This window comes from Halorubrum sp. B53, assembly GCF_059752395.1.
On record NZ_MWTH01000012.1, the window covers coordinates 437,952 to 493,282 of the forward strand.

A 55,331-nucleotide genomic window follows, 5' to 3' on the forward strand; every position below is an offset into this window, starting at 1 on the left:
GCTCGCGGGCGTACTCGCTCGCGAGGTTGAAGCCCTTGATCACCGCTGTCGGGTGGATGTCCTGTTCGAGGAGGTCCTCGGCGTTCTTGAGGAGCTCGCCCGCGATCGCGACCGCGCTCGTCGTGCCGTCGCCGGCCTCGTCCTCTTGGGTCTCGGCGACCTCGACGATCATCTCGGCGGTCGGGTTGTCGATGTCCATCGTCTGCAGGATGGTGACGCCGTCGTTCGTGATGGTGACGTCGCCCATCGAGTCGACGAGCATCTTGTCCATCCCTTTCGGCCCGAGTGTCGACCGTACGGACTCGGCGACGCCGCGCGCCGCGGAGATGTTGTACTCCTGCGCATCTTTGTCCTTGACGCGCTGGGCGTCATCGCCCATGATGATCATCGGCTGCCCCTGCTGCATTCGCTGGCTCATACAGCGTTTGATTGATTGTGATTCTATATAAACCCATCGTTGAGGAGCGATCGAGCGCCACCGCGGCCGACGGCTACCGATCCGAGAAAACCGCACGACTCCGGAACGCTCACCGTCTGTTTGTGGGGATAGTTAGCATGGCTCTCCGAGAGGGTTCGGACGTCCGTACTGCCTCGTTTATATATGTCAGTGCCCGCCACGGTGCGGATGTGAGGGATCGGTGACGGACGAAGCGTCGCTCCCGGTGATCAGTCGTTCTCGGCGCACGATGGACGGACGAACAGCTCTCGGGCGGGGTTACCGACGGAAAAACGGAGACGGCGTTCGGTCGCGAGCGCTCACCGATCGAGCTCGTCTTCGTCGAGATATTCCGAGTCGATCTCGTCGAGGGACGGTTCCGGTGGTTCGTCGGGGGCGTCGAGCTCGCGTCGGTTGAGACGGCTCTCCAGCTGCCGGCGCTTGTTCTTTCCTTTCCGCTCGCGACCTGATTTCGTGTCTGGCATCGTCACCCGTGTCAACACCACCCATACACATGAGTCTTGTGTCAGTGTGTGAGACAGTCAGACAACGGTCGGGAAGCAGACGGCACCGCGGCTAACAGCGGTGAATTCGTCGACAAAGAACGCCAGGAGAGGGATTTGAGCCCCAGTCGTTCCGCTCGCCCCGCTCGCTTCACTCCCTGATTCAAATCCCTTCGTCCGGGTTCGTCGACGCCGGACTCGCTCGTCGCTCCGCTCCTCGCTCGTGGTCGGCGTCGACAAAGAACGCCAGGAGAGGGATTTGAACCCCCGATCCCGGAAGGGAACACGCTTTCCAGGCGTGCGCCTTACCACTCGGCCATCCTGGCTCGCTCCGAGATAATCCGCTGGGACTGTTAAGTCCTTCTTTTCACGCGCTTCGCCCGCAGTCGGTGTTCGGCCGCGTAGGCGATTCCGGCGGACGCGACGGCGATCGCCGCGGCGAGCCCGATCAGCCCGCCGTATCCGACCGGGAGGCCGCCCGCGACGAGCAGGAACCCCTGCGCGACCACGAGGAAGGCGAACCCGCCGACGAGCCCCCACAGCGCCGCCGACTTCGCCCTGGCGCGTTTCGTCGGCCGCGCGGGAGGCTCCGCCGCGTCCGCTCCGCTCCCGGTCTCGTCGCGCTCGGCGCCCATCTACTCGACGACGGCGACCGCCTCGATCTCGACGCCGACGCCCTTCGGGAGCGCGCCCGCTTGGACCGCCGACCGCGCCGGCGGCGACTCGTCGAAGTACCCGGCGTACGCCTCGTTCATCTCGTCGAAGTCGTCGATGTCGGCGAGGAAGACGGTCGTCTTCAGCACGTCGGTCGGCGTCGCGCCCGCCTCGTCGAGCACGGCGACGAGGTTGTCGAGCGCGCGCTCCGTCTGCTCGGCGACCGGCGCGTCGTCGAGGAGTTCGCCGTCAGGCGTCAGCGGGATCTGCCCGGCCGTGAACACGAGCTCGCCGTTCGTCGTCGCCTGGCTGTACGCCCCGACCGCCTCGGGCGCCGCGTCGGTGTGGACGATCTCCTTCATACGTCCCCCCGTTCGACGGGCCGCCCTAAGAGTGCGGGGGAACTGTGGCCGACCGCCGCCGAACCGAGGCCGACCGCTGGGGCATCGAGCCGATCCCGCCCTCGATCACCGCTGGTCATATATTCCTCGCCTGCTAACACCCCACACATGACGGGAGGTGACCTCCTTCCGGTCGCCGCCGTGTTCGTCGGGGTGCTCGCGGCCAACCTCGCGCTCGCGTGGCTCCTCGCGAAGCGGGACTGGGGCCCGCCCGAGATCCTCGGGTCCGCCGGCGACTCGTCGCCCTCGGAGACCGAGTCCGCCTCGGGGGGCGACTCCGAGGCCGTCTCGACCGCCGGGCCCGAGTTCGCCGTGGCCGCCGACGCGGACTCGACGGCGACCGGGACCGACCCGGACGGCGACCCGCCCCCGCTCGACGTCGACGGCGAGACCGTCGTCTGCCGGCACTGCGGGGCCGAAAACCGTCCCGACTTCCGCTACTGTCGGTGGTGCGTCCGGTCGGGATTCGCGACCGACGGCCCGGGCGCCGGGGACGGCTCGTCGATGACCGAGCGCTCGCTGTGAGCGGCGGTCAGGTCAGTCGGGTCGCTCGCCTCGGTCAGATCGCTCGCCTCGGTCGAGTCGGTGACGTCGACCGAGTCGACCGCATGGAACCGGTTCCGGCCGGACCGAGGCGGAAGAGCCGCTAGTCCGCGTTCACCCGACAGCCGCCAGAGTAGTCGATCCCGTCGATCGTCTCGATGCCGTCGTCGCCGCACACCGGGCAGTCCGGATTCCGGCGGTAGGGGACCGTCTCGAACGTCAGGTCCATCGCGTCGTAAAACAGGAGCCGGCCGTCCAGCGTCTCCCCGGCGTCGAGCAGGAGCTTGATCGCCTCGGTGGCTTGGATACAGCCCACTGTGCCGGGAAGCACGCCGAGCACGCCCGTCGCCGCGCAGTCGGGCACCGTCCCGGGCTCGGGCGCCTCCGGGAACAGACATCGGTAACAGGGGCCGTCCGGGACGAGCGTCGTCGCCTGCCCCTCGAACTTGTAAATCGCGCCGTGGACGACCGGGAGGCCCTCGATCCGGGCCGCGTCGTTGACGACGTACCGCGTCCGGAAGTTGTCCGCGCAGTCGACGACCACGTCGTACCCGGCCAGCAGGTCGCGGACGTTCCCCTCGTCGAGCCGGGTCTCGTGGGCCTCCACGTCGATGTCGGGATTGAGCCGGTCGACGTACCGCGCCGCGGACTCGACCTTCGGCTCGCCAACGTCGGTGTCGCCGTGGATCACCTGCCGCTGGAGGTTCGAGCGCTCGACGACGTCGTCGTCGACGATCCCGAGCGTCCCGACCCCCGCGGCCGCGAGGTACTGGATGACCGGGGCGCCGAGCCCGCCCGCCCCGACCACGAGGGCGCGGCCGTCGAGGAGGCGCTTCTGCCCCTCCGGGCCGACCTCGTCCATGATCACGTGCCTGGAGTACCGGTCGAGCTGGTCGGCGTCGAGCGAGAGACTCATGGGTCGATATGCGTCGTGAGCCGGTATAATCGTGTTCCCGAGTATACGTGTGTTCCCGACTATACGATGTTTCAGCGTCTCCAGAGCTGGGCGCTTCGGTCGGTCGCTTATAAATGGTCGATCTCGGTCTGGCGACTGACGCCTGCAAAGCCCTGGCCGTTTACATACATCTCGGTGTTGCTGGATCGACGGCGGACACCTCCAAAGCCCCAGCCACTCGGTTATAAATGGTTGACCGCGGACCGACGGCGGACACCTCCAAAGCCCCAGCCGCGAGGCGGGCGCACGCTCGCTGCGCGCTTCAGTCGCTCACTCCGTTCGCTCCCTCCAGTGCTTCCGTCGCCTGCGCCCGCCTCGCGGCTGCCCCTTTGAGTCCCACCCCGACCGCCCAGCAACCACACCTCACGCCTCCCCAGCCTCGTCAGCCGTCCTCCGCTTCGCTCCGGACGGCTGACTCCCTCGCGGGCTCCTCGCGGTCGCCGGCGGCGACCGCTCGGAGGCGCGCCACCGCATCGCCGCTTGCTTATAACCAACCGGCGCCGCCGCTCACGTATTTATAAACGAGATCGCCGGCACCCGCGTCTTCGACTCCGCGGTCTCCCCCGTCCCCGCCGTCGATCCAGTAGGGTTCAAGTACCCCACCGGCAAAACTCGCGGCATGCAGACGCTGCTTTTGAACGCCGACGACGTCGACGAGAACGCCCGCATGGACCGCGTCATCGACGCGGTGCGCGGCGCGTTCACGGCCTACGAGCGCGGGAACGCGAAGATGCCGGCGAAGTCGTACATCGACCTCCCGGAGTACAACGGCGACTTCCGGTCGATGCCGGCCTACCTCGACGTCCGGACCGAGGACACCGCCGAGGAGACCGGGTGGGACGCCGCCGGGATCAAGTGGGTCAACGTCCACACCGACAACCCCGCCGACCACGACCTCCCGACCGTGATGGGGACGATGATCTACTCCGACCCGGAGACCGCGTTCCCGCTGGCGGTCCTTGACGGCACGACGCTCACGATGAAGCGCACGGGCGCGGCCGCCGCGGTCGCCACCGACCACCTCGCGGTCCCCGACGCGACCTCGCTCGGGATCGTCGGCGCCGGCGTCCAGTCGTACACCCAGCTGGAGGCGATCGCCGCGGTCCGCGACATCGAGGAGGTCGTGATCAGCGACCTCGACGAGGAGCGCGTCGCGGACTTCATCGACGCCTTCGACGACCGGTTCGACGTCCGGGCGGGTTCGATCAGCGAGGCGGGCCACTGCGACGTGCTCTCGACGGTGACGCCCGTCGAGGACCCCGTCGTCGGTCCCGACGACGTCGGCGAACACACCCACGTCAACGCGATGGGCGCCGACGCCGAGGGCAAACACGAGCTGACGGACGACCTCCTGCTGGACGCGACCGTCGTCATCGACGACCACGAGCAGTGCACCCACTCCGGCGAGATCAACGTCCCCTACGCGGCGGGGACGCTCACCGACGAGGACATCTACGGCGAGATCGGCGAGATCGTCGTCGGCACCCGCCCGGGCCGGGCCGACGTCGACGCCGGCGGCAACGCCCCCGGCACGGGCGCGGAGGGCGTCACCGGCGTCACCGTCTTCGACTCCACCGGGCTCGCGATTCAGGACGTCGCGGCCGCCCGCGTCGTCTACGAGCAGGCCGACGACAACGACAACGGCTACCCGTTCGACCTGCTCGGACTCGCTGAGTAGCCGGGGCTCACCTGTCGGCCGCGGTCTCGCCCCGCCCTCGTCGGCCGCGGTCTCCACCCATCCACCGCCGACCGCTTTTTACGGCCGCCGGCCCTACTGATCCCGTGCAACTCGTCAGCGTCGCCGCGCTCGCGGAGAACCGGGTGATCGGGAACGACGGCGGCGTGCCGTGGCCGGACCTCCCCGAAGACGTCCGCCAGTACCGCGCACGCGTCGCGGGCTCGCCCGTCGTCCTCGGTCGCCGGACGTTCGAGTCCATGCGGGGGAACCTCCCCGGCCGCCGGCAGATCGTCGTGAGCCGCAGCGTCGACGCGGTGGCCGAGCCGACCGCAGTCGTCGCCGACGGCGTCGACGCGGCGATCGAACTCGCGCGCGAGCTCGTCGGCGATCGACCCGACGCCGGCGCGGTCGACGGCGTCGCCGGCGAGACGTCGCCCGCCGGAACGGGACCGGTCGACGCTCTCCCCGACGACGCCCCCTCGGACGGCGCCGTCTACGTCCTCGGCGGCGGCACGATCTACGAGCTGTTCCAGCCGCGCGTCGACCGGATGGTCCTCAGCCACGTCGACGGCGCCTACGACGGCGACACCCGGTTCCCGGCGTGGAACGAGTCGGAGTGGCGCGTGGCCGACGAGACCGAGTACGAGGGGTTCACGCTCCGCGAGTGGACCCGCCGTTAGCGGCCGCCTGCGTCGTCTTTCGACTCCGCGTACGACCGGAGCTGTAACTCCGCGCTCTCGGTGAGCCTGTCGAGCGCCTCGCTCACCCCGTGCTCGCGCGCCTCGACCGACGCCTCGGCGACGAGCGTCCGGACCGTGTCGAACGGTCCCATCCGGGCCCCCGTCGTGGCGACGCGGTCCTCGGCGTCCGCCAGCTGGTCCATCGCCGTCCGGTAGCCGGGGTTCTCGTCGAACCAGCCCTCTCGGGAGAGCCGGTCGACCGCCCCCTCGTGGACCGGGAAGTAGCCCGTCTCGCGGTGCCAGCGCGCCTGCCGCTCGGGGGCCGCGAGCCACCCGAGGAACGCGGCGGCCGCGCGCTGCGCGTCCGTCGGCGCGCCGTCGGCGATCCACAGCGACCCGCCGCCCACGACGACGCCGTGGCGCTCGTCGGCCACCGGGAAGTACCCCGTCCCGACGGGGAACGACGCCCCTTCGTGGACGCCGACCATCGCCGAGGTCGACCCGATCAGCATGCCGGCGCGGCCCGCGTGGAACGCCTCTCTGGCCTGCCCGCGCGCCTCGATTCCGGGGTCGTGGTACAGCCCGTCGGCCGCCATCTCGGCGATCCACTCGTACACCCGTTCGCCCGCCTCGGCGTCGAAGTAGGCCTCGGTCGGGGTCCCTGCCCGGCCGTTCTCGGCGTCGACGAGGGGTTGTCCCGCCTCGGCGAACCACTGTTCGACGAACCACGAGTAGTTCGCGAACGTGATGCCGGTCTCGACCCCGCCGCGTTCGACCAGCCGCTCGGCGCAGTGGCGCACCTCGGCGAACGTCGTCGGCGGGTCGTCCGGGTTCAGCCCGGCGCGCTCGAAGGCCGCCCGGTCGTAGTACAGCACCGGCGTCGAGGCGTTGAACGGGAGCGAGTGGAGCGCCCCGTCCGTCCGGTAGTAGTTCGCGACCGGATCGAGGAGGTCGTCCGGATCGAGGGCGGTGGCCTCGTCGAGGGCGTCGACGCCGCCAAACCGGCGCCCGTCGACCTCCTCTAGCAGCCCCTCGACCGGCGCGAACGCGCCGCTGTCGAGCGCGCGCTTCGTGCCGATCTCGTAGAGGTGCGCGATCGTCGGCGGCTCGCCGCGCTCGGCGGCCGCCAGCGTCGCGTCGAACACGCCGCGGTAACTCCCCTTCGAGGACGGCCGGATCTCGATCCCCTCGGTCGCCGCCTCGAACTCGGCGACGAACTCGTCGAGCAGGCGCGCCTTCCGGCCGCCGAGGGCGTGCCAGAACTCGACGACGGTCGCGTCGTCGTCCGCGGCGGCCCCGTCGAGCGCGTACGCCCCCAGCTCCTCGTCGAGCGCGCCCGTCCGGTCCGAGAGCGTCGACGCGCCCGCGGCCACCTCGGTCAGCGAGGTCTTCTGCGTGTGGGCGATCGTCGTCACGTCGGCGGCGTCGGCGGCCGTGTCGTCGGCCAGCGCGCCCACCGACTCCACCATGTCGACGGCCTCCTCGATCGAGGCCGCTTGGTCGTCGGTCGCCTCGCTGATCTCCTCAACCCCGCTCGTCGTCTCCTCGACGTCTTCGGCGAGGTCGGCGAACGCCTCCAGCGCGGTCTCGGCCGTGTCGATCCCCTCGCCGACGCGCTCGCGCATGTCGGCGATCTCCGCGACGGTCGCGTCCGTCTCCCCGCGCACGGCGTCGATCGACGACTCGATCTCGGCGGTCGCCTCCTGCGCCTCCTCCGCGAGCGACTTCACCTCCTCGGCGACGACCTCGAAGCCGGCGCCGGCCTCGCCGGCCCGCGCGGCCTCGATCGAGGCGTTCAGCGCGAGGATGTTCGTCTCGTCGGCGATGTCGCGGATGAGGTCGGTGACGTCCTCGATCGCGGCGACCTCGCTCTCTAACGACTCGACGCGCTCGCGGGCGGTCTCGGTGCGCTCGTCGACGACCCGGAGCTCGTCGATCGCGGCCGTGGCCGCGTCGTTCCCCTCGTCGGCGCGCTCGGCGACGCTCGCCGCCGTGGTCGCGACCTCCTCGGCGGAGGCGGCGACCTCCTCGGTCGCCGCGGAGACGCTCTGGAGCTCCCGCGTCGCCTCCGCGATGTCGTCGCGCTGCGTCGTCGCGGCCGCCTCGATGTCGTCGACCGCGGCGTACACGTCCTCGCTGTGTTCCTTCGCCCGCGCCACGTTCGACCGGACGTGCTCGGACGCCCCCGCGACCTCGTCGCCGAACCCGTCGGCCGCCGAGAGGGTGTCGGCGACGTCGGCGACGAAGGCGTTGAGGTCGCTCGCGAGCGCGGCCGCCTCGGTCTCCTTCCCGTCCCCGTCGGGCTCCGGGAACCGCGCGCCGAGGTCGCCGTCGGCGAGCCGCGCCGCGACCTCGCGGAACGCCTCGGTCGGGACCTCCCCGTCTCCCGCGTCGCTCCGGTCGCCGCCGCTCCGGGTCGCGTTCGTCGCGGTCCCGTTCTCGGCCGTACCGCTCCGGGTCGCGCCGTTCGAACGCTCGCCGCCCTCTCGGGACGCCCCGCCTCCGTCCGGTCCGCCGCCGTGTCCGTTTCGACTCATCTGTCGCCGGTTTCGGACCGGAGTATATAACGGATCGATCCGGTTTCTCGGAGCTGATAACGGGCGCGACGGCCGGGGAGGGAGCGACCGGCTACTCCTCGCCGCCACCGACGCGCTCGGCGAAGCCGAACCGCGGCTTCGCGTCCTCGACTTCGACCGTCAGCGTCTCGCCGACCGCGGCGTCCGGGACGAAGAGGGAGTACCCCTCGACGTAGGCGATCCCGTCGCCCTCGTCGCCGAGCTCCTCGACGGTCACCTCCAGTCGGTCGCCCGCCGCGACGGGAGCCGTGTTCAGCCCCTTCGCGACGAGGTACACCTCTGAGGAGGAGTCTCGGGAGGCGGGCGGCGAGACGGTCCGGAGGTACTCGAACTCCGCGCGGACGTCCTCGCGGAAGGCGTCGAGGTCCTCGCCCTGGAAGGCCTTCACGACGAAGTCGCCGCCGGGCGCGAGCAGCTCCTCGGCCACGTCGAACGCCTGCCGCGCGAGGTGGATCGACCGGGCGTGGTCGAGGGAGTACTCGCCGGTCATGTTCGGCGCCATGTCGGAGAGCACCACGTCGGCGCCGCGCTCGCCGACCGCCTCGCGCAGGTAGTGGCGGGTGCGCTCCTCGGTCATGTCGCCGCGGATCGTCTCGACGTCGTGCTCCTCGAGGTCGTTAATGCGCTGGAGGTCGACGCCGACGACGGTGCCCGACTCGCCCACCTCCTCGGCGGCGACCTGCAGCCACCCGCCCGGGGCGGCGCCGAGGTCGACGACGGTGTCGCCGCGCTCGAACAGGTCCGCGTCCTCGTCGAGCTGTTTCAGCTTGTAGGAGGCCCGGCTCCGGTACCCCTGCTGTTTCGACCGGTTGTAGTACTCGTCTTTTCCGCTCATCTGTCTCTCCCCGCGGCTCGCGGCCTACTGTCGTTCGAAATCGCGGACGAATCGGCGTTCATACCCGGAACGACGGGACCGACCCGGAAATGGACATCGGATGCGAGGCTCGCCGGTGAACGGTGCGAGAACCGTCACTCGTTCGAGCGCCGCAGCCACGCCGCCACCCGTTCGAGACCGGAGGCGACCGCGTCCAACGGCCGCCACCCCGCGGTCTCGGCGGACGCGGCGGTCTCAGCGGCCGTGGCGGCCTCCGCGCTGGGCGCGCGGTCGGTCTCCGCGCTGGGCGCGCGGTCGGCCTCCGATCGGGCCGCGACGATCGCCTCGTAGCTGTCGATCACCTGCTGCCGCCGTCGCTCCTCCGACTCGACGGCCCGTTCGAGCGCGTCCACCTCCGCCTCCAGTTCCTCCACCTTGGCCGTGAGCGCGGCGACGCGGACGCGACGGTGATAGCTCGGGGGACGGTCGCTCTCCGAGCGGACGCTCACGGACGCGCCCGACTGAAGCCGCGGTCCGTCGATCGAGTCCACCGTCTCGACGTCGATACCACCGGAGTCGAGCGAGCCGGATGCAGAGGGCATCATGAGGGGAGATATGTGTACACGTACCACACGGAAAAAGCTCAGTCAGCCGCGAGTCGGACGCGCCGCGTACGTCCGGTTCACGGCGACGAGCGGTCCACCACCACGCGGCCCCACAGGCGGTCCTCGTCGTCGGCGCCGGTCGCGTCGGCGACTCCTCGCTCGCTCGGGCGTCCGGCCGGTCGGACCGCGAATCCGAGGTCCGCGTAGAACGCCCGCAGGTCGGCGTCGAACGCCGCGGTGACGACCGCGAGCGCGGGGTCGCGCTCCGCGCGCCGCACCGCCGCGGCGACCAGCGCGGAGCCGATGCGGCGCCCGCGACGGGCCCGCCGGACGGCCACGGCGTCGACGTGGAGCCGGTCCGGCTCGGGGCGCGTCGCGACCAGCGCGCCGACGACCGCGTCCGTTCTTTTAAATCGGGCGACCAGCGCGTCGCCGGCGTCGATCGCGGCGTCGACGACCCCGGGGTCCGTCTCCAGCATGGCGGCGTCGAGCACGCGGAGGGCGTCGAGCCGGTCGTCGGGCCCGGCGGGCGCTATCGCGATATCGTCGGGCGGCTCCGTCGGTGGGCTCACGCGTCGCAATCCGTCGCGCCGTCGTCCGTCGCGCCGCCGTCCGTCGCTCCGCCCTTTATAAGTCGGAGCAGTCGGACCTCGTCGGCGTCGACGACGCGGTCGCCGGGAACCGGCGAGCCGTCGACGAGGACGGACGCCTCCTGCGGGTGGTACCCCGCTTCGCGGATGAGGTCGGCGTATGTCGCGTCGTCGGCGAGGTCGTACTCGGCGGCTCCCTCGCCGACGACCTCGACGGTGACGTTCATCGGGGACCTACCCGTCCAGCCGTTCGCGGAGCAGCCCGTTCACCTGGCCGGGGTCGGCGCTGCCGCCCGTCTCCTGCATCACCTGCCCGACGAGGAAGTTGATCGCGCCCTCGTCGCCGTCGTGGTAGTCGGCGACCGCGTCGGGGTTGTCGTCGATGGCGGCCTCGACGGCGGTCTCGACCTCGCCGGAGTCGGCCACGCCGAGCCCCTCGCGGTCGATGACCGTCTCGGGGTCCTCGCCCGCGTCGAGCATCTCGCGGAGGACGACCTCCTCGGCGTTCTTCACGGTGAGCTCCCCGTCGGCGACGAGCTCGATCAGGCGCGTGAACTCGTCGAGCCGGTCCTCGACGTCCGTGATCTGCATCTCCCGATAGTTGAGCTCGCCGAGCAGGTTGTCGGCGACCCACGTCGCGGCGAGGTCGGGGTCGAACGACTCGGCGACGTCCTCGAAGAAGTCCGCGACCGCCTTCGTCGAGGTGAGCTTCGAGGCCGACTCGCGGTCGAGCCCGTACTCCTCGCGGAAGCGCTCCCGCCGGGCGTCCGGCAGCTCCGGGATCGGAATCTGCTCTTTCCAGTCCGACACCTCCAGCGCGGGGAGGTCGGCCTCCCGGAAGTAGCGGTAGTCCTTCTCGGCCTCCTTCGAGCGCATCGAGACGGTGACGCCGCGCGCCTCGTCCCAGTGACGCGTCTCCTGCTCGATCTCGCGGCCGCGCCGGAGCACGTTCTCCTGTCTGGTGACCTCGTACGCCAGCGCCTGCTCGGCGCCCTTGTGGCTGGAGATGTTCTTCACCTCCGCGCGGTTCACCTCCGCGAGGGCGTCGTCGGTGATCGCCCCGTCGTCGGCGACCTGGCCCTCCGGGACGAGCGAGACGTTGGCGTCGACGCGCAGGCTCCCGTCGCGGGTCGGGTCGAAGACGCCGAGGTACTCGAGGACCTCCTCTAACTTCGCGAGGAAGGCGCGCGTCTCCGCCGGCGACCGGAAGTCCGGCTCGGTGACGATCTCCATCAGTGGCGTTCCGGCGCGGTTGTAGTTCACGAGCGTATGCGTCGCCGACTCGATGGAGCCGCCGGCGTGCTGGAGGCTCCCGGGGTCCTCCTCGAGGTGCGCGCGGGTGATCCCGATGGTCCGCGGCTCGCTGTCGACGCGGACTTCCAGCTCCCCGGACTGACAGATCGGGGCGTCGTACTGGGTGAGCTGGAAGTTCTTCGGCAGGTCGGGGTAGTAGTAGTTCTTCCGGTGGAACGTCGTCGTCTCGGGGATGTCGGCGTCGATCGCCTTCCCCACCTTCACGGCGGCCTCGACGGCGGCCTCGTTGAGGACCGGCAGCGCGCCCGGCAGCCCGAGGCAGGTGGGACACGTGCGCGTGTTCGGCTCCTCGTCCTCCTCGGTGGGCTCCGTCGAACAGCCGCAGAAGATCTTCGTGTCGGTCTCGAGCTGGACGTGGACCTCCAGCCCGATCACGACCGTGCGTTCCTCCGTCGCGGCCTGAGTGCTCATTACCGACTCGTTGCGGGCGGGCCACCTAAATCGTGTCGGGACCGATACGTGGTGTATTACAGTCGAGTCGGCGTGGATCTGGATGTTCGCTTTCACGGTACTCGGCGATACGTCCCCGACAGCGGATCGACGGTGAACACCGTCAAAGCCCCAGCCGCGAGGATGGCGCACACTCGCTGCGCTCCTCACTTGGTCGCTGGCGCTCTCTCGTTGCGGTGCTTGCGTCGTCTGCGCCATCCTCGCGGCTGCCCCTTTGAGTCCCACCCGCCCGCAACCGCCCCGCACCTCACGCCTCCCCAGCCTCGTCACCGGCGCGTAGCGCCGGTTGCAAGCGAGAGCTTCGCTCTCGCCCTGTCGGCGGTCCTCCGCGTTGCTCCGGACCGCCGACTCCCTCGCGCGTGCTCCTCGCGCCCTGCGGGCGCTCGGAGGCACGCGCCACCGCGGGTGTTCGTGTTGAGCTATGTCGCAGTGTTCGCCGCGGCCGATCTCCCCCCGGCGGCGTTGCTAAACCCTTATGAGCGCGCGGGTGGGAGGAACGGCCGTATGAGCGACCTCCCGGACGACTTCGACTGCACCCTCACCAACTGGGAGTACATCTACGGGCTCTGCCGCAACGTCTCGAACGAAGTGAAGCGCGCGGACTTCGAGCCGGACATGGTCGTCGCGCTGGCCCGCGGCGGCTGGTTCGCGGGCCGATGCGTCTGCGACTTCCTCGGGCTCAACGACCTGACGAGCCTCAAGATGGAGCACTACGTCGGCGCGGCGGAGAAGACCGACGAGCCCCAGATCCGCTACCCGATGCCGGAGGGCAGCGTCGAGGGGAAGAACGTCCTGATCATCGACGACATCGCGGACACCGGCGGCTCGATCCGCCGCGCCGAGGAGTACGTCGACGACCGCGACGCCGCCGAGATCCGCACCGCGACGCTCCAGCTGCTCGGCACCTCCGAGTTCCAGCCGGACTTCGTCGGCGAGCGGCTCGAACAGTGGACGTGGGTCGTCTACCCGTGGAACTTCCTCGAGGACATGATCGACCTCACCGAGGGCGCGATGGAGCGCGCCGACCAGGACGCCTTCGACCGGGAGGCCGTCCGCCACTACCTCGACGAGTACCACAGCATCGGCCGCATCGAGATGGAGGTCGCCCAGCCCGGCCGCCTCGACGAGGTGCTCGACGAGATGGTCCGCCGCGGCGTGGCCGACCGCGCCGGCGACGACGCCTGGACGCTCGCCGAGTGACCGCTCGCGATGGCCGGAGACGACCCGGAATCGGACGCTGACCCCGACCCCGCGATCGACGCCCTCCTCGACGCCTACGCCCTCAAAGACGAGCGGCGCACGGGCTGGCAGCTCCGCGGCGTCGACGCCCCCGAGTCGGTGGCCGCGCACGCGTGGGGGGTCGCGTACCTCGTCTTGACGCTCGGCGACCGGTTCCGGACGGACCTGCCCGACGTCGACCTCGACCGCGCGCTCCGGCTCGCCGTGGTCCACGACGTCGCCGAGGCGGAGACCGGCGACGTCGCGACCCGCGCCGATTCGACCGCGGATCCGGTCGATCCAGACGCGAAGGAGACTGCCGAACGCGAAGCGATGGCCGACCTCGCCGGGCCGCTCCCCGACCGCGTCCGCGACGCGTGGGAGGCGTACGAGGCCCGCGACTCGCCGGAGGCCGTGCTCGTCAAGGAGTGCGACCTCCTCGACGTCTGCCTGCAGGCGGTGATCTACGAGCGCGACGCCCGGTACGACCCCGCCGCCGGCGACCCGGACGCCTTCCGCGAGTACGACGACCTCGACGAGTTCTTCGCGACGACCGAACCCCGACTCCGGACCCAGACGGGTCGCGCGCTGTTCGCTCGGCTCCGCGACCGGTACCGGGCCGCTCGCGACGGGGCGTGAGCGCCCCGGTCGGCTCCGAGGGCGCTCAGTCCGACGCGCGCCAGGCGGCCGCGGCCGCGTCGATCACCTCTAGGGCGTCTCGGCTGCCGTCCGCCTCCCCTTTCTCGAACTCCTCCTCGCTCTGGCCCAGCTGGTTGGTCACGTGCGCGAAGCAGACGACCGGCCGGTCCCGGGCGTCCGCGAACGCGTACAGCGCCGCCGCCTCCATCTCCACCGCGAGGACCCCCTCGGACCGGGCGCGTTCGATCGCGGTCTCCGTCTCCCGGAAGGGGGCGTCCGTCGTCCACGTCGCGCCCGCGTACACCGGCCGCGACACCGATTCGCACGCCCGCTCGACCGAGTCCCGGAGGTCGGGATCGAGGCGCGCGTACCGACCCGACGACCGGTAGTGGTGGCTCGTCCCCTCGTCCCGGAGCGCGCGCTCGATGAGCACGAAGTAGGGCGGGTCGTCTCTCGGGACGATCCGCCCCGAGGAGGTGACGCTCACGAGGAGCTCGCAGCCGGCGGCGAACAGCTGCTCCGCGACGAGGACGGCGAACGACGCTCCGACGGCGCGCCCCACGATTCCGAACTCCTCGCCGCCGCGTTCGAACCGGTAGAGGTCGGTGTGGTACCCCGGCCACGTCTCGTCCTCCCGCGCCGCGCCCGTGGCCGCCAACTGGCGGACGACGTCTCCGTCCGGATCGAGAACGCAGACCTCCGGGACCGGGCGTTCCGGGAGGTCCTTCTGTCGTCGGGCGTTCTCCATGAGCGACTCCGGCGCGAAGACGGACGGCTCGTCGAACGCCTTCGCCTCGAAGAGCGGGGACGCGTCCGAGTCGGACGGGTCGGTCATGTACCGGCGTTCGCGGAACCGACGAAAGGGTGTTGCGGTCAGTCGGTCGGCTCGCCGACGACCGCCGCGATCGCCGCTGTCTCCGGGTCGCCGCTCTCGAAGACCTCCTCGCCGGAGACCCCCAGGAAGTACTCTCGCTCGCCGTCGACGCGTTCCAGTACCGTCTCCGTCAGAGCCGCCGAGTCGCGGTGGACCATCCGCTGGAAGTACGAGCCCTCTCGCTGTAGGTTCGACCGGACGTACTCGGACCGCGTGTTCAACACGAGCGCGACGAGGGTCCCGTCCGACGCGAGGACCCGGATCGCCTCGCTCAGCGCCGCCTCGGCGTCGGGGAGGAACTCGAGCGTCGAGACGAAGACGACGGCGTCGACCGACCCGGTCGCGACCGGCAGCGCGGTCGCGTCACCGAGGACGAACGGCGCGTCGGCCCGGTCCCGCGCCGTCCGGATCATCGCCGCCGACCGGTCGAGTCCGATCAGCTCGCGATCGGGGGCGCGCTCCTCGAGCGACCCGATGCCGCATCCGACGTCCAGCGCTCGGTCGCCCGCGGCGACGTGCCGGCGCACGTACGCCGCCTCGCGGTCCATGACGGCGGCCCCGAACTCGCTGTCGCAGAACCGGACGAAGCTCTCGACGTCGCTCACGGCGCGGCCCGACGGGTCTCCTCGACCTCCAGCGGGTCGCCCGTCGACGTCGCGGTGACCAGTCGCAGGTACTGTCCCGCGCTCGTGAGCAGCTTGTTCTCCGCCTTCCGGAGGTGTTCCTCGTACGTCGAGCGAGCGACGGCCGTCTGGTCGGCGAGCTCCCGCAGCGAGGTCTTCCGCGGCTGGGTGTAGTAGCCGCGCTCCAGCGCCAACTGGAGCGCCGCCAGCTGCCGGTCGGTGATGTCCTCGAACAGCTGATTGGCCGGCGCCAGCATGCTGTGCGGGATCTGCTGTTCCGAGATCGAGGTCTTCGAGAGCAGTTCGATCTCCCTGTCGGCCCGCAGGTCGTCGAGCAGCTCCTTGATGTCCGCGTCGTCGAACGCGACCACCGTGTAGTGCTCCCAGCCCTGCCGGTAGATCGTCGGCGACTGATACAGGCAGTTGTGCGCCTCGAAACGGTCGATGACGGACTCCTCGAGCGAACAGAGACAGGACTGCGTGACGACGTGGTACCCGTCGTCGTCCTCGGACTCGTGGAGGACGGTCCCGAGCCGGTCGATGTCGTCGAGCAGCGCGTTCGTCGGGGTCGTCTCCGTCGTGATCTCGAGCACTTGGCAGTCGCTCAGCGGCCACTCGCGTATCGTGAGATCCGGATGCCGCTCCGATATCTCCCGGTACGGACACTCGTGTTTGACCCGAACGGAGGCCTCGTACAGACTCATCGAGCGGATTTGGGCCCGACCCGGATTAATAGTGCCGGTCATGTCCGGCAGTGACCGTATGCCCCCGTCCGCGCTATCCTTGAGTACGATGCAGGAGCTATCGCCGGACGCGCTCGGTGAACAGCTGCGAAACGACGAGGAGGGCCCGCTCGTCCTCGACATCCGCCACGAACCGGAGTTCGAGGAGTGGCACGTCCCGGGCAGCGTCAACGTCGACGTGTACGACGAGCTGACCGGCGACCCCGACCGCGCCAAGCCGGCGCTCTCCGCGCTCCCCCGTGAGTCGCGGATCGTCACCGTCTGCGCCGAGGGCGTCGTCTCGCAGACCGCGACGGACGTCCTCCGCGAGCTGGGCTACGACGCGGTGACGCTCGCCGACGGGATGAGCGGGTGGAGCCGCGTCCACCGACACGCCGAGGTGCCGGTCGACCTCGACGGGACGCTCGTTCAGATCGCGCGCCCGGGAAAGGGCTGTCTCTCGCACGTCCTCGTCTCGGACGGCGAGGCCGCCGTCTTCGACCCGTCGCACTACCTCGACGAGTACGACGCGGTCCTCGACGAGTACGACGCGGAGCTCGTCGGCGTCTTCGACACGCACGCCCACGCCGACCACGTCTCGGGCGCCGCGGCGCTCGCCGACCGCCATGCCGTCCCCTACTACCTCCACCCGAAGGACGCGCTCGCGCTCGACGCGACGCCGATCGAGGACGGCGAGGTCGTGGCCGTCGGCGGGCTCGCCGTCGAGGTCATTCACACGCCCGGACACAGCGAGGGAAGCGTCTCGTTCGACGTCGGCGGCGCGGCGCTGCTCACGGGCGACACCCTGTTCCACGACAGCGTCGGCCGCGTCGAGCTCGGCGTCGAGGCCGGCATCGAGGACTCCGACGTCGAGGGGAACGCCGCGACGCTGTACGAGAGCCTCCGGCGGCTGCTGGACCGGCCGGACGACGCGGTCGTGCTCCCGGCGCACGACCCCGGCTCGCCGGAGCCGCCGGTGACCGCGACGCTCGCGGAAGTCAAAGCGCGGAACGCGGACCTCGGTCGCGACCGCGAGGCGTTCGTCGCGGAGCTCGCGTCGGACATCCCGGACCACCCGCCGAACTTCGAGCGGGTCAAGCGCACGAACGTGGGACAGGAGTCGGTTCCGGCGGACGAACTGGCCGAACTGGAGCTGGGGCCGAACAACTGCGCGGCCGAGTGATCCATGAGCACGGCAACTAATATCAAACAGGGAATCCGCGAACACCTCGGCCAGTTTTCGCTCCACGTCCTGCTGGTGTTCGCCACCGGCCTGACCATCGGGTCCGAGCGCACCGTCGTCCCCGCGCTGGGAGAGGACGTCCTCGGCGTCGAGTCGTTCCTCGTGATCGGCTCGTTCGTCGTCTCCTTCGGGATCGTGAAGTCGATCCTCAACCTCTACGCCGGGAAGTGGGGCGAGGAGTACGGCCGCAAACCGGTGCTCGTCGCCGGGTGGGTCACGGCGCTCCCCCTGCCGGTCATCCTCATCTTCGCCCCGAGCTGGGGCTGGATCACCGTCGGGAACGTCCTGCTGGGCGTCAACCAAGCGCTGACGTGGAGCATGGCGATCAACGCGAAGATCGACCTCGCGAGCCCCGACCAGCGCGGCCTCGCGGTCGGCATCGACGAGTCGTTCGGCTACACCGGCGTGGCCGTCGGTGCCTGGGTCACGGGCGTCATCGCCAGCCGGTGGAGCCTCCGACCGGAGCCGTTCTACTTCCTCGCGGTCGTCGTGGCGCTGGCGTTCCTCATCTCGGTCTTCCTGATCAAGGAGACCGTCCAGTACGCGGAGGCCGAGGGCGACGACGACGATCGCGACGCGAACCTCCCGTTCAAGGAGGTGGTAAAGCGGGCGACCTACGGTGATCGGACGCTGTTCGCGGCGGCGCAAGCGGGTCACATCGAGAACTTCGTCGACACGCTGTTCTGGATCGCCGTCCCGCTGTACCTGCTGAATCAGGGGCTCGATATCGCGGCCGTCGGGGCCGTCGTCGGCGTCCACAGCGCGATGTACTTCCTGCAGATCGGCACCGGCGGCCTCGCGGATCGGATCGGTCGCCGGCCGCCGGTGATCGCCGGGATGTTCCTCGCCGGCGCGGGCGTGCTCGGGATGGTCCTCGTCGAGGGGTTCCTCCCGTGGGCCGCTCTGGCCGCCGTCTCCGGGCTGGGCATGGCGCTGCTGTATCCGAACCTGATGACCGTCCCGAGCGACGCGGCCCACCCGACCTGGCGGTCGGCCGGGATGGGGGTCTACCGGATGTGGCGCGACTCGGGTTACGCCGTCGGCGCGGTCCTGATCGGGCTCTCGATGGAGTTCGCCGGCGCCGAGGCGGCGTTCTATCTGACCGCCGTCCTGATGTTCCTGTCCGGCGCGGTCGTGTACGTCTGGATGGAGGAGACCCACCCCGAGTTCGGGACCCACGAGCCGCCCGCCCCCGCGTCGGAACCGCCGGCCGGACCGACCGCGCAGGACTAGTTCAGCGGCGGCGATCCCCTCCCCCTCGACCGACGGAAAAAATCGACGTTCGTCGAACCATCAAAACGACGACTGTAGCCCCGCTGTCGGCCGATTAGCCGATCGAGATAGCAAGACCGTTAACGGGTGAATTCGTTTCGGGGAGTGAGAGCGTTCATCACGCATGTCCGAACACACTGATCTGGTCATCGTCGGCGGGGGTATCAGCGGGGCGTCGCTTTTATACGCGGTCGCGAAGTTCACCGACGTCGACGACGTCACGCTGATCGAGAAGGAGCGGGAGATCGCGGCGGTCAACTCCGATCGCACGAACAACTCTCAGACCCTCCACTTCGGCGATATCGAGACGAACTACACCTTAGAGAAGGCCGAGGAGGTCAAGGAGGGCGCCGAGCTGCTCGCGGGGTACCTCGAGGGGACCGACCCCGACCGCGAGATGCACAGCAAGCGGAGCAAGATGGTCCTCGGCGTCGGCGAGGCGGAGGTCGCCAAGCTGGAGGAGCGCTACCACGAGAACGGGTTCGGCGACCTCTTCCCGAAGCTCCGCGAGATCGGCCGCGAGGAGATCGCGGAGCTGGAGCCGAAGGTCGTCGAGGGGCGCGACCCCGACACCGCGCTCAAGGCGCTCCAGACGCCGGACGGCTACGTCGTCGACTACGGCGCGGTCGCGGAGTCGTTCGTGGAGGACGCCCGCGCCGAGGACGGCGTCGCCGTCCACCTCGGCACCGCGGTCGAGAACGTCGACGAGGGGCGTGACGGCTTCACCGTCGAGACCGACGACGGCGACTTCGCGGCCGACGCGGTCGTCGTCGCCGCCGGCTCCCACAGCCTCCAGTTCGCCAAGGAAATGGGGTACGGCGAGGACATGTCGCTGCTGCCGGTCGCGGGGAGCTTCTTCCTCGCCGACGACCTGCTGAACGGGAAGGTGTACACGCTGCAGATGAAGAAGCTCCCGTTCGCGGCGGTCCACGGCGACGCCGACGTCCACGACGACGGCGTCACCCGGTTCGGCCCCACGGCGAAGCTCGTCCCCGCGCTCGAACGCGGCGAGCTCTCCACCGTGAGCGACTTCGCCGACGTGTTCGGCTTCTCGCCCGCGTCGATCCTGAGCTACGTCAACATCCTCTCGGACCGCGTCCTCTTCCCCTACGTCGTGCGCAACCTCGTGTACGACATCCCCGAGGTCGGCAAGCGCGCGTTCCTGCCGGACGTCCAGAAGGTCGTGCCGAGCGTCGACGTCGACGACATCGAGCGCGCGAAGGGGTACGGCGGCGTGCGCCCCCAGATCGTCGACACGAAGAACAGGGAGCTCGACATGGGCGAGGCGAAGATCACGGGCGACGGCGTCCTGTTCAACATCACGCCCTCGCCGGGCGCCTCGACCGCGCTGAAGAACGCGATGACCGACGTGCGGACCGTCCTCGACTTCTTCGACGCCGACCACGAGTTCGACGAGGCGGCGTTCCGCGAGGCGACGATCGAGAACTTCCCGCGCGGCGACGACGCGGCGGCGAGTCCGACCGCGGAGGGCGACGACGCTGCCGAGGCCGCCGACGCTGCCGAGGCCGCCGACGACCGCGTCCCCGCCGAGGCCGACGACTGAGCCGGGTGCAGCGCGCGCCGCGCGGAACCGACCGGATCTCCGTCTGATACCGGGGCGCGGCGCCGCTATCCGAATTGAGCCGGATTCGACCGGCTTAAATCGGCGGAAATCCCGCCAAAATCGGCTGCAGGGCCTTCCTCCCTTTTGTTTACTCACCCACTACGTCGAGTCGCGATGTTCGAAACAGACCCGATCACGACGGCAACGCTCGCAACCGACGCGGCGCAGGTGGCCTTGCAGGCCGGCCCGCCGGCCGACGTCGCCGCGCAGGCCCCCGCGTTCGTCCAGGAGATCCTCGCCGAGGTCGGCTCCACCGCCGGCGACGCGGCCGGCGGAATCGGCGAGACGATCAGCGGCATGACGCCCGGCGGCAGTGACGCGGCCGAGGGCGCGGGTAAGGCCGCCGGCGACGCCGCGGGGAATGCCCCCGGTCGATAGCGGTCGTCCCCTGACCGATAACGGTCGCCTCCCGACCGACACCGTTCGGCCCTTCGCTGACACCGTTCGGCCCTTCGCCGCTCGCCGGCTCCTTTCCGCGTAGACCGCGACGCTCGTTTTCGCCGTTTCGCGCGTCTGTTTAAATACCGGAGAGTCGGTCGAGCGTCCGTGCCGGATCACGCCCGCGTCTCCTCGACGACCTCCCGCTCGAACGCCGTCCGGAGCACGCGGATCGCCCGCCGCTTCGTCCCATCGGGGACGAAGACGAAGGGGATCGGCACGTCGAACGCGCGGTCGCCGTACAGCCCCCAGTCTCCGACCGACCGGGTCGTCCCGCCGTACGCGATCGGGATGTCCTCCAGCTCGTCGGGGTCGTAGGCCGGCACGTACGAGCGGTCGATCCACACTTCGTGGACCGGCACGCCGAGCGCGTCGGCGAGCAGCCGCTCCAGCCGCTCGTCGCCCTCGGTGAGCCACGCCGTGAAGTCGTCGAGGTCGAGGCCGCGGTCGTCGCGGCCCTCCTCGTCGCCGTCGCCGCCCTCCGCACCGACGAGGTCGCCGCCGATCCGGTCGGCGAGCGCGATCCGGTGTTTCCAGCAGGTGGCCGGGAAACGCCGCCCGCGGAACCGGTCGTACATCGACGCAAGCGTCGAGTCGGGGTGCTCGCGGGCGGCGACTCGGAGCCGTTCGAGCACGGCGTTGTCGTCCAGCTCCCGCGAGAGGACGCCGTCGACGGTCACCGGGCTCTCGCCGGTCACGGCCTCGTACTCGCCGAGCAGCTCCTGGAGGAGTCGGTTGGCGTAGACCGCCTTGTGGTGCTGAGTCACCCACATGTACAGCGCGATCCGGCCCTCGAGGTAGTTGCCGATGGTCGAGAGCGCCTTCTCGGTGAGCGCGAGCCCCGCCTCGGGGTGGGCCGTGTAGGCGTCGACCATGCGGTCGACGTCGAAGCTCAACACGCCCGCGCCGGTCATCTGGTTGTCGCGGGTGATGTAGTCGAGCCGGTCGACGTCGATGGGCGAGTGGAGCAGCTGCGCGCCGACGCCGCACTGCCAGGGGTCGCCGCGCTCGTACGCGAGGCTGTAGCCGAGGACGTACGCGCACACCTCGAAGGGGTCCACGTCGAACGAGCGCAGCGCGTCGCCGTACTCCTCGACGATGAGGACGCAGCCGAGCAGCTCGTGCGGGCTCGCCGACCGGAGCGGCGCCCCGCCGACGCCCGCTCGGTCGAAGGCGTCGACCAGCCCGGTGTCGACGACCCGCTCCCGTAAGACTCCCTCGTCGAGGAACCCCTCCGAGAGGTGCGAGAAGGGCGGATGGCCGACGTCGTGGAGCAGGCAGGCGCACTCCAGCGTGCGCTGGATCTCCTCCAGCTCGTCGGTCGTCGCGCCCTGCGCGAAGTACGACTGCCGACGGAGATTCTCGAACACGGTCCGGCCGAGGTGGTAGACGCCGAGCGAGTGCTCGAACCGCGTGTGGTTCGCCCCGGGGTAGACGAGGTGCGTCGCCGAGAGCTGGCGGACGTACCGCAGCCGCTGGAACGGCCGGGTGTCGACGACGCCGTCGACGAGCGCGTCCGGCAGCTCCACGTAGCCGTGGACGGGGTCTTTGATCTGTGTGGTCGGCATCCGGGTGTCCGACAGACGACCGCCCGGAACCTGCCTCTTTCGGTCGCGCGGACGAGGCCCCCGCGGGTCGCCGGAGTGCGTCCTTATAAGTACCGAGCGCGCCGACCCGCGGGTATGGCACCGGACGCCGGCCGCGAAGCGACGGACGCCGACGACGCCGACGGGACGATGGCCGAGACGGGCGCCGACGAGACGACGGCCGAGACGGACGCCGACCGCGGCACCGGATCGCCGCTCGTCGACCGGTGGACCGCGCTCGACCGCGGCTGGCAGGCGCTCGCGCTCGGGCTGGGGATCGTCGCCGCTCACGCCGCGGGACAGGCCGCGGGCGTCCTCTGATGCGCGTCGTCGACGCCGCCAGCCCGTACCTCCCCGGCCTCGCGCTGCTGGCCGCCGGGGCGCTCCTCTCGCACCTCGTCGCCGGCGCGGTGGACGGACTCCAGCCGCTCGTCGTCGCGGTCGGGCTCGGCGCGCTCGTCGGCAACGCGGTCGGCACGCCCGACGCCGCGAAACCGGGGGTCGGCGTCGACAAGCTCTTCTTGGAGACCGGGATCGTCCTGCTCGGCGCCGCGGTCGTCGTCGAGGAGTTCATCGCCGCGGGGCCCACTGTCCTCGGGCTGGTCGTCGTCGCGGTCGGCGGCGGGCTGCTGCTCGCCGAACTGATCGCGCGCGTGCTCTTTCGGTTAGACGGGACGACGCCCTCGCTGCTGGCCGCCGGCGCGAGCATCTGCGGCGTCTCCGCCGTCGTCGCGATCGGGCGCGTGCTCGACGCCCGCGGCGCCGCGATCACGTTCGCGGCGGCGACCGTCCTCTTGTTCGACGCCGTCACGCTCGTCGCGTTCCCGATCGCCGGGGAGTGGCTCGGGCTCACCGGCCGCCAGTTCGGCGTCTGGGCCGGCGTGAGCATGTTCTCGACCGGACCCGTCGCCGCCGCGGGGTTCGCCCACTCGCCGGAGGCGGGCCAGTGGGCGACCGTGACGAAGCTCGCGCGCAACTCCCTGCTGGGCGGCGTCGCCATCGTCTACTCGCTGGCGTACACCGCGCGGTCGGCGACCGAGCCGGGCGTGCGCCGGCTGTGGGCGGAGTTCCCGAAGTTTCTGCTCGGCTTCCTCGCTGTCGCCGCGGTCGCGAACAGCGGGCTGCTCTCGCCGGCCGCGCTGGAGTCGATCGGGCGCGTGTCGGACGCGCTGTTCACGCTGGCGTTCGTCGGCCTCGGGTTCTCGATCCGGTTCCGCGAGATGCGCGAGGTCGGCGGCGCCGCCGTCGGCGCCGTCCTCGTCCATCTGCTCGTCGTGAGCGCGCTCGCGCTGGCGGCGGTGCGGTGGCTGCTGTAGTCCCGCTTCAGTCCGTATAAGTAGCGGGCGGACGCACTCCGGGTATGAGCACCATCGGCTTCATCGGCGGCAGCGGCATCTACGAGGCGCTGCCCCTGAACGACGTGCGCGAGGTGGAGTACGACACCCCCTACGGCGAGCCGAGCGACGCGATCACGATCGGCGAGTTCGCCGACACGGGCAAAGAGGTCGCCTTCCTCCCGCGGCACGGATCAGAGCACGGCGTCTCGCCCACCGACCTCCCGTACCGCGCCAACATGTACGCCTTGAAAAAGGCGGGCGTCACACACATCTTCGCGTCGAACGCGGTGGGAAGTTTAAAAGAGGAGTTAGAGCCCGGCACGCTCGTCGTCCCCGACCAGATCTACGACCGGACCAAGCGCCGCGACCTCTCCTTTTTCGGCGACGGCGTCGTCGTCCACCAGCCGTTCGCGGACCCGTACAGTCCGGAGCTGGTCGACCACCTGACAGAGGCCGCGGAGGCTTCCACGTCCCCTGACACGAAGGTCGTCAAAGGCGGCGCCTACGTCTGCATCGAGGGCCCGCAGTACTCGACGCGCGCGGAGTCGGAGTTTTATAAGAGCCAAGGCTGGGACCTGGTCGGCATGACCGCGATCCCGGAGGCGAAGCTGGCCCGCGAGGCCGAGATCGCGTACGCGACGATCGCCGGCGTCACCGACTACGACGTCTGGAAGGAGGACAGCGAGGTGACGCTCGAGGAGGTGTTAGAGAACGCCGAAAAGAACCAAGAAGCGATCAAGGCCGCGGTCGAGGAGGCGGTCCGGACGCTCCCCGACGACCTGGAGTGCGAGGCGCACACCTCGCTCGAAGGTACCGTCAACACGCCGACCGACGCGATCCCCGAGGAGACCCAAGAGCGCGTCGAGCCGCTGCTGGGCGATTACTTATAAATCGCTAACTCCGGATCGACGGAGAACACCGCCAAAGCCCCAGCCGCTCGGCGGTACGTGATCGACAACTCTGCGGTGAACTCCTCCAAAGCCCCAGTCGCGACGACTCGCGCGGCTCGCTGCGCTCCTCAGTCGCTCGTTCCACTCGCTCCTTGCGGTGTCGCCGGCGGCTCCGCCGCCGGCTGCCCGTGGCGCGTAGCGCCACGCTGCTTGCGTCGCCGTGCTTCGTCCTCGCGACTGCCCCTTTGAGTCCCACCCAACCGCACAGCGACCGCACCTCACGCCTCCCCAGCCTCGCGGCTCACGGCTCGCGGCTTCGCCGCTCGCGTTCGCCGCGTCCCTCGCGCGCGCTCCTCGCGGTCGCCGAGGGCGACCGCTCGGAGGCACGCGCCACCGCTTCAGTTTCGTATAAATGATCGCCCGAGGCTTTGACGGTATTCACCGCCGATTCGCAGCCGTTTGTTTATAAGCGATCGGAGGGCGCTGGAACCGGCTACGCTCTCGAAAACGTACTAATCCGCTATCGCTTCCGATTCTCCGGTCATCGCCGTGGGGTCTTTCACCCACAGATCGCCGAACAGGTCGTCCTGCTGGAGGCGCACCGAGCCGCGGTGGGCCATGAACAGCAGCGCGAGGTACGTCATGAACGGGCGCCCGCCCGCGGTCTCGATCTCCGCGAACAGCACCTCCGTGCGCCCGCGGTCGAAGTGGGTTCGGAGGGCGTTGTCGATCTCCACTATCACCTCCTCGATGTCCTCGTCGTGGGTGCGGTCGGTCGCCTCGCCGGCGGTCGGCTCGCCGTCCCGCCGGAACTCGTCGCCGGTGTGGTAGTCGAGCGTCTGCGTGCCGCGGTCGTACCCGTGCGGCGACTCCGAGGTGTCGTACTCGCGGGACTCTTTCCACCACGAGCCGCGCTCGGCCTCCCGGAGCTCGCGGACCAGCTCGTCGAGCGTCTCCGGCGAGCCCCGGGTGCTCTTCCGGTCGAGCCGCCGGTCCATCTCCGCCTCCAGCTCGTCGACCGGGTCGAAGTCGCCGTCGGCGGGGTCCGGCGCGCCGCCCTCCATCGCGACCTCCCACGGCTCCGGCTCGGGCTCCTCGTCGTCGTCGTCGTCGGCCAACATCCCGTCGCTTTTCATCCGCAACAGGACGCTGGCGTAGAACAGCGCCCGCCCAGTCGTCCGGAGGTCCGTCTCGTCGAGCCGCTCCAAGAAGGCGTCCGTCACCTGCACGATGTCGATGTCCCACGGCTCGATCTCGCCCTCCTCGGCGAGCTGGACGAGGAGCTCGACGGGCTCGACCTCGCCGTCCTCCTCGGCCCCGTCTCCCCCGGCGCCGTCGACGTCGCCCGGGGCCTCCGCCTCCGGCTCCCCCGACGGTCCCCCGTCGCGCTCGCTCGTCAGGTCGAGGCTCGGGACGCCGTCGGCGTCGCCCGCGGCCGCCGACTCGTCGCCCGGTCCGCTCCCGTGCGCGCCCACCGACTCCGGCGGCTCAGTCATCCGCGCTCACCTCTCCGTCGCCGTCGCCACCCTCGTCGCCGAACTGCATCCCGGTGACCGCCGAGAGGTTGTCGCCCTGCATCGTGACGCCGATGGCGCGGTCGGAGCGCTCCAGCAGCGCGGAGCGGTGGCCGACCACCACGAACTGCGCGTCCGCGGCCAGCTCCTCGATCATCTCGCCGACGCGCTCGGCGTTGACCGCGTCGAGGAACGCGTCGATCTCGTCGAGCGCGTAGAACGGCGCGGGGTTGTGCCGCTGGATAGCGAAGATGAAGGAGAGAGCGGTCAGCGACTTCTCGCCGCCGCTCATCGCCTCGAGCCGCTGGACCGGCTTGTCCGCGGGCTGCGCCTTCATCGTCAGCCCCTCCTCGAAGGGGTCCTCCGGGTTCTCCAAGAGGAGCTCGCCGCTGCCGGCCGAGAGGCGCGCGAAGATGTCCTCGAAGTGGTTGTTGATCGACTCGAACGTCGCCATGAACGTCTCCTTCTTCGCCGCCTCGTACCCCTCGATGCGCTCCTCGATCGCGTCCCGCTCCTCGACGAGTACGTCCCGGCGCTCTTGGAGCTGGTCGAGCGCCTCCTGCACCTCGTCGTACTCGTCGATCGCGAGCATGTTGACTGGCTCTAACGCCTCCATCTCGGCCTCCAGCTCCTCGATCCGGGACTCGACCTCGTCGAGGTCCGGGATCTCCTCGGCGTCGTACTCGCCCACCTGCGACTCCAGCTCGTCGATTTCCCACTCCAGCCGGTCGCGGCGGTCCGTCAGGTCCTCCAGGTCGGACTCGGCCTCGGCGACGAGCGAGCGCTGCTCGTCGCGTTCGCGGGTCGCCGCCTTGATCTCCTCTCGGAGGTCCTCGCGGTCGGCCTTCAGCTCCGTGAGCTCCTCCTCTAAGTCGGCGATCGCCGCCTTCTTCTCCTCGAGCTCGGCCTCCTTCTCCTCGATCGCGGCCTCGTGCTCGGCGACCGCCTCCTCGGCCTCCGCCTTCCGGTTCTGCGCCGTCTCAACGGTGTCGTGGAGGTCGTCGACCGCGTCCTCGGCGTACCCCTTCTCCAGCTCCAGCTCGCTCTGCCGCCCGTCGAGCGAGTCCATCCGGTCCTCTAAGTCCGATATCTCGCCGCGGATCTCGTCGGCGCGCTCGGAGAGCTCCGGGATCTTCGAGTCGGCGAGCTCCGCCTCGATCTCCTCGATCTCGCCCTCCAGCTCCGCGATCTCCGCATCGAGATCGTCGAGCTCCGCGTCCAGCTCGCTCATCTCCTCGTCGACCGACTCGCGTTCCGCCTCCAGCTCCTCGAGCTCGGTCTCTAACTCGTCGATCCGGTCCTCGGCGTCCGCGAGGTCCTCCTCGGCGCGCTCGACGTCGGCCTCCAGCGACCGGACGCGCTCCGCGGCGTCGGCCTTGCGGTCGCGCGCGTCGTCGATGTCCGCCTCCAGCTCGTCGACCTCCGACTCCAGCGACTGCCGCTCGTCCTCCAGCTCCGAGATCTCGGTCGCGAGCCGCTCCAGCTTCCCGCCGCCGGACTTGGTGAACGCGTACCGCGATCCGCCGCCGGACCCGCCCGTCATCGCGCCGGACTTCTCGACGAGGTCGCCGTCGAGGGTGACCATCCGGTAATCGCCCATCAGCTCGCGGGCGGTGTCCATGTCCTCGACGACGAGCGTCGAGCCGAGCACGTACGAGAACACCGAGGCGTACTCGGCGTCGTAGTCGACGAGGTTGCGCGCGAAGTCGACGACGCCGGGCAGCGAGGGCTTCCGCGGGAGGCTTCGGTCGTCCATCTCCGTGATGGGGAGGAACGTCGCCCGGCCCGCGTTCCGCCGCTTCAGGTAGTCGATACACGTCGAACCGACGCCGTCGTCGTCGACGACGACGTTCGCGAGCCGGCCGCCGGCGGCCGTCTCGCACGCCTCCGCGTACTCGGCCGCGACCGAGCCGAGCTCGCCGACGGCGCCGTGGACGCCGTCGATGCCGCCGTTCTTCACCTCGGTCACCGCCCGCGGCCACGAGGTGTCGCCGCGCTGGTCGGCGGCGGCCTCCAGCTTCGCGTACTCGTTCTGCCTCTCGCGGAGCTCCTCCTCGACCGCCTCGAGCTCCTCGCTCCGCTCGGCCTTCTCCGAGAAGAGGTCCGCGACGACGTCCTCGATCTTCTCTTCGTTCTTCTCGGCCTTGTCGAGTTCGCTGCGGAGCTCGGAGATCCGCGCCTTGTGCTCCGGCAGCGACTCGCGGGCCTCCTCCAGCTCGGTCCGCGCCTCGCTCACGGCGTTCGAGCGCCGGCGCGCCTCGTCGAGCAGGCGGTCCTTCTCGCGCTGCTTCTCGTTCTTCTCCTTGCGCAGCGACTCGATCGCCTCCTTCTTCTCGGCGAGCTCGTCTTTCAGCTCGTCGAACTCGGTGTCGGCGCCCTCGATCTCGGCCTCGACGTCCGCCAGCTCGGACCGCTTCGTCGCGATCTCGGACTTGACGGAGGCCTTCTCGACTTTCGCCTCGCGGATCTCCTCGTCGAGCTCCTCGATCGTCTCCTCCTTCCGGTCGATCTGGACGAACGCGTCGCGCCGCTCCGTCTCCGCCTCCGCGGCGCGCTCCTCGGCCGCCTCGATCTTGTCCTCCAGCCGCGAGATCTCGCCTTTCACCTCCTCGATCTCCGATCGGATCTGAATCTGCTCGTCCTCGCCTTTCGTCTCGATCTCGTGGTTGAGGTCGGCCAGGTCCTCCTCTAAGCGGGTGAGCTTCCCCTGTCTTGCGTCGAGCTCCTCGCGGAGCTCCTCCAGCTCGGCCTCCGCGTCGTCGATGTCGCCCTCGACGCCGGCGAGCGCCTCGCGCTTCTCCTCCAGCTCGGAGGCCTTGAGGAAGCCGCGGTACTCCTCGAGTTCGTCGCGGTACTCCTGATACTGGAGCGCGGTCTCGCGCTCGTCTGCCAGCTGGTCGAGCCGGTCCTGCTTCTCGCCGATCCGGAGGTCCGCCTCGCCGATCCGGTCTTCGACCGTGTCCAGCTCCTCGAAGGCGGCCTCCTTCTTCTCGTCGAACTCGGCGACGCCCGCGATCTCGTCGATGATCCCCCGCCGCTGGTAGGGGGTCATGTTGATGATCTCGGTGACGTCGCCCTGCATCACGACGTTGTACCCCTCCGGCGTCACGCCGGCGGCCGCGAGCAGGTCCTGCACGTCCGAGAGGTTCACCGAGCGCCCGTTGAGGTAGTAGTAGGAGTAGTAGTTGTCCTCGGTCTCCTTCACGCGGCGCTTGATCGTGATCTCGGAGACGTCGCCGACGTTCTCCGTGCCCGCCGCGGAGACGACCTGCGACCGGTCGAGGGTGCCGTCCTCGTTCGAGAGGACGACCGTCACCGAGGCCTCGTTCGGACCGCCGGAGCCCTCCCCGCCGTCGTGGCCGGGGTTGTAGATCAGGTCGGTGAGCTTCTTCGCCCTGATCCCGCGGGTGCGCGCCAGGCCGAGCGCGAAGAGGACCCCGTCGATGATGTTCGACTTCCCGGAGCCGTTCGGCCCCGTGACGACCGTGAAGTCGTCGTAAAAGGGGATCCTCGTCGTTCGTCCGAAGCTCTTGAACCCGTCCAAAACGACTTCAGTGATATGCATGTGACGCGGGGATGTGGAGGCGGATTACGCGACGATGATGTCGCTGTCCGACTCCTCGTCGTCGCTCTCTGCCTCCGACTCGCCGGCCTCGGCGTCCGGCGTCGTCGCCTCCTGCTCGGGGACGACCATGTCGTCGCCCTCGGTCTCGGCGCTCCCGTCGTCGGCGCCCGCGTTCCCGTCGCCCGTCCGCTCGACGACCTCGACGTGGTCGTCGGAGTGAGTCCGCGTCTCCCCGCCGGCCGACTCGGTCGCCACGGCCGGCTCCTCGTCCGGCTCGGCGGTGTCCCGCGCCTCCTCGCCCGCGGCGTCCGCCCGTACGGACACCTCCTGGGCGTCCTCGACCTGTCGGACGCGTTCCTTCATTTCGACCAGCTCCTCCGTGAGCCCGTTGACCGCCGCCTGCAGCTCCGCGACCTGTCGTTCGAGGTCCTCGACGCGGTTACTCATATACACACGTATGCCCACGCGGGCCGTATAAATCTGCGTCAGACACATGTGTGACCATGTCGCATGATATTCGCCGAGGGCGGCGGCTCGGCGCACACGTTTCCGAGGGCTGAAACGTCGTGCCGCTATCGTCCGATATCGTGGGGAAGATACTTGTAGTGCGGCCGATATGGCGTCCGTATGAGCAAGATCACCTTCCGGGCCGACGACGATCTCGTCGAGCGGCTGGAAGCGTGTGACGCCTCCAAGAGCGAGGTGATGCGGGAGGCGCTCCGGACCTACCTCGACGACGCGGAGGCCGAGTCGGCCGCCGCCGCCGACGCGGACTCGGCCGCCGCCGAGACGGTCGACGCCGCGCTGGCCGACCGCGTCGACGACCTCATCGCCGACCGGCTCGACGCCGCGTTAGACGATCGCCTCGGCGGACGGTCGGGGCCGTCCGACGCGGCGTATGCGCGCGGAAACCCGGCCGAGATCAACGTGAACGTCTCTCTCGACGCTCCTGACGCCGACGCCGACGACGCGCGTGTGACACGTGAGACGACGACGGACGCCGAGACGGAGGCGCGTAAGACGCCGCCGAACGTCACTAAGGGCGAAAACGTCTGCGGAGGATGCGGAGAAAACGTCCCCGCTGACCACGTTTACTGCCCGAATTGCGGAGAAAAGCAGTCCCACAGGGCGTTCTGCGAGTGCGGCGACGAGCTGCGGACCGACTGGGCGTTCTGCCCCGGCTGCGGCCGCCGAACTCCGGCTGCGGACGTGCTAAACGATCGTTAACAATAGATAGCGGCGTTCTGGACGGAGTATTCGCCCGGTTCGGTGGTTGTCTTACAACCGCCGGTAGTTTTATAATGATAGCCTCGGTGATTTGAATTGCGTAAGACGGTCGTCTTACAGCGGCCGTCCGCGGCGGGGATGACCCCGCCGACGGGCGACCCGTCGCTGTAAGACACACGCGTCGCGTGTTCGCCGTCTTACCGGGGGAATACCAATGGAGCGTGTGACACTACGAATCCCGAAACAGCAGATAGACGAGGTCGAACAGATGGTCGAGACGGGCGAGTTCCCGAACCGGAGCGAGGCGATCCGGTCGGCCGTCCGCGACATGTTGAACGAACAGGACGGCGAGCGCGACGAGCGCGGCCGCAACCGCAACTGGGCGAAGGTGTAAACTGATGCAAGATCTCGTTCAGGACGCCCTCGACAACGCGGAAGCGGAGAAGCGCGACATGGACTCCGTCGACATGGACGACGACGAGTTCGGGGACCCCCGAATCGTCATCGTCGGCGCCGGCGGCGCCGGGAACAACACGATCAACCGGCTGTACAACATCGGCGTCGACGGCGCCGACACCGTCGCGATCAACACGGACAAACAGCACCTCAAGATGGTCGAAGCCGACACCAAGATCCTCGTGGGCAAGTCGCTCACGCAGGGGCTCGGCGCCGGCGGCGACCCCAAGATGGGCGAGCGCGCCACCGAGATGGCCCAGGGCACGATCAAGGAGGTGCTCGGCGACGCCGACCTCGTCTTCGTCACCGCCGGGATGGGCGGCGGCACCGGGACCGGCGCGGCGCCGGTCGTCTCGAAGATTGCCAAGGAGCAGGGCGCCATCGTCGTCGGGATGGTCTCGACGCCGTTCAACGTCGAGCGCGCCCGCACCGTGAAGGCCGAGGAGGGCCTGGAGACCCTCCGCAACGAGGCCGACTCGATCATCGTCCTCGACAACAACCGGCTGCTCGACTACGTGCCGAACCTGCCGATCGGGAAGGCGTTCTCCGTGATGGACCAGATCATCGCGGAGACGGTGAAGGGGATCTCCGAGACGATCACCCAGCCGAGCCTCATCAACCTGGACTACGCCGACATGTCCACCATCATGAACCAGGGCGGCGTGGCCGTCATGCTCGTCGGCGAGACCCAGGACAAGAACAAGACCCAAGAGGTGGTCAACGACGCGATGAACCACCCGCTCCTGGACGTCGACTACCGCGGGGCCTCCGGCGGGCTCGTCCACATCACGGGCGGTCCGGACCTCACGCTGAAGGAGGCCGAGGGGATCGCGAACAACATCACCGAGCGGCTGGAGGCGAGCGCCAACGTCATCTGGGGCGCCCGCATCCAGGACGAGTACAAGGGGAAGGTCCGCGTCATGGCGATCATGACGGGCGTCCAGAGCGCGCAGGTGCTCGGCCCCTCGACGCAGAAGCAGGCCGACAAGTCCCGCGCCGCGGTCGACGCCGACGACCTCGGCGACTCCCGCTCGCGCGCCGCCGAGACGAACGGCACCGCCGGCGCGACGGCCTCCGGCGGCGCCGATCAGGGCGCCTGGGAGTCTGACGGCGGCACCGAGCCCGTCGAGAAGAACAACGGCCTCGACGTCATCCGCTAAGACGAGCTCGAAGCCGACGCGGCCGTTCGGTTCCGTTTTTTCTGCCGACCCGACGTCGCTTCGCCCGACCGCGCGAGGACTTAACATCGCAGGGTCCGTGGGACGGTACGTGTCACGCCACCAGCCGATCCGAGGTCCGCGGCGCCGCGCGGTCGTCGCCCGCGGCCGAGCCGGACGCGACGCGCGATGACCGACGCCGCGCTCTACTTCACGGGCCCCGAGACCGTCGAGGTCCGAGCGGCGACCGTCGGCGAGCCCGACGCCGACGAGCTGCTCGTCGACACCCGCGCCTCGGCGATAAGCGCCGGGACGGAGCTGCTCGTGTACCGCGATCAGACCCCGGACGACCTCCCGGCCGACGAGGCGCTGGACGCGCTCGACGGCGACCTCTCGTACCCCCTCCGGTACGGCTACGCCGCGAGCGGCGTCGTCCGCGCGGCCGGCGCCGACGTCGACCCGGACTGGGTCGGCCGGTCGGTGTTCTCGTTCGTCCCCCACCAGACGAGCTTCCGTGCGACGCCCGACTCGGTGGTCGCGCTCCCGCCGGGGACGACCCCGGCCGCCGGGTCGCTGCTCCCCTCGGTCGAGACCGCGACGAACGTCGTCCTCGACGCCGCGCCGCGGCTCGGAGAGCGGGTCGTGGTGTTCGGCGCCGGGGTGATCGGGCTCTGCGTCACTCGCCTGCTGGCCGATTTCCCGCTGGAGTCGCTGGTCGTCGTCGACCCGATCGAACGCCGTCGGGACCTCGCCGCTGCGCTCGGCGCCGACCGGACGACGACGCCGGCCGAAGTCGGCGCCGCCGACTCCGCCGACTCCGCCGGTTCGGGCCTCGCAGACGCGACCCTCCCCGCCGACGGCGCCGACCTCGCGATCGAGCTGTCCGGCCAGCCGAGCGCGCTCGACGACGCGATCGGGGCCGTCGGCTACGACGCGCGGATCGTCGTCGGCTCGTGGTACGGGACCAAGCGCGCGCCGATCGACCTCGGCGGGCGGTTCCACCGCGACCGCATCGACATCGTCTCCAGTCAGGTGTCGACGATCAGCCCGGAGCTCCGCGGGCGCTGGGACCGCGATCGGCGCATGGACGCGGCGCTCGACCGGCTCGACGGGATCCCCGCCGACGAGCTGATCACCCACCGGATCCCGTTCGAGCGCGCGCCGGAGGCGTACGAGCTGCTCGATTCGGGATCCGACGAGGCGGTGCAAGTCATTTTGGAGTACTCGTGACGGCGGGCCGGTGACGTCTGACCGGTCAGCGGTGACCCGGGAGCCGTCCGCTGACGGCGAGGTAGTCCCGCGTAAACACCGCCAGCGACGGCGCGAGGACGACGGGCGCGATAGTCCACACGAGCTCCGTCGGCGCGGGCGGGACGAGCGCGACCGTCACGAAGCCCATCTGCACGCCCGCGAGGTACTTCCCGAGGTCGCTGTCGGGGAGGTCGCCGACGGGGAGCCCGCGGGCGCGCCGCAGCCACACGGCCCCGCGGAAGACGTACCGCGCGGCGGAGATCGAGAGGTACCAGACCGGGAGCAGCCCCCACAGCACCGCCACCAGCGGCGCGGCGACGAACCCGAACGTGTCGAACGCCATGTCGAGCCGCCGGCCGACCTCCGTCTCCCGGCCGACAGTCCTGGCGACGGTCCCGTCGAGGTTGTCGAGGGCGACGCCCGTCCCGTAACACAGCGCGGGCACCCACGCGAGCGGTGTCTCCGGGGGCACGACGACGAACCCGGCGACGACCGCGTACAGCGCCCCACGTACGAGCGTGACCGCGTTCGCGAGCCCGAACAGCCGCCGCCAGAACCCGTCGGTCAGCCCCTTAGGATCGAGCCCGTAGCCGACGTACCAGAGCTGTCCGGCCCAGCAGACGCCGGCGACGACGGCGGGCGAGACCCCCCACCGGCCCGTCACGTCCGCCGGAAACAGCCGCGACAGGAGGGCGGCGAGCGCGATCGCGGCGAGGAGCGGGAGCCCGAGACCGACCCCGACGCGGACGGAGCGCCGCCGGCGGGTCTCGGCCATCTACGCCTCACCCGCCGCCGCGTTCGGCCCGGCGGCGTTTACGTCCCCGCTGGCCGCGTTTACGCCTCGAACGGCCGCGTTTACGGGCGCTTCGGTGACCGCGGCCTCGGCGGTCGTCTTGATGACTGCGGTGCCGGCGGCCGCCCCGGCGACCGCGATGTCGGCAGTCACGTCGATGACTGCGCCCCGGTGATCGCGTCGCGGTCGGCGCTTCCGGACCGGCACGGCTATCGGCGCAACAGGGCGACCAAGACGGCTATCAGCACGACCTGCGCGACTTTGTCGACGGCGCCGAGCGTCCCGACGTCGGCCGGGAACGACTTCCCGCCTCCCGCGAAGTTGAGGACGTACCACAGGACGATTTGGACGAGCGTGAAGGGGATCCCGACGGCGTACACCGTGCGCCGACGGTAGTCGAGCAACACGAGCGCGACCGCGCCGAGGAAGCCGAGTCCGGCGAGGAGGAAGCTGACCCGCAGCGGCAACGGGAGTCCGCCGAGGCCGAGACGGAGGTGGACGGCGGCGGTGATCAACGCGGCGACGATGCCTACCCAGTGGAGGCCGTTCAGCGAGCCGATGTCTATCGCGGACCCCTGTGATTCGGTCGTTGCCATATCACACACACGGACTTCTGTCACATAGGAATACCGCCCGAACCGGCGGGGTCGGGTCAGTTAGGGTCCGGTTAGGTCGCCTTACCGCTCGAAGTCGGGGTCGCGCAGGGCGTCGATCCGGGCGATCTCGTCGGCGGTCAGTCGCACGCTCCCGGCGGCCAGGTTCGCGACGACGTGCGGCTCGCTCGTGCTGGACGGGATGGGGACGACCCCCCGGGAGGCGTTCCACGCGACGACGACCTCGGCCGGCGAGAGCCCGCGGTCGGCGGCGATCTCGCCGAGGACGGGCTCGTCGAGGAGCCCGGGCGCCGACAGCGGCGAGTGCGCGACGACTCGGATCCCGCGCTCGTGACAGAACTCGACGAGCCCGTTCCGGGGGTGGTACGGGTGTCGCTCCACCTGCACCAGGGCCGGGTCGACCTCGCCAGCCTCCAGCACCGCCTCCAGTTGCGCCCGCGAGACGTTACAGATCCCGAGCGTCCGGGCCCACCCCCTGTCGTGGACCGCCTCCAGGTTCTCCCACGCCGTCGCGAGCGACACGTCGGCGGTCGCGGGCTCGCCGTCCGCGCCCTCGGGGAAGGTGAGCGCCTCCTGCCGCTCGACCGGCTTCTCGGCGAGCCGGGTCAGCTCCCCGCGGTGTTCGAGCGCCGAGGGCCAGTGGAGCGCGTAGCAGTCGAACGCGTCGATCCCCAGCTCCTCGCGGCTGCCCGCGCAGGCGGCGAGCAGGTTCTCGCGGCGGTGGTTGGTGCGCCACGCCTTCCCGAGGAGGAACACGCGCTCGCGGTCCGGCGCGCCCGGCGCGGCGAGCAGCTCCCCGATCCGGTGCTCGTTGCCGTACAGCTCGGCGGAGTCGAGGAGGCGGTAGCCGGCGTCGAGCGCGGTCGCGATCGAGTCGGCGCGCTCGACGTACTCCCCGTCGCGGTAGCGCGAGCAGCCGAAGCCGACCGCGGGGAGGCGGATCGCGGCGGCGCCCGATCCGTCGGGTGTGGTCGCCTCCGGCCTGACGACCGGCGCCGCCGGCGGGTCGGCGGTCGCTCCGTGGTCGTCGACGGCGACGGGGCCGCCCCCCTCGGCGGCCGCCTCGATCGCGTTGCAGACGGCGACGACGTGGGCGCCTCGCCGGCCGCCGGCCCGGGACGGCGAGCCCGCCTCGACCGACGCGGCGAGGCGCTCGACCGCGTCGACGTACTCGTAGGGGCCCTCGGGCGAGGCCGGGGGCGCGCTCACGTACTCCCGGCCGACGCGCCCGAACCGGACGGCGTCGCGGTCGTCGTCCATCGCGCCGGTCCCCTTCAGGTACAGCGAGCCGTCGTCGCCGTGGAGCTCCAGTCCGTAGAACTCCCGGCTCCGGTGGGGCGCGTAGAAGCTGGCGGTCAGCCTGACGGTCGGGCCCGCCGCGAACGCCAGCGTCGCCTCGACGTGGCTCGGCGTCGACGGCCGGCGCTCCTCCCGCTCGGGCCAAACGTCGAGGGCGTCGGCGACCCGGACGCGGTCGACGGGCCCGAACCACGACACCAGCAGCGCGAGCGGGTACACCGCCCCGTCGTACAGCGGGCCGATCTCGAGGAACGAGTCCGGGCGGTCGTGCCAGTCGGTCACGCGGCCGACGTGGGCGTGCGCGTACCCCAGCCCCACCGGGCCGAGCCGGCCGTCGGCGAGGAGCCGGCCCGCGCGGCGCTGGGAGGGCGCCCGCGGCGTCCCGGGCGCACAGCCGAGCGCGAGGCCGCGGTCGCGGGCGAGCGCGACGAGGTCTCCGGCCTCGGCGGCGTCGAGCGCGAGCGGCTTCTGCGAGTAGACGTGGCGGTCGGCCTCGAGCGCGGTCCGTGTCACCGGCGCGTGGGCGGCGTGGCTCGTCAGGTTCACGACGAGCGGCGCGTCGACGCGCTCCAGCGCCGTCTCCAGGTCGGTGAACGACGGGCAGCTGTGGTCCGCGGCGAGCGACGCGGCGCGCTCCTCGTCGAGGTCGACGACGCCGGCGAGCGACAGCGAACTCCCGGACAGCCCGGCGGCGTACTCCGGCGCGATCGACCCCGCCCCGACGAACAGACAGTTCACGGTCGTACCGTGGGGGCGAGACGTATAGGTGTCCCGGCGGTGGCCGTCGAGGGGTTCGCGTTCTCTCCCGCCGGAGCGGTTTTGTCGCCTCGCGCCAACGCACGGTCGTGAGAGAGCCGGGCATGAGCCGCCTCGGGACCGCCTACCTGCGCGGGCTGCAGGCGGTCGGCCGGCGGCTCGACTACGGGACGAACGCCTTCGACCGCGAGTGGGACGTGCTCGTCGTCCTCGACGCCTGTCGGGCCGACCTGTTCCGCTCGGTCGCGCCCGACTTCGGCTTCCTCGGCGAGGTCGAGACGGTCCGGTCGGTCGGCAGCTCGTCCTCGGAGTGGCTGGAGAACACTTTCGGGGATCGCCCGGAGACGGCGCGGACGGCGATGGTCACGGGCAACACGTGGACCGACCGCTACCTCGACGCCGACGCGTTCGCCGCGCTCGACGAGGTGTGGAAGTACGCGTGGGACGACGACACCGGCACCGTGCCGGCGGCGGCGGTCACCGACCGGGCCGTGGCCCTCGCCCGCGAGCGCGACCCCGACCGGCTCGTCGTCCACTACATGCAGCCGCACCACCCGTTCGTCCCGGACCCCCTCGACGGCGACGACGGGCTGGCCCGGACCGGGAGCCACAGCAACGAGGGGAACCCGTGGGTCATGCTCCGGCGCGGCGAGGTCTCGGCCGAGCGCGTCTGGGACGCCTACGAGGCGAACCTCCGGCACGTCCTCGGCGAGGTCGCGACGCTCGTCGACAACGTCGACGGCCGGGTCGCGATCACGGCCGACCACGGCAACTGCTTCGGCGAGTGGGGGCTGTACGGGCACCCGATGCACACGCCCGTTCCCGCGCTGCTCGCGGTCCCGTGGGCGGAGGCGACGGGCGTCGACCGCGGGACGCGCGACCCGACGCTCGAACCCCCCGAACCGCTACCCGTGTCGCGGGTCCACGGCGGCGAGGGCGAGACGGACCGGGACCGGCTGCGCGCGCTCGGATATTTATAAACGGTCGTCGCCTCCGCTCGCCTCTACTTATAAAACCTCGGCGTGCCGAGCGCCCTTCCGCCGCCCTCCGGATTTAGGTGGGTCGCGCCCGTGGATCGGTTACATGTACGCGACGACGGTGCTGACGGACTTCGTGGCCCAGCACTACCTCACGGTCCCCGACCCCGGGCCGGAGGGCGTGCCGCACTCCCACCACTTCGAGGTGGAGCTGACCTTCCGCGGCCCGGAGCTGAACCAGTACGACTACCTCGTCGACATCGACGACGCCGAGGGGGCGCTCGCCGACCTCGCCGACCGCTACCGCGACGAGCTGCTCAACGACCTCCCCGAGTTCGAGGGGCGCAACCCGAGCGTCGAGCGCTTCGCCCGGGTGGTCTTCGAGCGCGTGACCGACGCGGTGACCGACGACACCGTGACCGAGCTGGCCGTGACGGTCTGGGAGGACGACGCGGCCGCCGCGACGTACGACGCGCCGGTATGAGGGTCGGCCTCGCGCTGTACGGGAGCCTCGACGAGCGGTCGGGGGGGTTCCGCTACGACCGGAAGCTCGTCGAGGGGCTCCGTCGGGCCGGCGACAGCGTCGAGGTCGTCGAGCTCCCGTGGCGGGCGTACCCGCACGGGCTCCTCGACAACGCCAGCCCGACCATCAGGGACCGCCTCCGCGTCGACGTCGACGTGATGCTCCAAGACGAGCTCGCGCACCCCTCGCTGGTCCTCGCCAACCGCGACCTGCCGTACCCGATCGTGAGCGTCGTCCACCACCTGCGCGCGAGCGAGCCGCGCCGCCTCTCGCCGCTGTACCGCGCCGTCGAGCGCCGGTACCTCGCCACCGTCGACGGCGTCGTCTGCAACAGCGCGGCGACCCGCGACGCCGTCACCGCCCTCGGCGTCGACCCCGACGCCACCGTCGTCGCCCCGCCCGCCGGCGACCGGTTCGACCCTGCCATCGACGACGCCGCAATCGGGGAACGGGCGGACGAGCGCCCCCTCCGGGTCGCGTTCGTCGGGAACATCGCCCCGCGGAAGGGGCTGGACACGCTCGTCGAGGGGGTGGCCCGCGCCGAGGCCGCCGTCGAGCTCACCGTGGTCGGCCGAGCGGTCGACGAGGGCCACGTCGCGGATGTTCGGCGACTGGTCCGAGAGCGGGGGCTCGGCGACCGCGTGCGCTTCGCCGGTCGGCTGTCGGACGCCGACCTGGGCGACACGCTCCGCGAGAGCCACGTCCTCGCGGTCCCCTCGCGGTATGAGGGGTTCGGAATCGTCTACTTGGAGGGGATGAGCTTCGGCCTGCCGGCCGTCGCCTCCCGGGCTGGCGGCGCGGCGGAGACGGTCGCGGACGGCGAGACGGGCGTCCTCGTCGACCCGGACGACCCCGACGCCGTCGCCCGCGCGCTCGAGGGGTTCGCGGCCGATCCCGACCGGCTCGCCGAGATGGGTCGCGCCGCCAGACGACGGTACGAGCGCCACCCGAGCTGGGACGAATCCACGGCCCGCGTCCGCCGGCTTCTCGCCGACGTGGCGGGCGCGTCCGACGCGGTCGAGCCGGAGGTGGCGACGTGATGGGGGACGGGGACCGGTCCCGGGTCGATGGCGACGGTGCTCCCGGCGACGGCGCCCTCGGCGACGACGCTCTCGCCGACGATACCCTCGCTTTCCGGCGCTACCTCCGGGCGAAGCGGGCCGTCGACGACCGGGCGCTCGACCGGCGGCTCCTCGGGATCTTCCGCGAGCGACTCGCCGACGGCGCCGCGGCGAGCGAGGAACCGCTCCGCGTCCTCGAGGTCGGGGCCGGGATCGGGACGATGATCGCCCGGTTGATCGACTGGGACGTGCTTCCGCCGGGCGAGACGCGGTACGTCGCCGTCGACCGCGACGCCGGGACGCTCGCCGGGCTCGAGCCGTTTCTGCGAGAGTGGGCGGCCGACCGCGAGGAGTCGGTCGTCGTCTCCGACGCTGACGGGAGCGCCGACGGCGACGCGCTCGTCGTCGAGACCGACGCGCGCACGGTTCGGGTCGAGCCGGTCGCCGCCGACGCGGTCGCGTACGCGGCGGAGCGCGCGAGCGAGTGGGACGCCCTGATCGGGATGGCGCTGCTCGACGTGCTCGACCTCGACGGGCTCGGGAGCCTCCTCGACGCGCTCGCGCCCGGCGGGACGTACTACTTCCCGATCACGTTCGACGGCGGGACGCGCTTCCGCCCGTCGCACCCGGCCGACCGGGCGATCGAGCGCCGCTACCACGCGCACATGGACGCCAAGCCCGGGGGGAGCAGCCGCGCCGGCGGCGACGCCGTCGAGCGGCTCCGCGAGGTCGAGGGGGCGTCGCTCCTCGGCGTCGCCGGCTCGGACTGGGTGGTCCGGCCGGTCGAGGGGAGGGACCGGCGGTCCGCTCCCGACTCCCGCTATCCCGACGACGAGGCGTTCTTCCTCCGGCACATCCTCGGTACCGTGGAGGCGGCGGTCGGCGAGGTGATCGACGGGAGCGTCGGGGAGTCGCCGGGGGACGGCGGGATGAATTCGGAGGACGACGGTGGAAATCCGGAGAACTCGGACGTCGACTCGACCGCGGCGCTCGACGACTGGCTCGATAGCCGGCGGCGACAGGTCGCCGCCGGCGAGCTCGTCTACCTCACCCACCAGCTCGACCTGCTCGGCCGGGTCGATCCGGAGCGGGAGCGCACCTCTTCGGCCTGATCAGGCCGCCTCGATCGAGTCGAGCAGCCGGCACTTCCGGCAGACGTCGCAGCTCGTCTTCGAGCCGCAGCGCTCGCACTCGCCGAGGTCGGGCGAGTCGTCGGCGGCGTCGCCCCCCTCGCGGTACGCCTCGGCGGCGAGCGCGGAGAGCTCCTCGTAGCCGGCCATGATCGAGTGGCGGGCGCCGGGGTGGTTCTCCTCTAGCTCGTGGATCGTCGACTGGATCTCGCCGCGGTACGCCTCCGAGGAGTGGGGACACTCGGCCATATGTGTCGGGAGGTCGCGGACGTGACAGTAGAGGGCGATCTCCTTCTCGGGCACGTCGCGGAGGGGCTTGGCGCGCGGGACGAACGCGTCGGTCTCCTCGCGCTCGTCGAAGGGACCGAGCGAGGCGTCGAAATGCTTCGCCACCTGGCGGACGTCGCCCTCGAGGAAGTTCATCATCGCCGTCTGGGCCTCGTCGTCGAGGTTGTGGCCGGTGAGCAGCTTGTCGGCGTCGAACTCGGCGGCGTACTCCTCGAGCAGGTCGCGGCGGAACACGCCGCAGTACGCGCAGGCGGCCATGTTCTCGGGGTCGTCCTCGACGACGTCGTCCATCCGCACGTCGAACTCCTCCTCGTAGGAGACGACCTCGTGGCGCAGCGAGAGCTCCTCGGCCAGCTCGATCGTGGCGTCGATGCTCTCGTCGCGGTACCCCTCGATCCCCTCGTGGATCGTCAAGGCGAGCATCTCGACGCGGGGGTCCTCGCCGAACACGTCGTCTAAGATCCGGGTCAGCGCGACGCTGTCCTTCCCGCCCGAGAGGCCGATCACCCAGCGGTCGGGATCCTCGGGCGTCGCCTCCGGATCGAGGAGGGAGTCCTCGCGGATCCGGCGCTTCACGCGCTTCTCGACCGACCGGCGGAGGTGGTGGCCGCAGAGATGCGCCCCGGAGTAGGCGGCGTGGTGGACGGCGTCGGCCCCGCACTTGTCGCACTCCATCGGTGTCGGGTTGCGGACGCGCGCTGATACCCGTTTCGGGCCGCCTACGTGAGAGCGGGGGCGGGATCGGATGGAAGCGAGACCGACGGAAGCGCTTCAGAAGCCCCAGTCGCTTACTTATAAATGAGTGATACTGGATCGACGGCGAACGCCTCCGAAGCCCCAGTCGCTTGCTTATAAATGAGTGATACTGGATCGACGGCGAACGCCTCCGAAGCCCCAGTCGCGAGGACTGCGCACGCTCGCTGCGCGCTTCGGTCGCTCGCGCCGCTCGCTCCCTCCAGTGCTTGCGTCGCCTGCGCAGTCCTCGCGACTGCCCCTTCGAGTCCCGCCCCGGACAGCCACCGCCGGAAGACGTTCCTGCTCGCTCACTGCGTTCGCTGCGCGGGCTGCGACTTCCGTGCTCCCGCTCGCGTTGCTCGCGGGACCGCACCTCATACCTCCCCAGCCTCGTCGGTCGTCCTCCGCGCTGCTCCGGACGACCGACTCCCTCGCGCAGGCTGCTCGCGCCCGGTGGGCGCTCGCAGGTGCGCACCACCGCGGTCGGTTTAAATAAACGTCCGACGTCGATGTCGACAACCCCGGGCGCGTTGTCGCCGGTTCCGACACGGGTTTGTCGTCGGCGCGGTGCCTCCGAGTCGTGACCGACTCGCCGACCGGCGTCGACCGCGACCCCGATCCCCGCCCCCTCCGCGAAGACCCGCCGGCGGAGAGCCTCCGGACCCGGCTGTGGCGCCACGGCTTCAACCTCCTGCCCTCCTATCGCGGGACCGGCGCCCGCGTCGACCACATCGGCGCCGACTGGCGGTTCGTGCGGATCAGGGTGACGTTCACCTGGCGCACCCGCAACGCGGTCGGCACGATCTTCGGCGGGAGCCTCTACGCCGCGATCGACCCGGTGTACATGACGATGCTCCGGCGGGTCCTCGGCGACGGCTTCACCGTCTGGGACAAGTCGGCCGCGCTCGAGTTCATCGAGCCCGGGCGCGACACGTTGTACGCCGAGTTCGAGCTGCCGCCCGCGGAGACCGACGCGATCCGCGACGCGCTCGGTCCCGGCGAGTCGACCGATCGGCGGTACCTCGTCTCGCTCGTCGACGAGGCGGGGACCGTCCACGCGGCCTGCGAGAAGACGCTGTACGTGCGACGGGACGCGTGAGGCGCGGTCGTCAGTCGCTCGCGGGGGTTCCGCCGGCGACCTCGTCGAACGGCGACACCGCGATGACGAGCCGGTCGTCCGCGGTGGTGCTCACCAGTTTCGACTCCGCGAACGTCGTCCCGTCGGCGCGGAGCCCCTCGCTCGTCCCCGTCCACCGCTCGCCCTCCATCACCGCGGGGATGACGTGGCTCCGGATGTGTTCGACCTCCGCGTCCGGGTGGAGGCGCTGCCAGGGCTCGCCGACGAGCTCGTCCGGGTCGTAGCCGTACAGCTCCCCGTACTCCTCGCCGACGAACTCGAAGGTGCCGTCGGGGGCGACCGTACAGACCCCGTCGAGCGCAACGTCGGTCGCGGGATCGACGCCGTCGGTTCCGGCCTGCACTTGGCCCGTCCCGAAACTTCCGCCCTCGCCGTCGACGGCGTGCTCGACCCGACGCAGGAGCGCGGTGTACCCGTCGGCGCCCCCGCGCTTGTTGACGTAGTCGCTGACGCCGGCGCGGACCATCTCGGCCGCGATGGCGTTCGGATCGGTCGCGGAAAAGAGGAGGAAGGGGAGGTCGGGCTCGGTCTCCCGCGCGGCCGAGAGGAGCTCGACCCCGGTGCGACCGGGCATGTCGTAGTCGCTCACGACGCAGTCGAACGCCTCGCGTTCGATGCGGTCCAACGCGGTCTCGGGGTCCGTCTCGGCGACGGCCTCGCAGTCGATCCCGTCGTCGCGTTCGAGGTACGCCGCGACGAGCGCGGCGAGCCCCGGCTCGTCGTCGACGCAGAGCACTCGAAGGGATGGGTCGGTCATATCTCCGCGTCGGCGACCCCCGCCTAAACCGATTCCTCCCCGATGCTCAGGTCTGATACTGGGATCCCGACCGATTCGACGCGAGGGCGGTCCCGGCGTCCGGTGCGCGAGAGCCTCGTCTCAGGCGGTCGCGCCCGCGACGAGGCTCTCTCGGACGGTCTCGACGAACCGGTCCGGGTGTTCGACGTGCGGGAGCAGCCGCGCGCGGTCGAAGACGACGAGCCGTGCGCCGGACTCGTCGGCGAGGTCGCGGCCGTCCGCGAGGGGGCTCACCTCGGCCTCGCGCCCCCAGACGATCGTCGGCGGCACGTCGAGGTCGGCGAGCGCGGCCGCCAGGTCGAGGTCGCTGTTGAGGTAGCCGGAGACGAAGGAGGCCGGCGCGAACCGGGCGTTCTCGACGTGGGTCGTCCGCCACTCGTAGTCGGTCCACTCCTCGCTCGGGTTCGTCGGATCGTCGTAGCCGTGGTCGGCGTTGAAGTACCGGATCGACGGCTTCGACGCGATGACGTTGAACAGCGCGTCCCCGACCAGCGGGGACCGGAGCAGCTCGCGGAGCCACGACTTCGGCGGGCTCGGCCCCGCGGTGCTCGTCGGACAGACGCCGACGAAGCCGCGCAGGCCGACGCCGTCGTCCCCCGAGCCCTCCCCGGTCGCCGCCGAGGCGGCGTACGCGGCCGACAGCGACGAGGCGACGACGGCCGGCTCGTGGAGGTCGGCGAGGAAGTCCCGGACGAAGTCCTCGTACAGCGCGGCGGAGTACCGCAGCGGCGGCCGGTCGGAGCGGCCGTACCCCGGGAAGTCCGGCGCGATCACGTGGTAGTCGGCCGCCAGGTCGTCGAACACCGCGCGCCACTCGCCGGAGGAGCCGGCGGCGTTGATCCCGTGGAGCAGCGCGAGGTCCGGGTCGTCCGGGTCTCCCGCCTCGGTGAACGCCACGTCCATCCCGCGCCAGCGGAAGACGCCGTCGTCGCCGTCGAGCGGGGCCTCTAGCTCTCCCTCGTACCGGAGCCCGGTGTTGAGGGCGGCGAGCGCGCCGACGCCGAGGAGGGCGGTCCCGGCGAGGTTCCTGAGCTTCATGGAAACCTGTTGGTCCGCTGGCGACTTATACCTCGTGGCCCGACCGGGCGGTCGCGCCGCCGTCCGTCGCCGCCCGCCCGTTGCTGCCCGGCCGTCACCGCTCGGTCGGTCACTCCCGGTCCGTCTCCACGCAGTCGACGATGGGGGCGACGACCTCGGCGGCGACGCTGTACGGGTCGGTCTCGCGCCGGCGGACCGCCTCGGCGAGCCGGTCGACCCCGCCGCGCCGTTCGATCTCGTCGGCCGCCAGCGCGCCGACGTCCGAGCGCACGAGCGTCCGGATCTCCTCGGCGTAGCGCCGGCGCTTCGTCGCCTCGATCTCGCCCGACTCCCGGAGGTGCGCGGCGTGGGCGTCGAACGCCGCGATCAGCTCGTCGACGCCCTCGCCCGTGTTCGCGACCGTCCGGAGCACCTCGGGGGTCCACTCGTCGGCGTCCGAGTCGCCGTCGCCCTCGGAGTCGCCCGAGTCGTCGAAGCGATCCGGGTCGTCCGGGTGCTCCGGCGCGTCGAACCCGTGATGGCCCGTCTCCAGCCCCTTCGTCGGTCCCTCGCGCCGGTGGACCATCTCCTCTAGCTCGGCGAGGGTGCGCTCCGCGCCGTCCATGTCGGCCTTGTTGACGACGAACACGTCGCCGATCTCTAAGATGCCGGCCTTCAGCGTCTGCACGTCGTCGCCGGAGCCGGGCTGGACGAGTACCGCGACCGTGTCGGCGGTCCGCACCACGTCGACCTCGTTCTGGCCGGCGCCGACCGTCTCGATGACGACGACGTCCTTCCCGAAGGCGTCGAGCGCCTTCACGGCGTCCGCGGTCGCCATCGAGAGCCCGCCGAGCTGGCCGCGCGCGCTCATCGACCGGAAGAAGACGTCCATGTCGCCGACGTTCGATCCCATCCGGATCCGGTCCCCGAGCACGGCGCCGCCGGTGTACGGCGAGGAGGGGTCGACCGCGACGACGCCGACGGTGTCGCCGCGCTCGCGGTAGGCGGCCGCCAGCTTGTCGACGAGCGTCGACTTCCCGGCGCCGGGCGAGCCCGTGATCCCGATCACGTCCGCGCCGCCGGTGTGCTCGTGGAGCGCGGAGACGATCGCCCGGTGGCCAGCGGCGCGGTCCTCGATCCGGGTGATGACGCGGGCGAGCGCCCGGTGGCTCCCGGCGAGCAGCTCCTCGACGAGCTCGGCGTCGCGGTCGTCCAGCTCCGGGGCTCCCGCCGCCGACCCGTCGCGTTGCGGCCCGTCCATCTACGCTCGCTCCGGCACGTTGTTCCGGATGAACTCGATCGTCTCCTCCATCGGCGTGCCCGGCCCGAACACCTCGGCGACGCCGAGCTCCTTGAGCTCGTCCTCGTCGTCGTCGGGGATGATCCCGCCGACTAGGATGAGGGTGTCCTCGAAGGCGTCGTACTCTTTTAACCCCTCTATCACCTTCGGCACGAGGGTGTTGTGCGCGCCCGAGAGGATCGAGATCCCGAGCACGTCGACGTCCTCTTGGACCGCCGCCTGCACGATGTCCTCGGGCGCGCGGTGGAGCCCGGAGTAGACGACCTCGAAGCCGGCGTCGCGGAACGCCCGCGCGATCACGTGTGCGCCCCGATCGTGGCCGTCGAGCCCGACCTTCGCGACCAGACACCGGATGGCCCGCTCCTCCTGTTCGACGCTCATGTCGGGTACTGCGTCGCCCCACCGCTTGACTCTAACGGACGATCGGGTGGGATTCGCCGACCCGATCGCGGGCGGATCCCCGGACCCCGGCTTCCGCGACCGACGCGTTGAACGCGCGGCGCCCCTCAGTAGAGGTATGACCGGTGATCCTCACGCCGACCGCCTCCCGGCCGGGACGCGGATCGGCCGCGCCGCGCTCCGCGTCGCCGACCTCGGCGAGACGACCGCCTTCTACCGCGACGTCGTCGGCCTCGCGGTCCTCGACCGCGACGGCGACGAGGCCGTCCTCGGTGTCGGCGACGAGGAGCTGCTCGTCCTGCGACGCGACCCGGACGCCCCCGAGCGCGGCCCCACCGACGCCGGACTCTTTCACACGGCGTTCCGGGTCCCCTCCCGAGCCGCGCTCGGCGAGGCGCTGGGCCGGGTGCGCGACCGCTGGCGGCTCGACGGCGCCTCCGACCACCTCGTCAGCGAGGCGCTCTACCTCGACGACCCGGAGGGGAACGGCGTGGAGATCTACCGCGACCGCTCCCGCGAGGAGTGGCCGCTCGCCGACGACGACACGGTCCGGATGGCGACCGAGCCGCTCGACGTCGAGGAGGTCGCCGCGGCGGCGGGCGGGGAGTCGGGGGAGGCGTCGGACTCGTCCGTCGACCGCGTCCCGCCCGGCACCGACGTCGGCCACGTCCACCTCGAGGTCACGTCGCTGTCGGCGTTCGAGGCGGTGTACGTCGACGGGCTCGGCTTCGAGGTCGGCATGACCGGACCCGACGTCCGGTTCGTCGCCGCCGGCGGCTACCACCACCACCTCGGCGCGAACACGTGGCGGGGCCGGACGAGGCCGGCGTCCGGGCGCGGGCTCGCGTGGTTCGAGGTAGTCGTGCCGGACGACGCCGCGCTCGACGCGGTGCGGACCCGACTCGACGCGGTCGCGTCCGACGGCGCCGTCGAGTTCGCCGTCGAGGAGCGGGAGGGCGGGATCGCGGTTATCGACGGCGACGGCATCGAAGTGCGGATTCGGGCCGAACCGGAGTAAGCGTTCGTCGACCTCGGGGCACGCGTCCGCCGGCCGTCGGCGTCGCGACGGTCTCAATTTCGAACGCTCGGTATGTTGTATGTCTCATTTTGGGTTAAAAATATATGTCATTAAAATATATTTACTTATCGTCCTGTCGGATACAGGACCAAGGGTGTCCGTAATGTCCACAAACGACCCACCCGAACTGGAGAAGATCCCTGGTATCGGCCCCAAGCGAGCGAAGGCGCTCCGCGTCGCCGGCTACGAGACGCTCGACGACCTGGAGGCGGCCACGGAGGAAGACCTTCGGGACGTCGCGATGTTCGACGACATCCTCGCTCGCGACATCAAAGCGACAGTCAGTCCGGACGCCGACGACCGCGTCGCGGTGAAACAGCCCAACGCCGTCACGCCGGACGACTGGCGAGTGACCGATCGACAACTGCACCACATCCGAACGCTGTCCGACGACGTGCCGCTGGATCTGGAGGGATCGACGGCCCTCGACGTTCGCGACCACCTGGAGTTCGCGATCGATCCCGACCTGCTGGGCTTCCGGCGGGTCTGCGGACGCGTCGTCACCTACGATGCGGAAACCGACGAGTACCATCCCGTCCCGAACGCGACCGTCCACGTCGAGGACACCGACTGCTCGTTCCTCTCTTATTTCCCGTCGGACCTCGGCTACGGCTGGTTCTTCCCGTTCGACTGCACGCGGGAGACGGTCGCGACGACGACGACCAACGAGTGCGGGGAGTTCTGCGTCCACGTCCCGCGCTGGGACATCGACCGCGTCCTCAGCTTCCGCCGCGAACGCGTCTGTCTCCCCGAGATAGCCCGTCCCCGGCTCCGGGACGTGCTCGAACGGCCCGAGGTGTTCCCGGACCCGGTGATCCCGCCGGAGCCCCGACCGCGACCCGATCCGTCCCCGCGGCCGCGACCCGACCCGTCCCCCCGGCCCGGGCGGCTGTTCGATCCGGGCGCGTTCGAGCGCACGGCCGAGCTCGTCGGCGAGGACATCGCGCTGCGGCTCGGCGCGGGCTCCGAGCGCGGTGCGTTCGGCGATCTCGAGCCCGAGACCGCGGCGCTACTCGATCGGCCGGCGTTTCCCGACCCCCCCGAGCCGCCGCTGCCGAAGGGGTTCGCCCGCCCGGATCCCGACGAACGAGTCGAACTGCTCGGGGACGAGATCCCTGTCGATTCCGAGATCCTCGCCGCGATCGACCCCGACCGGCTTGCCGGTCCATTCCTCCGGTGTCGGGACGTGTCCGTGCCGGAGTGGCGGACCATCGTCGACGTGCCCGACATCACCTTCCGCGTCACGCAGGACGTCGACGGCGACGGGACGCCGGAGACGATCTACTCGGAGGGGTACTTCGACGTCCGCTGGGACGAGGGCGGCTCCCTGGACGTCGACCTCGTCGCCGACGACAACGCGAACTCGATCCCGACCTGCGACGGGCTCACGCCCGAGAACGTCGAGTGCGAGACGCCGTCCATCGAGTCCATCGGTCTGATGCCGACCCGGAGCCCGATCTACGACGACGCCACCGGCTACGCCCGGCGGATCAACCGCCCGAAACCGCCCGGCTCGTCCACCGGCCGGCCCGACGGCACCGCCCCGTTCGCCGGAACGCTACAGCTACACGGCTGTCACCGCTTCGAGGAGGCGGCCTACTACCGGGTGCTGTACTCCTACGAGGGGGGCTCCGAGCGACCGTTCACCGGCCACGAGTGGCACGTGCCGGCGATCGGCCGCGACCCGGTTCACGTGCAGCCGACCGGGACCGACGGCTGGTACCCGATCCTCGATGTGCCGTATCTGGAGTCGTGCTACGGCGAGACGCTCAACGACAACCCGCTGTTGTTCCCGTTCTGGGTGCTGAACTGGAACACCCGCGGCTACCGGAACGGAACCTACGAGGTGCGGCTCCAGCTCGCCGACTCGGACATGGAACCTCTGTCGACTTCGCCCGCCTCGACGATCACGGTCGACAACCGGGCGCCGGACCTCGAGCTCACCGACCTCGCTTGGGGACCGATGTCGGAACGGCCCGAGGAGTGGGACAACGACATCACCGAGTCGTGTCCGCGGATCGAGCGACCGGCCGGGGAAGACATCGGTATCCGCGTGTCCTTCAGAGCGTGGGGCGAACACTTCCGGAGCGTTCGAGCGTCGGCGCACGGCTGCGGCCGGAATCCGCCGGTGACTTAGCCGTCGTCGAGCGGCGGTCCGTCAAACCGGTACTCGTACTGGCACCAGTCGGTCGGCGATCGGAGCCGCAAACAGACCGTCGTGTTCGAGGTGCCCGCCGGCTACCAGCAGGGCGCCTACCGGATCCGACTGCGGGCCGTCAGTCGCGCCTTCAATCCCGCCGGCGGCGGCAGGGGCCCGTCCACGAACTGGGAGTACGACGGCGACTACGTCGACTCCCACCTCAACCGACAGATAAGCATCACGGACGCGTAGCGTCCCCGGACGCGCGAGCCGTCTCGAGGCTCGGTCGGATCGCCGGAGTCAGACCGGCGACCGGCGATTTTTCGATCGGCGAGGCCTTCCAGAAGCGACCGGTCGCGTACCGCTCGCCGCCGTCCTCGCCGAACCGCTCGTCGAAGACGGCGACCACGCGGCGCTCGACCTCGTCGCGGATCGCGCGGACCTCCTCGATCGGGCGTTCGCCCGGGTCGTCGAGGTGCCAGTCGTCGGTGTCGACCCCGTCCAGCTCCAGCGTCGCACAGCCCATCGTGGCGACGAAGTCCGAGGCGGCGAGCGCCTCCTCGGAGACGTGTCCCGGCTCTCGTCCGTTCACGTCGAGGCCGACCCCCGCGATCGCCTCGACGACGATGTCGTTCAATAGATCAGCTCGTCGTCGCTCTCGATCATGTACAGCGTCCGGGCGGCGATGTTGACCCCGTGGTCCCCGACGCGTTCGAGGTCGCGGATCGCCAGCAGGGCGTGGGATATCTCGTCGAGCGTGTCCGCGAGTCGGTCCGGGTCCGGCTCCTCGGTCCCGTCCGCCTCGGTGCGGGCGCGGTCGGCCTCGAGCAGGCTCCGCACGACCGCCTCGCTGGCCCGGCGGCAGCGCTCGTCGAGGTCGTCGTCCCGGGCGTCGATCTCCCGACAGGCCTCGGCGTCGGACGCCTCGTAGGCCGCGACCGCGTCCGCGACCATCTCGCCGGCCGCGTCGCCGAGCTCACGGAAGTCGACGGCCGGGTGGATCCCGCCGTCGTCGCCGCCGTACTCGGCGATGTTCGTCGCCAGGTCGCCGACGCGTTCGAGATCGGTGATGATCTTGAACGACGCCGTCACCAGCCGGAGGTCCCCGGCCACGGGCTGCTGGAGTGCGAGCAGCTCCGTGCACTCCTCCTCCAGTTCGAGGTACCGGGCGTTGATCTCGTGGTCGCCGTCGATCACCTCGGCGGCGAGGTCGTCGTCGCCCGTCTCGGCCGCGCGGAGGGCGGTCTCGTACCGGTCGAGGACCAGGTCGCCCATCGCGACCACGTCGCTCCGGAGCTGCTCGAGCCGCTCCTGGTAGTTCTCGCGGGGCATCTACCCGAACTTCCCCGTGATGTAGTCCTCGACGCGCTGTTCCTCGGGGTCCTCGAAGATCTTGGTGGTGTCGTCGTACTCGACGAGCCGCCCGCCCGTGAGGAAGACGGCGGTCCGGTCGGAGATGCGCGCCGCCTGCTGCATGTTGTGCGTGACGATGATGACGGTGTACTCCTCCGCGAGGTCGTCGATGAGGTCCTCGATCTTCGAGGCCGCCACGGGGTCGAGCGCCGAGGTCGGCTCGTCCATCAGGACCACTTCCGGGTCAGGCGCGATGGCGCGGGCGATACAGAGCCGCTGTTGTTGTCCGCCGGAGAGGTCGAGCCCCGACGAATCGAGCTGGTCGTTCACCTCGTCCCACAGCGCGGCGGCCTTCAGCGACTCCTCGACGCGCTCGTCGACGTCGCCGTCGAACCCCTGGATCTTGAGGCCGTACGCGACGTTGTCGCGGATGGACTTCGGGAACGGGTTCGGCTTCTGGAACACCATCCCGATCTTCCGGCGTAAGGCGACCGGGTCGACGTCGTCGTCGTACACGTTCTTCCCGCCGAACTCCACGTCGCCCTCGACCCGGCAGACCTCGATCATGTCGTTCATCCGGTTGATACACCGGAGGAACGTCGACTTGCCGCAGCCCGAGGGGCCGATCAGCGCGGTCACCCGCTTCTCGGGGATCTCGATCGACACGTCGTCGATCGCCTGTTCGTCGCCGTAGAAGACGTCCAGGTCGCGCGCGGCGACTGCGGTCCCCCCGGTCTCCGCCGTTCGGCCGTTCGATCCGGTCTCTACGTCCGTCGTGATGAGCGAGTCGCTCGCTTCTGTTTCGGTGTTACTCATGTTAGTTCCCCCGTTCCGCGCGGTTCCGCAGCAGTATCGCCGTTCCGTTCATGCCGATGAGGATGATCAGCAGCGTGATAACGCCGGCCGCGACGACGCCGTACCGGAACTCCGCCTGCGGGAAGTTCGCCCACGCGTAGATCTGCATCGGCATCGCACTCAGCCGACTGAAGAGGCTGTCCGGCGCGCTGAACACCGTCGTCGCCGCCCCGATCATAATGAGCGGCGCGGTCTCGCCGATCGCCCGACCGAGCGCGAGGATCGTCCCGGTCAGAATCCCGGGTAACGCCTCCGGGAGGACGACGTTCTTCGTCGTCTGCCAGCGCGTCGCGCCCATCGCGTCCGACCCCTGGCGCAGGTCGTCCGGGACCGACCGGATCGCCTCCTGCGCCGAGATGATCGTGATCGGCAATATCAGGAGCGACAGTGTCAGCGAGGCCGTCAACGCGGTCCCGAGCCCGAACCCGAGCAGGTTCGCGAACAGCCCCAGTCCGAGCAGCCCGTACACGACCGACGGGATGGCGGCGAGGTTCGCGATGTTCACCTGAAGCAGCCGCGTCAGCGACCCGACGAGGCCGCTCCCCGCCGTGTACTCCTCTAAGAAGACGGAGGTCCCCACGCCGAGCACGAACGACAGCACCGCGACCAGCGCGATGATGATCACCGAGCCGACGATCGCCGGATACAGCCCGGCTTCGGCCGCGGTCCGCGACGGCGCCTCGGTGACGAACCCGGCGTCGAGCCACGGGTTCGGCGCCGGGAAGCCGAACGCCTCGACGAGGAACGCGCCGACGAGCGCGCCACCGACGAGGAGGACCGGCAGCGCCAGCCCGACGAGTCCCTCGCCGACGTCGATCGCGCGGTGGACGTAGACGAGGGTCGGCACGCCCGTCACGACGAGCACGATCAGCGCGGTGGGTCCGGGGATCCCGACGCTCCCGGCGAGGAAGCCGCCCGCGGTCGCGACGGCGAGCGGGACGCCGCCGGCGGCGACCGCAGTGGTCCGGCTCCCCCGGCCGGCGACGACGATTCCCCCGGCGACCGCGATCGGGACCGCGAGCGTCCAGAGGTAGATGATGAGGTCGGAGGGGTACGTGGTGACAACGCCGCGGAGGACCACGGCGACGACCAGACCGACGACGCCGACGGGGATCGCGGCGGTCGCCGCCCGCGGCGCCGGCCGCCAGCGGCCGTACGCGTACAGCGCCGCGGCCGGGAACACCCCGAGCGTGTACGCGAGGAACCACACCAGCGGGTCGAACACTAAGAACAGCGTCCCCACGGCGAGGCCGATCGCGATCCCGCCGACGAGCCGGCCCACCAGCCCGAAGCCGACGGCGCCGACCCGGCCGCGGCTGCCGACGTACGCGAGGTACGCCGCGACCGGCATGGCGACGACGAAGAGGTACGCGAGCTGCCAGGTAAGCCGCGGGATCGACGCGACAAACGCCTCGATCGCGGTGAAAATTGACGCGACGGCGACGAGCCCTCCGCCGAGTGCGACGAGGGACCGCCGGGTCACCGCCGGGTCGCTCACGCTGTACAGGCAGAACGCGAGGAAGGGAACGACGAGGGTGACGAAGTACGTCAGCAGCCACTCCGGACTGGCGCTCGCCAGGTCGAAGGCGTCGATCGTGACGTAGACGAGCAGCACGCCGAGCGCGACGAGGCCGACCACGCTCGCACCCAGCGAGAGGTACTCGAAGACGGCTCCGCGGACCCGGCTCACCTCGCCGAACCCGCCAACGTTCGCGTTTTCGGTGTCCGTCGCCATCAGTACTCCTCCCGGTACCGCTGTGCGATAATATCACTGATCACGTTCATGACGAGCGTCACCACGAACAGCGTGAGTCCGAGCGCGAACATCGAGTCGTACGGGATCGACCCGCCCGTGAGGTCCCCGCCGGCGATCTGCACCATGGCGACGGTGATCGTCATCCCGGAGTCCAAGAGGACGTCGGCGGGGTTGACGATCGGGATCCCGAAGGCGGCCTCTCTGACCGTCGGCATCCGCGCCTGCGCGCCCATCGCGACGACGACGATCATCGTCTCGCCGATGGCGCGAGACACCGCGAGGATGTACGAAGAGGCGATCCCCGAGATGGAGGCCGGGACCACGATCCCGGTCGACACCTCGAACTTCGTCGCCCCGAGCCCGTAGCCGGCCTGCCGGAGGTCGTCCGGGACCGCGCTCATCGCGTCCTCGGAGATGGACGACACCATCGGGATCGTCATGATACCGACCATGATCGACGCCGAGAGCGCGTTGAAGGTGCTCATCTCCGGGAACAGCGTCGCCTTCAGCGCCGGCGTGACGTACACCAGCGCGAAGTAGCCGTACACGACCGTCGGAATACCGGCGAGGATCTCCAAGAGCGGCTTCAGTATCGACCGCGCGTTCGGCGTCGCGTACTCGCTGAGGTAGATCGCCGTCAGCGTCCCCACGGGGAGCGCGATGAACGCCGCCGTGATCGTCACGACGAGCGTCCCGATCAGCAGGGGGATAATGCCGAACGACTGCCCGCCGCCGGCCGGGTTCGGGCTCCAGTTGGTGCCGGTCAGGAACTCGGTTATCGGGATCTCTTGGAAGAACACCACCGCGTCCGACAGCAGCGTCACGAAGATCGCCACCGTCGTGAGCAGGGTGATCGCCGCGCACGCGGCGAAGAGCCCGCCGTAGGTTCCCTCCTTCAGTCGTCTGAGCCCGCTCCGCCGCTGGAGATCGGGGCTCTCGGTACTATCTGTCACAACCGGTCGGGTATCGAACGCTGTCGTAAATCAATACACCGGTTCATCGCGGACGTTACTCCTGCGCCCGCTCGATGGCGTCTTCGAGGAGCTCCATCTGCTCCTCCTGGGTCTCCTCGGTCGCGGGCACGTACCCGACGTCGCCGGCGACGAGGTCCTCGTTCGTCGTCTGCTCGACGAAGTACCGGGCGAACTCGGCGACGTGCTCCTTCCCGAGCGACTCGATCGACGGGTAGGTGAACAGCGGCCGGGAGAGGGGAGTGTACTCGCCGCTGGACGCCGTCTCGAGGCTGGGCTCGACCGGACCGTCGCCGTCGTCGATCCCGAGCGCCTTGAGCTGGTCGGGGTTCTGGAAGTAGTACGCGAAGCCGAAGTAGCCGATCGCGTACTCGCTGCCCGAGACCCCCTGCGCGATCGAGTTGTCCTGCTCGGTCGCCTGGTAGTCGCTGGTGTGGCCGCGGTCCTCTAAGATGGCCTCGATGAAGTAGTCGTACGTCCCGGAGGTGTCGGCGGCGCCGAACCGCTCGATCTCCTC

General features: G+C 70.4%; 57 protein-coding genes and 1 tRNA gene (1 of these 58 only partly in view). 24 read left to right on the forward strand and 34 right to left on the reverse strand.

Features of this window, described 5'->3' with window-relative positions:
* The 5 genes from B4V06_RS11385 to B4V06_RS11405 all read right to left on the reverse strand — a co-directional run.
* Positions 1-418: TCP-1/cpn60 chaperonin family protein (locus B4V06_RS11385; protein ID WP_498169951.1), on the reverse strand; the 418-nt coding region annotated here is incomplete at its 3' end.
* Positions 419-756: 338 nt separating this feature from the next.
* Positions 757-921, reverse strand: a complete 165-nt coding sequence (locus B4V06_RS11390) for a hypothetical protein (protein WP_176329357.1) — start codon at positions 919-921, stop codon at positions 757-759.
* 262 nt (positions 922-1,183) lie between these two features.
* Positions 1,184-1,265 (reverse strand) — tRNA-Ser (locus tag B4V06_RS11395).
* A gap of 27 nt (positions 1,266-1,292) precedes the next feature.
* Complete coding sequence (locus B4V06_RS11400; protein WP_123114003.1) at positions 1,293-1,574, reverse strand: DUF7981 family protein; 282 nt, start codon at positions 1,572-1,574, stop codon at positions 1,293-1,295.
* Positions 1,575-1,955 (reverse strand): Rid family detoxifying hydrolase, encoded by a 381-nt coding sequence (locus B4V06_RS11405; protein WP_123114004.1) that lies wholly within the window; start codon positions 1,953-1,955, stop codon positions 1,575-1,577.
* A 147-nt stretch (positions 1,956-2,102) separates the two neighbouring features.
* Here B4V06_RS11405 and B4V06_RS11410 point away from each other — a divergent pair, with 147 nt between their 5' ends.
* Positions 2,103-2,519 carry a zinc ribbon domain-containing protein gene (locus tag B4V06_RS11410; RefSeq protein WP_123114005.1) on the forward strand — a complete coding sequence of 139 codons (417 nt, stop codon included), beginning with the start codon at positions 2,103-2,105 and terminating at the stop codon, positions 2,517-2,519.
* Positions 2,520-2,640: 121 nt separating this feature from the next.
* Here the strand turns inward: B4V06_RS11410 and ubaA are convergent, their stop codons facing one another.
* Positions 2,641-3,453, reverse strand: coding sequence for an SAMP-activating enzyme E1 (gene ubaA, locus B4V06_RS11415; RefSeq protein ID WP_498169955.1), 813 nt, complete (start codon positions 3,451-3,453; stop codon positions 2,641-2,643).
* A gap of 658 nt (positions 3,454-4,111) precedes the next feature.
* On the opposite strand from ubaA, the gene B4V06_RS11420 reads away from it, so the two are divergent.
* The gene (locus B4V06_RS11420; RefSeq protein WP_123114007.1) at positions 4,112-5,170 is read left to right on the forward strand and encodes an ornithine cyclodeaminase family protein; all 1,059 of its coding nucleotides are present in this window, start codon (positions 4,112-4,114) and stop codon (positions 5,168-5,170) included.
* A 104-nt stretch (positions 5,171-5,274) separates the two neighbouring features.
* Positions 5,275-5,850 (forward strand): dihydrofolate reductase, encoded by a 576-nt coding sequence (locus B4V06_RS11425; protein WP_123114008.1) that lies wholly within the window; start codon positions 5,275-5,277, stop codon positions 5,848-5,850.
* Here the strand turns inward: B4V06_RS11425 and B4V06_RS11430 are convergent.
* From B4V06_RS11430 to gatB, 6 genes are all read right to left on the reverse strand, one after another.
* Complete coding sequence (locus tag B4V06_RS11430) at positions 5,847-8,387, reverse strand: extracellular solute-binding protein (protein ID WP_498169957.1); 2,541 nt, start codon at positions 8,385-8,387, stop codon at positions 5,847-5,849. The genes B4V06_RS11425 and B4V06_RS11430 overlap by 4 nt on opposite strands.
* 91 nt (positions 8,388-8,478) lie before the next feature.
* Complete coding sequence (locus B4V06_RS11435; RefSeq protein ID WP_123114010.1) at positions 8,479-9,261, reverse strand: RlmE family RNA methyltransferase; 783 nt, start codon at positions 9,259-9,261, stop codon at positions 8,479-8,481.
* A gap of 134 nt (positions 9,262-9,395) precedes the next feature.
* Positions 9,396-9,845, reverse strand: a complete 450-nt coding sequence (locus tag B4V06_RS11440) for a hypothetical protein (RefSeq protein WP_123114011.1) — start codon at positions 9,843-9,845, stop codon at positions 9,396-9,398.
* A gap of 77 nt (positions 9,846-9,922) precedes the next feature.
* Positions 9,923-10,417: a GNAT family N-acetyltransferase gene (locus tag B4V06_RS11445; protein ID WP_498169961.1), complete on the reverse strand. Its 495-nt coding sequence runs from the start codon at positions 10,415-10,417 to the stop codon at positions 9,923-9,925.
* Positions 10,414-10,662 carry a ubiquitin-like small modifier protein SAMP2 gene (samp2, locus tag B4V06_RS11450; RefSeq protein WP_498169963.1) on the reverse strand — a complete coding sequence of 83 codons (249 nt, stop codon included), beginning with the start codon at positions 10,660-10,662 and terminating at the stop codon, positions 10,414-10,416. The genes B4V06_RS11445 and samp2 overlap by 4 nt, the downstream gene beginning before the upstream one ends.
* A 7-nt stretch (positions 10,663-10,669) precedes the next feature.
* On the reverse strand, positions 10,670-12,160 hold the full coding sequence (gene gatB / locus B4V06_RS11455) for an Asp-tRNA(Asn)/Glu-tRNA(Gln) amidotransferase subunit GatB (RefSeq protein WP_123114014.1): 1,491 nt from the start codon (positions 12,158-12,160) through the stop codon (positions 10,670-10,672).
* Positions 12,161-12,703: 543 nt separating this feature from the next.
* Between gatB and B4V06_RS11460 the strand changes: the two genes are divergently transcribed.
* On the forward strand, positions 12,704-13,399 hold the full coding sequence (locus B4V06_RS11460) for a phosphoribosyltransferase (RefSeq protein ID WP_498169965.1): 696 nt from the start codon (positions 12,704-12,706) through the stop codon (positions 13,397-13,399).
* A 9-nt stretch (positions 13,400-13,408) separates the two neighbouring features.
* The gene (locus B4V06_RS11465) at positions 13,409-14,056 is read left to right on the forward strand and encodes an HD domain-containing protein (RefSeq protein ID WP_498169968.1); all 648 of its coding nucleotides are present in this window, start codon (positions 13,409-13,411) and stop codon (positions 14,054-14,056) included.
* 25 nt (positions 14,057-14,081) lie between these two features.
* On the opposite strand, the gene B4V06_RS11470 is transcribed toward B4V06_RS11465, so the two are convergent.
* From B4V06_RS11470 to B4V06_RS11480, 3 genes are read right to left on the reverse strand one after another with little or no spacing between them, the layout of a single operon-like run.
* Positions 14,082-14,891, reverse strand: coding sequence for a nucleoside phosphorylase (locus tag B4V06_RS11470; protein ID WP_498169970.1), 810 nt, complete (start codon positions 14,889-14,891; stop codon positions 14,082-14,084).
* Positions 14,892-14,929: 38 nt separating this feature from the next.
* Positions 14,930-15,535, reverse strand: coding sequence for a class I SAM-dependent methyltransferase (locus tag B4V06_RS11475; protein WP_498169972.1), 606 nt, complete (start codon positions 15,533-15,535; stop codon positions 14,930-14,932).
* Positions 15,532-16,257, reverse strand: a complete 726-nt coding sequence (locus B4V06_RS11480; RefSeq protein WP_498169974.1) for a helix-turn-helix domain-containing protein — start codon at positions 16,255-16,257, stop codon at positions 15,532-15,534. The genes B4V06_RS11475 and B4V06_RS11480 overlap by 4 nt, the downstream gene beginning before the upstream one ends.
* 88 nt (positions 16,258-16,345) lie before the next feature.
* Between B4V06_RS11480 and B4V06_RS11485 the strand changes: the two genes are divergently transcribed.
* The 4 genes from B4V06_RS11485 (at position 16,346) to B4V06_RS11500 (ending at position 20,792) form a co-directional block, all read left to right on the forward strand.
* On the forward strand, positions 16,346-17,458 hold the full coding sequence (locus B4V06_RS11485) for an MBL fold metallo-hydrolase (protein WP_498169977.1): 1,113 nt from the start codon (positions 16,346-16,348) through the stop codon (positions 17,456-17,458).
* Between the two features lie 3 nt (positions 17,459-17,461).
* The gene (locus B4V06_RS11490) at positions 17,462-18,751 is read left to right on the forward strand and encodes an MFS transporter (protein ID WP_498169981.1); all 1,290 of its coding nucleotides are present in this window, start codon (positions 17,462-17,464) and stop codon (positions 18,749-18,751) included.
* Positions 18,752-18,914: 163 nt separating this feature from the next.
* Complete coding sequence (locus B4V06_RS11495; protein ID WP_498169983.1) at positions 18,915-20,354, forward strand: FAD-dependent oxidoreductase; 1,440 nt, start codon at positions 18,915-18,917, stop codon at positions 20,352-20,354.
* 174 nt (positions 20,355-20,528) lie between these two features.
* Positions 20,529-20,792, forward strand: a complete 264-nt coding sequence (locus tag B4V06_RS11500) for a hypothetical protein (protein WP_498169986.1) — start codon at positions 20,529-20,531, stop codon at positions 20,790-20,792.
* Between the two features lie 176 nt (positions 20,793-20,968).
* On the opposite strand, the gene B4V06_RS11505 is transcribed toward B4V06_RS11500, so the two are convergent.
* On the reverse strand, positions 20,969-22,420 hold the full coding sequence (locus tag B4V06_RS11505) for an HD domain-containing protein (protein WP_498169988.1): 1,452 nt from the start codon (positions 22,418-22,420) through the stop codon (positions 20,969-20,971).
* Positions 22,421-22,534: 114 nt separating this feature from the next.
* Here B4V06_RS11505 and B4V06_RS11510 point away from each other — a divergent pair, with 114 nt between their 5' ends.
* The 3 genes from B4V06_RS11510 to mtnP are packed head-to-tail and all read left to right on the forward strand — an operon-like array spanning position 22,535 to position 24,665.
* On the forward strand, positions 22,535-22,759 hold the full coding sequence (locus B4V06_RS11510) for a hypothetical protein (RefSeq protein WP_498170066.1): 225 nt from the start codon (positions 22,535-22,537) through the stop codon (positions 22,757-22,759).
* Complete coding sequence (locus B4V06_RS11515) at positions 22,759-23,754, forward strand: YeiH family protein (RefSeq protein WP_498169991.1); 996 nt, start codon at positions 22,759-22,761, stop codon at positions 23,752-23,754. The genes B4V06_RS11510 and B4V06_RS11515 overlap by 1 nt, the downstream gene beginning before the upstream one ends.
* Before the next feature lie 44 nt (positions 23,755-23,798).
* The gene (gene mtnP / locus B4V06_RS11520; protein ID WP_498169994.1) at positions 23,799-24,665 is read left to right on the forward strand and encodes an S-methyl-5'-thioadenosine phosphorylase; all 867 of its coding nucleotides are present in this window, start codon (positions 23,799-23,801) and stop codon (positions 24,663-24,665) included.
* Between the two features lie 512 nt (positions 24,666-25,177).
* Here mtnP and B4V06_RS11525 read toward each other — a convergent pair.
* From B4V06_RS11525 to B4V06_RS11535, 3 genes are read right to left on the reverse strand one after another with little or no spacing between them, the layout of a single operon-like run.
* Entirely contained in the window at positions 25,178-26,161 is a 984-nt protein-coding gene (locus B4V06_RS11525; RefSeq protein WP_498169996.1) for a segregation/condensation protein A, read from the reverse strand.
* Entirely contained in the window at positions 26,154-29,744 is a 3,591-nt protein-coding gene (gene smc, locus B4V06_RS11530) for a chromosome segregation protein SMC (RefSeq protein WP_498169999.1), read from the reverse strand. Before smc ends, B4V06_RS11525 begins: the two co-directional genes overlap by 8 nt.
* 24 nt (positions 29,745-29,768) lie before the next feature.
* Positions 29,769-30,191, reverse strand: a complete 423-nt coding sequence (locus tag B4V06_RS11535; RefSeq protein ID WP_498170001.1) for a DUF7518 family protein — start codon at positions 30,189-30,191, stop codon at positions 29,769-29,771.
* Positions 30,192-30,371: 180 nt separating this feature from the next.
* Between B4V06_RS11535 and B4V06_RS11540 the strand changes: the two genes are divergently transcribed.
* The 4 genes from B4V06_RS11540 to B4V06_RS11555 all read left to right on the forward strand — a co-directional run bounded on the left by B4V06_RS11540 (position 30,372) and on the right by B4V06_RS11555 (position 33,814).
* Positions 30,372-30,971, forward strand: a complete 600-nt coding sequence (locus tag B4V06_RS11540) for a double zinc ribbon domain-containing protein (RefSeq protein WP_498170003.1) — start codon at positions 30,372-30,374, stop codon at positions 30,969-30,971.
* 214 nt (positions 30,972-31,185) lie between these two features.
* Positions 31,186-31,365 (forward strand): transcriptional regulator CdrS, encoded by a 180-nt coding sequence (gene cdrS / locus B4V06_RS11545; protein WP_004595187.1) that lies wholly within the window; start codon positions 31,186-31,188, stop codon positions 31,363-31,365.
* A gap of 4 nt (positions 31,366-31,369) precedes the next feature.
* On the forward strand, positions 31,370-32,587 hold the full coding sequence (ftsZ, locus tag B4V06_RS11550; protein WP_123114030.1) for a cell division protein FtsZ: 1,218 nt from the start codon (positions 31,370-31,372) through the stop codon (positions 32,585-32,587).
* A 186-nt stretch (positions 32,588-32,773) separates the two neighbouring features.
* Entirely contained in the window at positions 32,774-33,814 is a 1,041-nt protein-coding gene (locus tag B4V06_RS11555; protein ID WP_498170009.1) for a zinc-dependent alcohol dehydrogenase, read from the forward strand.
* Positions 33,815-33,839: 25 nt separating this feature from the next.
* Here the strand turns inward: B4V06_RS11555 and B4V06_RS11560 are convergent, their stop codons facing one another.
* The 4 genes from B4V06_RS11560 to B4V06_RS11575 form a co-directional block, all read right to left on the reverse strand.
* On the reverse strand, positions 33,840-34,610 hold the full coding sequence (locus tag B4V06_RS11560) for a CDP-alcohol phosphatidyltransferase family protein (protein WP_123114032.1): 771 nt from the start codon (positions 34,608-34,610) through the stop codon (positions 33,840-33,842).
* Positions 34,611-34,781 (reverse strand): hypothetical protein, encoded by a 171-nt coding sequence (locus tag B4V06_RS11565; protein WP_498170013.1) that lies wholly within the window; start codon positions 34,779-34,781, stop codon positions 34,611-34,613.
* Between the two features lie 56 nt (positions 34,782-34,837).
* Positions 34,838-35,224: a DUF7475 family protein gene (locus B4V06_RS11570; RefSeq protein WP_123114034.1), complete on the reverse strand. Its 387-nt coding sequence runs from the start codon at positions 35,222-35,224 to the stop codon at positions 34,838-34,840.
* Between the two features lie 81 nt (positions 35,225-35,305).
* Positions 35,306-37,279: an aldo/keto reductase gene (locus B4V06_RS11575; RefSeq protein WP_123114035.1), complete on the reverse strand. Its 1,974-nt coding sequence runs from the start codon at positions 37,277-37,279 to the stop codon at positions 35,306-35,308.
* 122 nt (positions 37,280-37,401) lie between these two features.
* On the opposite strand from B4V06_RS11575, the gene B4V06_RS11580 reads away from it, so the two are divergent.
* The 4 genes from B4V06_RS11580 to B4V06_RS11595 all read left to right on the forward strand — a co-directional run bounded on the left by B4V06_RS11580 (position 37,402) and on the right by B4V06_RS11595 (position 40,970).
* A complete protein-coding gene (locus tag B4V06_RS11580) occupies positions 37,402-38,277 on the forward strand; it encodes an alkaline phosphatase family protein (RefSeq protein WP_123114923.1) in 876 nt (291 codons plus the stop codon).
* A 103-nt stretch (positions 38,278-38,380) separates the two neighbouring features.
* Complete coding sequence (locus B4V06_RS11585) at positions 38,381-38,758, forward strand: 6-pyruvoyl trahydropterin synthase family protein (RefSeq protein WP_123114036.1); 378 nt, start codon at positions 38,381-38,383, stop codon at positions 38,756-38,758.
* Positions 38,755-39,837 carry a glycosyltransferase family 4 protein gene (locus tag B4V06_RS11590; RefSeq protein ID WP_123114037.1) on the forward strand — a complete coding sequence of 361 codons (1,083 nt, stop codon included), beginning with the start codon at positions 38,755-38,757 and terminating at the stop codon, positions 39,835-39,837. Before B4V06_RS11585 ends, B4V06_RS11590 begins: the two co-directional genes overlap by 4 nt.
* Entirely contained in the window at positions 39,837-40,970 is a 1,134-nt protein-coding gene (locus tag B4V06_RS11595) for a hypothetical protein (protein WP_498170018.1), read from the forward strand. The genes B4V06_RS11590 and B4V06_RS11595 overlap by 1 nt, the downstream gene beginning before the upstream one ends.
* On the opposite strand, the gene ncsA is transcribed toward B4V06_RS11595, so the two are convergent.
* Entirely contained in the window at positions 40,971-41,951 is a 981-nt protein-coding gene (ncsA, locus tag B4V06_RS11600) for a tRNA 2-thiolation protein NcsA (RefSeq protein ID WP_498170021.1), read from the reverse strand.
* Between the two features lie 640 nt (positions 41,952-42,591).
* On the opposite strand from ncsA, the gene B4V06_RS11605 reads away from it, so the two are divergent.
* Positions 42,592-43,110 carry a DUF4442 domain-containing protein gene (locus tag B4V06_RS11605; RefSeq protein ID WP_498170024.1) on the forward strand — a complete coding sequence of 173 codons (519 nt, stop codon included), beginning with the start codon at positions 42,592-42,594 and terminating at the stop codon, positions 43,108-43,110.
* A 10-nt stretch (positions 43,111-43,120) separates the two neighbouring features.
* On the opposite strand, the gene B4V06_RS11610 is transcribed toward B4V06_RS11605, so the two are convergent.
* From B4V06_RS11610 to B4V06_RS11625, 4 genes are all read right to left on the reverse strand, one after another.
* Complete coding sequence (locus B4V06_RS11610; RefSeq protein ID WP_498170026.1) at positions 43,121-43,906, reverse strand: response regulator; 786 nt, start codon at positions 43,904-43,906, stop codon at positions 43,121-43,123.
* A gap of 120 nt (positions 43,907-44,026) precedes the next feature.
* Positions 44,027-44,983 (reverse strand): alpha/beta fold hydrolase, encoded by a 957-nt coding sequence (locus B4V06_RS11615; RefSeq protein ID WP_123114041.1) that lies wholly within the window; start codon positions 44,981-44,983, stop codon positions 44,027-44,029.
* A gap of 109 nt (positions 44,984-45,092) precedes the next feature.
* Positions 45,093-46,223 (reverse strand): methylmalonyl Co-A mutase-associated GTPase MeaB, encoded by a 1,131-nt coding sequence (meaB, locus tag B4V06_RS11620; RefSeq protein ID WP_123114042.1) that lies wholly within the window; start codon positions 46,221-46,223, stop codon positions 45,093-45,095.
* Positions 46,224-46,643: a cobalamin B12-binding domain-containing protein gene (locus B4V06_RS11625; RefSeq protein WP_123114043.1), complete on the reverse strand. Its 420-nt coding sequence runs from the start codon at positions 46,641-46,643 to the stop codon at positions 46,224-46,226.
* A gap of 136 nt (positions 46,644-46,779) precedes the next feature.
* Between B4V06_RS11625 and B4V06_RS11630 the strand changes: the two genes are divergently transcribed.
* The 3 genes from B4V06_RS11630 to B4V06_RS11640 all read left to right on the forward strand — a co-directional run bounded on the left by B4V06_RS11630 (position 46,780) and on the right by B4V06_RS11640 (position 50,131).
* Positions 46,780-47,679 (forward strand): VOC family protein, encoded by a 900-nt coding sequence (locus B4V06_RS11630; protein ID WP_498170031.1) that lies wholly within the window; start codon positions 46,780-46,782, stop codon positions 47,677-47,679.
* Positions 47,680-47,842: 163 nt separating this feature from the next.
* A complete protein-coding gene (locus B4V06_RS11635; protein WP_498170033.1) occupies positions 47,843-49,876 on the forward strand; it encodes a helix-hairpin-helix domain-containing protein in 2,034 nt (677 codons plus the stop codon).
* Positions 49,877-49,957: 81 nt separating this feature from the next.
* Entirely contained in the window at positions 49,958-50,131 is a 174-nt protein-coding gene (locus B4V06_RS11640; RefSeq protein WP_498170035.1) for a hypothetical protein, read from the forward strand.
* On the opposite strand, the gene B4V06_RS11645 is transcribed toward B4V06_RS11640, so the two are convergent.
* The 6 genes in view from B4V06_RS11645 to B4V06_RS11670 are tightly spaced (at most 55 nt apart) and all read right to left on the reverse strand, a layout consistent with a single transcriptional unit that may run on beyond the window.
* Complete coding sequence (locus tag B4V06_RS11645) at positions 50,118-50,516, reverse strand: hypothetical protein (protein WP_498170037.1); 399 nt, start codon at positions 50,514-50,516, stop codon at positions 50,118-50,120. The genes B4V06_RS11640 and B4V06_RS11645 overlap by 14 nt on opposite strands.
* On the reverse strand, positions 50,513-51,211 hold the full coding sequence (gene phoU, locus B4V06_RS11650; protein WP_123114046.1) for a phosphate signaling complex protein PhoU: 699 nt from the start codon (positions 51,209-51,211) through the stop codon (positions 50,513-50,515). The genes B4V06_RS11645 and phoU overlap by 4 nt, the downstream gene beginning before the upstream one ends.
* Positions 51,212-52,048 carry a phosphate ABC transporter ATP-binding protein PstB gene (pstB, locus tag B4V06_RS11655; protein WP_123114047.1) on the reverse strand — a complete coding sequence of 279 codons (837 nt, stop codon included), beginning with the start codon at positions 52,046-52,048 and terminating at the stop codon, positions 51,212-51,214. It abuts the gene before it with no gap.
* A gap of 1 nt (position 52,049) precedes the next feature.
* The gene (gene pstA / locus B4V06_RS11660; protein ID WP_498170039.1) at positions 52,050-53,822 is read right to left on the reverse strand and encodes a phosphate ABC transporter permease PstA; all 1,773 of its coding nucleotides are present in this window, start codon (positions 53,820-53,822) and stop codon (positions 52,050-52,052) included.
* Positions 53,822-54,796 (reverse strand): phosphate ABC transporter permease subunit PstC, encoded by a 975-nt coding sequence (pstC, locus tag B4V06_RS11665; RefSeq protein WP_123114049.1) that lies wholly within the window; start codon positions 54,794-54,796, stop codon positions 53,822-53,824. Before pstC ends, pstA begins: the two co-directional genes overlap by 1 nt.
* A 55-nt stretch (positions 54,797-54,851) precedes the next feature.
* Positions 54,852-55,331 carry the 3' end of a PstS family phosphate ABC transporter substrate-binding protein gene (locus tag B4V06_RS11670; protein WP_498170041.1) on the reverse strand. It continues 519 nt past the right edge of the window, so 480 of the gene's 999 nt are visible here — the last part of the coding sequence; its start codon lies off the right edge, out of view — the gene reads right to left on this strand; its stop codon occupies positions 54,852-54,854.

Coding starts and splice junctions, on each gene's coding strand:
- B4V06_RS11390 (WP_176329357.1), bottom strand. CDS start 921: ATGCCAGACACGAAATCAGGTCGCGAGCGGAAAGGAAAGAACAAGCGC.
- B4V06_RS11400 (WP_123114003.1), bottom strand. CDS start 1,574: ATGGGCGCCGAGCGCGACGAGACCGGGAGCGGAGCGGACGCGGCGGAG.
- B4V06_RS11405 (WP_123114004.1), bottom strand. CDS start 1,955: ATGAAGGAGATCGTCCACACCGACGCGGCGCCCGAGGCGGTCGGGGCG.
- B4V06_RS11410 (WP_123114005.1), top strand. CDS start 2,103: ATGACGGGAGGTGACCTCCTTCCGGTCGCCGCCGTGTTCGTCGGGGTG.
- ubaA (WP_498169955.1), bottom strand. CDS start 3,453: ATGAGTCTCTCGCTCGACGCCGACCAGCTCGACCGGTACTCCAGGCAC.
- B4V06_RS11420 (WP_123114007.1), top strand. CDS start 4,112: ATGCAGACGCTGCTTTTGAACGCCGACGACGTCGACGAGAACGCCCGC.
- B4V06_RS11430 (WP_498169957.1), bottom strand. CDS start 8,387: ATGAGTCGAAACGGACACGGCGGCGGACCGGACGGAGGCGGGGCGTCC.
- B4V06_RS11435 (WP_123114010.1), bottom strand. CDS start 9,261: ATGAGCGGAAAAGACGAGTACTACAACCGGTCGAAACAGCAGGGGTAC.
- B4V06_RS11440 (WP_123114011.1), bottom strand. CDS start 9,845: ATGATGCCCTCTGCATCCGGCTCGCTCGACTCCGGTGGTATCGACGTC.
- samp2 (WP_498169963.1), bottom strand. CDS start 10,662: ATGAACGTCACCGTCGAGGTCGTCGGCGAGGGAGCCGCCGAGTACGAC.
- gatB (WP_123114014.1), bottom strand. CDS start 12,160: ATGAGCACTCAGGCCGCGACGGAGGAACGCACGGTCGTGATCGGGCTG.
- B4V06_RS11460 (WP_498169965.1), top strand. CDS start 12,704: ATGAGCGACCTCCCGGACGACTTCGACTGCACCCTCACCAACTGGGAG.
- B4V06_RS11465 (WP_498169968.1), top strand. CDS start 13,409: ATGGCCGGAGACGACCCGGAATCGGACGCTGACCCCGACCCCGCGATC.
- B4V06_RS11470 (WP_498169970.1), bottom strand. CDS start 14,891: ATGACCGACCCGTCCGACTCGGACGCGTCCCCGCTCTTCGAGGCGAAG.
- B4V06_RS11480 (WP_498169974.1), bottom strand. CDS start 16,257: ATGAGTCTGTACGAGGCCTCCGTTCGGGTCAAACACGAGTGTCCGTAC.
- B4V06_RS11485 (WP_498169977.1), top strand. CDS start 16,346: ATGCAGGAGCTATCGCCGGACGCGCTCGGTGAACAGCTGCGAAACGAC.
- B4V06_RS11490 (WP_498169981.1), top strand. CDS start 17,462: ATGAGCACGGCAACTAATATCAAACAGGGAATCCGCGAACACCTCGGC.
- B4V06_RS11495 (WP_498169983.1), top strand. CDS start 18,915: ATGTCCGAACACACTGATCTGGTCATCGTCGGCGGGGGTATCAGCGGG.
- B4V06_RS11500 (WP_498169986.1), top strand. CDS start 20,529: ATGTTCGAAACAGACCCGATCACGACGGCAACGCTCGCAACCGACGCG.
- B4V06_RS11505 (WP_498169988.1), bottom strand. CDS start 22,420: ATGCCGACCACACAGATCAAAGACCCCGTCCACGGCTACGTGGAGCTG.
- B4V06_RS11510 (WP_498170066.1), top strand. CDS start 22,535: ATGGCACCGGACGCCGGCCGCGAAGCGACGGACGCCGACGACGCCGAC.
- B4V06_RS11515 (WP_498169991.1), top strand. CDS start 22,759: ATGCGCGTCGTCGACGCCGCCAGCCCGTACCTCCCCGGCCTCGCGCTG.
- mtnP (WP_498169994.1), top strand. CDS start 23,799: ATGAGCACCATCGGCTTCATCGGCGGCAGCGGCATCTACGAGGCGCTG.
- B4V06_RS11525 (WP_498169996.1), bottom strand. CDS start 26,161: ATGACTGAGCCGCCGGAGTCGGTGGGCGCGCACGGGAGCGGACCGGGC.
- smc (WP_498169999.1), bottom strand. CDS start 29,744: ATGCATATCACTGAAGTCGTTTTGGACGGGTTCAAGAGCTTCGGACGA.
- B4V06_RS11535 (WP_498170001.1), bottom strand. CDS start 30,191: ATGAGTAACCGCGTCGAGGACCTCGAACGACAGGTCGCGGAGCTGCAG.
- B4V06_RS11540 (WP_498170003.1), top strand. CDS start 30,372: ATGAGCAAGATCACCTTCCGGGCCGACGACGATCTCGTCGAGCGGCTG.
- cdrS (WP_004595187.1), top strand. CDS start 31,186: ATGGAGCGTGTGACACTACGAATCCCGAAACAGCAGATAGACGAGGTC.
- ftsZ (WP_123114030.1), top strand. CDS start 31,370: ATGCAAGATCTCGTTCAGGACGCCCTCGACAACGCGGAAGCGGAGAAG.
- B4V06_RS11555 (WP_498170009.1), top strand. CDS start 32,774: ATGACCGACGCCGCGCTCTACTTCACGGGCCCCGAGACCGTCGAGGTC.
- B4V06_RS11560 (WP_123114032.1), bottom strand. CDS start 34,610: ATGGCCGAGACCCGCCGGCGGCGCTCCGTCCGCGTCGGGGTCGGTCTC.
- B4V06_RS11570 (WP_123114034.1), bottom strand. CDS start 35,224: ATGGCAACGACCGAATCACAGGGGTCCGCGATAGACATCGGCTCGCTG.
- B4V06_RS11580 (WP_123114923.1), top strand. CDS start 37,402: ATGAGCCGCCTCGGGACCGCCTACCTGCGCGGGCTGCAGGCGGTCGGC.
- B4V06_RS11585 (WP_123114036.1), top strand. CDS start 38,381: ATGTACGCGACGACGGTGCTGACGGACTTCGTGGCCCAGCACTACCTC.
- B4V06_RS11590 (WP_123114037.1), top strand. CDS start 38,755: ATGAGGGTCGGCCTCGCGCTGTACGGGAGCCTCGACGAGCGGTCGGGG.
- B4V06_RS11595 (WP_498170018.1), top strand. CDS start 39,837: ATGGGGGACGGGGACCGGTCCCGGGTCGATGGCGACGGTGCTCCCGGC.
- ncsA (WP_498170021.1), bottom strand. CDS start 41,951: ATGGAGTGCGACAAGTGCGGGGCCGACGCCGTCCACCACGCCGCCTAC.
- B4V06_RS11610 (WP_498170026.1), bottom strand. CDS start 43,906: ATGACCGACCCATCCCTTCGAGTGCTCTGCGTCGACGACGAGCCGGGG.
- B4V06_RS11615 (WP_123114041.1), bottom strand. CDS start 44,983: ATGAAGCTCAGGAACCTCGCCGGGACCGCCCTCCTCGGCGTCGGCGCG.
- meaB (WP_123114042.1), bottom strand. CDS start 46,223: ATGGACGGGCCGCAACGCGACGGGTCGGCGGCGGGAGCCCCGGAGCTG.
- B4V06_RS11625 (WP_123114043.1), bottom strand. CDS start 46,643: ATGAGCGTCGAACAGGAGGAGCGGGCCATCCGGTGTCTGGTCGCGAAG.
- B4V06_RS11630 (WP_498170031.1), top strand. CDS start 46,780: ATGACCGGTGATCCTCACGCCGACCGCCTCCCGGCCGGGACGCGGATC.
- B4V06_RS11635 (WP_498170033.1), top strand. CDS start 47,843: ATGTCCACAAACGACCCACCCGAACTGGAGAAGATCCCTGGTATCGGC.
- phoU (WP_123114046.1), bottom strand. CDS start 51,211: ATGCCCCGCGAGAACTACCAGGAGCGGCTCGAGCAGCTCCGGAGCGAC.
- pstB (WP_123114047.1), bottom strand. CDS start 52,048: ATGAGTAACACCGAAACAGAAGCGAGCGACTCGCTCATCACGACGGAC.
- pstA (WP_498170039.1), bottom strand. CDS start 53,822: ATGGCGACGGACACCGAAAACGCGAACGTTGGCGGGTTCGGCGAGGTG.